49 protein-coding genes, 1 tRNA gene and 1 pseudogene (1 of these 51 cut by a window edge) are annotated in these 57367 nt (G+C 63.5%); 25 read left to right on the top strand and 26 right to left on the bottom strand.

Annotated elements, in window-relative coordinates; all coding sequences use genetic code 11:
* The 5 genes from AC0L24_RS27525 to melA form a co-directional block, all read left to right on the top strand.
* Window positions 1-1723 carry the 3' portion of an ABC transporter substrate-binding protein gene (locus tag AC0L24_RS27525; protein ID WP_127807905.1) on the top strand. The gene continues 362 nt to the left of window position 1, outside the view, so 1723 of the gene's 2085 nt are visible here — the last part of the coding sequence; the start codon falls outside the window, past its left edge; the stop codon is at window positions 1721-1723.
* 111 nt (window positions 1724-1834) lie between these two features.
* Complete coding sequence (locus AC0L24_RS27520) at window positions 1835-2842, top strand: ABC transporter permease (protein WP_127807904.1); 1008 nt, start codon at window positions 1835-1837, stop codon at window positions 2840-2842.
* Between the two features lies 1 nt (window position 2843).
* The gene (locus AC0L24_RS27515) at window positions 2844-3983 is read left to right on the top strand and encodes an ABC transporter permease (protein WP_127319546.1); all 1140 of its coding nucleotides are present in this window, start codon (window positions 2844-2846) and stop codon (window positions 3981-3983) included.
* A 9-nt stretch (window positions 3984-3992) separates the two neighbouring features.
* Window positions 3993-5660, top strand: coding sequence for an ABC transporter ATP-binding protein (locus tag AC0L24_RS27510; protein WP_256746002.1), 1668 nt, complete (start codon window positions 3993-3995; stop codon window positions 5658-5660).
* Between the two features lie 19 nt (window positions 5661-5679).
* Window positions 5680-7053 carry an alpha-galactosidase gene (gene melA, locus AC0L24_RS27505; RefSeq protein ID WP_473564407.1) on the top strand — a complete coding sequence of 458 codons (1374 nt, stop codon included), beginning with the start codon at window positions 5680-5682 and terminating at the stop codon, window positions 7051-7053.
* Between the two features lie 15 nt (window positions 7054-7068).
* Here melA and yacG read toward each other — a convergent pair whose 3' ends face one another.
* From yacG to AC0L24_RS27460, 9 genes are all read right to left on the bottom strand, one after another.
* Window positions 7069-7266 (bottom strand): DNA gyrase inhibitor YacG, encoded by a 198-nt coding sequence (yacG, locus tag AC0L24_RS27500; protein WP_127269085.1) that lies wholly within the window; start codon window positions 7264-7266, stop codon window positions 7069-7071.
* Window positions 7263-7892, bottom strand: a complete 630-nt coding sequence (locus tag AC0L24_RS27495; RefSeq protein ID WP_127269084.1) for a Maf-like protein — start codon at window positions 7890-7892, stop codon at window positions 7263-7265. Before AC0L24_RS27495 ends, yacG begins: the two co-directional genes overlap by 4 nt.
* 21 nt (window positions 7893-7913) lie before the next feature.
* The gene (gene infA / locus AC0L24_RS27490; protein WP_006200926.1) at window positions 7914-8132 is read right to left on the bottom strand and encodes a translation initiation factor IF-1; all 219 of its coding nucleotides are present in this window, start codon (window positions 8130-8132) and stop codon (window positions 7914-7916) included.
* An 87-nt stretch (window positions 8133-8219) separates the two neighbouring features.
* On the bottom strand, window positions 8220-8690 hold the full coding sequence (locus AC0L24_RS27485) for an arsenate-mycothiol transferase ArsC (protein ID WP_127272356.1): 471 nt from the start codon (window positions 8688-8690) through the stop codon (window positions 8220-8222).
* A complete protein-coding gene (locus tag AC0L24_RS27480) occupies window positions 8678-9163 on the bottom strand; it encodes a UPF0262 family protein (RefSeq protein WP_013530198.1) in 486 nt (161 codons plus the stop codon). Before AC0L24_RS27480 ends, AC0L24_RS27485 begins: the two co-directional genes overlap by 13 nt.
* A gap of 6 nt (window positions 9164-9169) precedes the next feature.
* Window positions 9170-10462, bottom strand: a complete 1293-nt coding sequence (hisD, locus tag AC0L24_RS27475; protein WP_127396016.1) for a histidinol dehydrogenase — start codon at window positions 10460-10462, stop codon at window positions 9170-9172.
* A gap of 7 nt (window positions 10463-10469) precedes the next feature.
* Entirely contained in the window at window positions 10470-10904 is a 435-nt protein-coding gene (locus tag AC0L24_RS27470) for a DUF2948 family protein (protein WP_127268680.1), read from the bottom strand.
* 205 nt (window positions 10905-11109) lie between these two features.
* Window positions 11110-12402, bottom strand: coding sequence for a UDP-N-acetylglucosamine 1-carboxyvinyltransferase (gene murA, locus AC0L24_RS27465; RefSeq protein WP_127268679.1), 1293 nt, complete (start codon window positions 12400-12402; stop codon window positions 11110-11112).
* 146 nt (window positions 12403-12548) lie between these two features.
* Window positions 12549-12743, bottom strand: coding sequence for a hypothetical protein (locus AC0L24_RS27460; RefSeq protein ID WP_127268678.1), 195 nt, complete (start codon window positions 12741-12743; stop codon window positions 12549-12551).
* Window positions 12744-12904: 161 nt separating this feature from the next.
* Here AC0L24_RS27460 and AC0L24_RS27455 point away from each other — a divergent pair.
* The 4 genes from AC0L24_RS27455 to AC0L24_RS27440 all read left to right on the top strand — a co-directional run bounded on the left by AC0L24_RS27455 (window position 12905) and on the right by AC0L24_RS27440 (window position 17379).
* Window positions 12905-12979: transfer RNA gene (locus AC0L24_RS27455), tRNA-Thr, on the top strand.
* 321 nt (window positions 12980-13300) lie between these two features.
* On the top strand, window positions 13301-14929 hold the full coding sequence (locus tag AC0L24_RS27450) for a peptidoglycan L,D-endopeptidase MepK (protein WP_245481802.1): 1629 nt from the start codon (window positions 13301-13303) through the stop codon (window positions 14927-14929).
* A 170-nt stretch (window positions 14930-15099) separates the two neighbouring features.
* The gene (locus AC0L24_RS27445; protein ID WP_127396608.1) at window positions 15100-16005 is read left to right on the top strand and encodes a MurR/RpiR family transcriptional regulator; all 906 of its coding nucleotides are present in this window, start codon (window positions 15100-15102) and stop codon (window positions 16003-16005) included.
* A gap of 57 nt (window positions 16006-16062) precedes the next feature.
* The gene (locus AC0L24_RS27440; RefSeq protein WP_127396604.1) at window positions 16063-17379 is read left to right on the top strand and encodes a M20 family metallopeptidase; all 1317 of its coding nucleotides are present in this window, start codon (window positions 16063-16065) and stop codon (window positions 17377-17379) included.
* A gap of 24 nt (window positions 17380-17403) precedes the next feature.
* Here AC0L24_RS27440 and AC0L24_RS27435 read toward each other — a convergent pair whose 3' ends face one another.
* From AC0L24_RS27435 to AC0L24_RS27415, 5 genes are read right to left on the bottom strand one after another with little or no spacing between them, the layout of a single operon-like run.
* Window positions 17404-18438 carry a branched-chain amino acid ABC transporter permease gene (locus AC0L24_RS27435; protein WP_127807900.1) on the bottom strand — a complete coding sequence of 345 codons (1035 nt, stop codon included), beginning with the start codon at window positions 18436-18438 and terminating at the stop codon, window positions 17404-17406.
* Window positions 18435-19310 (bottom strand): branched-chain amino acid ABC transporter permease, encoded by an 876-nt coding sequence (locus AC0L24_RS27430; RefSeq protein ID WP_473564406.1) that lies wholly within the window; start codon window positions 19308-19310, stop codon window positions 18435-18437. The genes AC0L24_RS27435 and AC0L24_RS27430 overlap by 4 nt, the downstream gene beginning before the upstream one ends.
* Before the next feature lie 12 nt (window positions 19311-19322).
* Window positions 19323-20036 (bottom strand): ABC transporter ATP-binding protein, encoded by a 714-nt coding sequence (locus AC0L24_RS27425; protein WP_127269236.1) that lies wholly within the window; start codon window positions 20034-20036, stop codon window positions 19323-19325.
* Window positions 20033-20770, bottom strand: a complete 738-nt coding sequence (locus tag AC0L24_RS27420) for an ABC transporter ATP-binding protein (protein ID WP_127396607.1) — start codon at window positions 20768-20770, stop codon at window positions 20033-20035. Before AC0L24_RS27420 ends, AC0L24_RS27425 begins: the two co-directional genes overlap by 4 nt.
* Before the next feature lie 3 nt (window positions 20771-20773).
* A complete protein-coding gene (locus tag AC0L24_RS27415) occupies window positions 20774-22027 on the bottom strand; it encodes an ABC transporter substrate-binding protein (RefSeq protein WP_128308474.1) in 1254 nt (417 codons plus the stop codon).
* Window positions 22028-22219: 192 nt separating this feature from the next.
* On the opposite strand from AC0L24_RS27415, the gene AC0L24_RS27410 reads away from it, so the two are divergent.
* The 6 genes and pseudogenes from AC0L24_RS27410 (at window position 22220) to AC0L24_RS27385 (ending at window position 30695) form a co-directional block, all read left to right on the top strand.
* Window positions 22220-23038 (top strand): alpha/beta fold hydrolase, encoded by an 819-nt coding sequence (locus tag AC0L24_RS27410; protein ID WP_127398683.1) that lies wholly within the window; start codon window positions 22220-22222, stop codon window positions 23036-23038.
* 131 nt (window positions 23039-23169) lie between these two features.
* Window positions 23170-26979: a methionine synthase gene (metH, locus tag AC0L24_RS27405; RefSeq protein ID WP_473564405.1), complete on the top strand. Its 3810-nt coding sequence runs from the start codon at window positions 23170-23172 to the stop codon at window positions 26977-26979.
* A gap of 84 nt (window positions 26980-27063) precedes the next feature.
* On the top strand, window positions 27064-27327 hold the full coding sequence (locus AC0L24_RS27400) for a metal-sensing transcriptional repressor (RefSeq protein WP_127397356.1): 264 nt from the start codon (window positions 27064-27066) through the stop codon (window positions 27325-27327).
* Window positions 27324-28367: pseudogene (locus AC0L24_RS27395) on the top strand (cation diffusion facilitator family transporter); the annotation flags it as partial. The gene AC0L24_RS27400 and the pseudogene AC0L24_RS27395, both read left to right, overlap by 4 nt.
* Before the next feature lie 43 nt (window positions 28368-28410).
* Window positions 28411-29130 (top strand): nickel/cobalt transporter, encoded by a 720-nt coding sequence (locus AC0L24_RS27390; RefSeq protein ID WP_128363596.1) that lies wholly within the window; start codon window positions 28411-28413, stop codon window positions 29128-29130.
* Window positions 29131-29300: 170 nt separating this feature from the next.
* Complete coding sequence (locus AC0L24_RS27385; protein ID WP_128363597.1) at window positions 29301-30695, top strand: multicopper oxidase family protein; 1395 nt, start codon at window positions 29301-29303, stop codon at window positions 30693-30695.
* 33 nt (window positions 30696-30728) lie between these two features.
* Here the strand turns inward: AC0L24_RS27385 and AC0L24_RS27380 are convergent, their stop codons facing one another.
* The 3 genes from AC0L24_RS27380 to AC0L24_RS27370 all read right to left on the bottom strand — a co-directional run bounded on the left by AC0L24_RS27380 (window position 30729) and on the right by AC0L24_RS27370 (window position 32976).
* A complete protein-coding gene (locus AC0L24_RS27380) occupies window positions 30729-31016 on the bottom strand; it encodes a PTS sugar transporter subunit IIB (protein WP_127397775.1) in 288 nt (95 codons plus the stop codon).
* A gap of 17 nt (window positions 31017-31033) precedes the next feature.
* Complete coding sequence (locus AC0L24_RS27375) at window positions 31034-31495, bottom strand: PTS sugar transporter subunit IIA (RefSeq protein ID WP_127397776.1); 462 nt, start codon at window positions 31493-31495, stop codon at window positions 31034-31036.
* Between the two features lie 74 nt (window positions 31496-31569).
* Entirely contained in the window at window positions 31570-32976 is a 1407-nt protein-coding gene (locus tag AC0L24_RS27370; protein WP_027035737.1) for a PTS galactitol transporter subunit IIC, read from the bottom strand.
* 339 nt (window positions 32977-33315) lie between these two features.
* On the opposite strand from AC0L24_RS27370, the gene AC0L24_RS27365 reads away from it, so the two are divergent.
* Window positions 33316-34629: an NAD(P)H-dependent oxidoreductase gene (locus tag AC0L24_RS27365; protein ID WP_128363599.1), complete on the top strand. Its 1314-nt coding sequence runs from the start codon at window positions 33316-33318 to the stop codon at window positions 34627-34629.
* A 68-nt stretch (window positions 34630-34697) separates the two neighbouring features.
* Window positions 34698-34952 carry a type II toxin-antitoxin system VapB family antitoxin gene (locus AC0L24_RS27360; RefSeq protein ID WP_127321718.1) on the top strand — a complete coding sequence of 85 codons (255 nt, stop codon included), beginning with the start codon at window positions 34698-34700 and terminating at the stop codon, window positions 34950-34952.
* Window positions 34953-35323: 371 nt separating this feature from the next.
* Here the strand turns inward: AC0L24_RS27360 and proC are convergent, their stop codons facing one another.
* From proC to AC0L24_RS27345, 3 genes are read right to left on the bottom strand one after another with little or no spacing between them, the layout of a single operon-like run.
* On the bottom strand, window positions 35324-36139 hold the full coding sequence (proC, locus tag AC0L24_RS27355; protein ID WP_127396179.1) for a pyrroline-5-carboxylate reductase: 816 nt from the start codon (window positions 36137-36139) through the stop codon (window positions 35324-35326).
* 60 nt (window positions 36140-36199) lie between these two features.
* Window positions 36200-37534 carry an O-antigen ligase family protein gene (locus AC0L24_RS27350; RefSeq protein ID WP_128288365.1) on the bottom strand — a complete coding sequence of 445 codons (1335 nt, stop codon included), beginning with the start codon at window positions 37532-37534 and terminating at the stop codon, window positions 36200-36202.
* The gene (locus tag AC0L24_RS27345) at window positions 37503-38501 is read right to left on the bottom strand and encodes a glycosyltransferase family 2 protein (RefSeq protein WP_473564403.1); all 999 of its coding nucleotides are present in this window, start codon (window positions 38499-38501) and stop codon (window positions 37503-37505) included. Before AC0L24_RS27345 ends, AC0L24_RS27350 begins: the two co-directional genes overlap by 32 nt.
* Window positions 38502-38673: 172 nt before the next feature.
* Here AC0L24_RS27345 and AC0L24_RS27340 point away from each other — a divergent pair, with 172 nt between their 5' ends.
* Genes AC0L24_RS27340 through AC0L24_RS27330 form a run of 3 tightly spaced genes read left to right on the top strand, consistent with a single transcriptional unit; the run spans window position 38674 to window position 41557 of the window.
* Complete coding sequence (locus tag AC0L24_RS27340) at window positions 38674-39846, top strand: glycosyltransferase (RefSeq protein WP_128288363.1); 1173 nt, start codon at window positions 38674-38676, stop codon at window positions 39844-39846.
* Window positions 39843-40637: a WecB/TagA/CpsF family glycosyltransferase gene (locus AC0L24_RS27335; RefSeq protein ID WP_127328764.1), complete on the top strand. Its 795-nt coding sequence runs from the start codon at window positions 39843-39845 to the stop codon at window positions 40635-40637. The genes AC0L24_RS27340 and AC0L24_RS27335 overlap by 4 nt, the downstream gene beginning before the upstream one ends.
* A complete protein-coding gene (locus tag AC0L24_RS27330; RefSeq protein ID WP_127328765.1) occupies window positions 40634-41557 on the top strand; it encodes a DUF6492 family protein in 924 nt (307 codons plus the stop codon). Before AC0L24_RS27335 ends, AC0L24_RS27330 begins: the two co-directional genes overlap by 4 nt.
* On the opposite strand, the gene AC0L24_RS27325 is transcribed toward AC0L24_RS27330, so the two are convergent.
* On the bottom strand, window positions 41554-42849 hold the full coding sequence (locus tag AC0L24_RS27325) for a lipopolysaccharide biosynthesis protein (RefSeq protein WP_473564402.1): 1296 nt from the start codon (window positions 42847-42849) through the stop codon (window positions 41554-41556). The genes AC0L24_RS27330 and AC0L24_RS27325 overlap by 4 nt on opposite strands.
* 198 nt (window positions 42850-43047) lie before the next feature.
* Between AC0L24_RS27325 and AC0L24_RS27320 the strand changes: the two genes are divergently transcribed.
* The 4 genes from AC0L24_RS27320 (at window position 43048) to AC0L24_RS27305 (ending at window position 49725) form a co-directional block, all read left to right on the top strand.
* Window positions 43048-45597, top strand: coding sequence for a GumC family protein (locus tag AC0L24_RS27320; protein WP_292632137.1), 2550 nt, complete (start codon window positions 43048-43050; stop codon window positions 45595-45597).
* A 180-nt stretch (window positions 45598-45777) separates the two neighbouring features.
* Window positions 45778-46677 (top strand): bifunctional methylenetetrahydrofolate dehydrogenase/methenyltetrahydrofolate cyclohydrolase FolD, encoded by a 900-nt coding sequence (gene folD, locus AC0L24_RS27315; RefSeq protein WP_127269251.1) that lies wholly within the window; start codon window positions 45778-45780, stop codon window positions 46675-46677.
* Window positions 46678-46697: 20 nt separating this feature from the next.
* The gene (locus AC0L24_RS27310) at window positions 46698-47696 is read left to right on the top strand and encodes a GlxA family transcriptional regulator (protein ID WP_164748958.1); all 999 of its coding nucleotides are present in this window, start codon (window positions 46698-46700) and stop codon (window positions 47694-47696) included.
* A 376-nt stretch (window positions 47697-48072) separates the two neighbouring features.
* On the top strand, window positions 48073-49725 hold the full coding sequence (locus tag AC0L24_RS27305; RefSeq protein ID WP_473564401.1) for a vWA domain-containing protein: 1653 nt from the start codon (window positions 48073-48075) through the stop codon (window positions 49723-49725).
* A gap of 68 nt (window positions 49726-49793) precedes the next feature.
* On the opposite strand, the gene edd is transcribed toward AC0L24_RS27305, so the two are convergent.
* From edd to zwf, 3 genes are all read right to left on the bottom strand, one after another.
* A complete protein-coding gene (edd, locus tag AC0L24_RS27300) occupies window positions 49794-51617 on the bottom strand; it encodes a phosphogluconate dehydratase (protein WP_127807883.1) in 1824 nt (607 codons plus the stop codon).
* A gap of 73 nt (window positions 51618-51690) precedes the next feature.
* Window positions 51691-52407: a 6-phosphogluconolactonase gene (gene pgl / locus AC0L24_RS27295; RefSeq protein WP_127807882.1), complete on the bottom strand. Its 717-nt coding sequence runs from the start codon at window positions 52405-52407 to the stop codon at window positions 51691-51693.
* Entirely contained in the window at window positions 52389-53858 is a 1470-nt protein-coding gene (gene zwf, locus AC0L24_RS27290) for a glucose-6-phosphate dehydrogenase (protein WP_127320684.1), read from the bottom strand. Before zwf ends, pgl begins: the two co-directional genes overlap by 19 nt.
* A gap of 314 nt (window positions 53859-54172) precedes the next feature.
* Here zwf and AC0L24_RS27285 point away from each other — a divergent pair, with 314 nt between their 5' ends.
* On the top strand, window positions 54173-54919 hold the full coding sequence (locus AC0L24_RS27285; RefSeq protein WP_127807881.1) for an SDR family oxidoreductase: 747 nt from the start codon (window positions 54173-54175) through the stop codon (window positions 54917-54919).
* A gap of 12 nt (window positions 54920-54931) precedes the next feature.
* Here AC0L24_RS27285 and AC0L24_RS27280 read toward each other — a convergent pair whose 3' ends face one another.
* On the bottom strand, window positions 54932-55768 hold the full coding sequence (locus AC0L24_RS27280; protein ID WP_127807880.1) for an SH3 domain-containing protein: 837 nt from the start codon (window positions 55766-55768) through the stop codon (window positions 54932-54934).
* A gap of 262 nt (window positions 55769-56030) precedes the next feature.
* Window positions 56031-57317, bottom strand: a complete 1287-nt coding sequence (locus AC0L24_RS27275; protein ID WP_127807879.1) for an NAD(P)/FAD-dependent oxidoreductase — start codon at window positions 57315-57317, stop codon at window positions 56031-56033.
* Window positions 57318-57367 lie beyond the last annotated feature (50 nt).

Genomic DNA, 57367 nt, shown 5'->3' with positions numbered 1-57367 from the left:
CGCCGGTCAGACGCAAGGCTGGGGCGGCATCGACATCGGCCTCTCCGAATGCCTGACGCGCACCGCCCCGCTGTTCCAGGTCGAGGCCAAGGACACCGAGCCGCTGCCGAACCTGGCCAGGAGCTGGGATTGGTCGAGCGATGGCCACAAGCTGACCATGCACCTCATCGAAGGAGCGAAGTGGTCGGACGGCGTGCCGTTCAATGCCGACGACGTCATGTTCTACTGGGACGACGAGGTGGTCGATCCCAACGTCTCGCCGCTGAACGGCGCCACGCCGGAAAGCTTCGGCGTCGGCACGACGCTGAAGAAGATCGACGACTACACCGTCGAATGGACCTTCAAGGATGCCTTCCCGAAGCAGTACCTGTACGCCATGGCCTACGGCACTTTCTGTCCTGGCCCCGCGCACATCCTGAAGCCGCAGCATCCGAAATACTCGAAGAACACCTACGATCAGTTCAAGAATGCCTTCCCGCCGGAATTCATGAACATGCCGGTGATGGGTGGCTGGGTCCCGGTCGAATACCGGCCGGACGACATCATCGTCATGCGCCGCAATCCCTATTACTGGAAGGTCGACGAGAAGGGTAACCAGCTGCCCTATCTCAACGAACTGCACTACAAGCTGTCGACCTGGGCCGATCGCGACGTCCAGGCGGTGGCCGGCGCGGCCGATTTTTCCAATCTGGAGCAGCCGGAAAACTTCGTCGCCTCGCTGAAGCGTGCGGCAGAGGCGAACGCACCGGCCCGTCTTGCTTTCGGCCCGCGGCTCATCGGCTACAATCTGCGATTTAATTTTTCCGCGAATGGCTGGGGCAATCCGGACGAACGCGGCCAGGCGATCCGCGAGCTGAACCGCAACGAGGATTTCCGCAAGGCCGTCACCATGGCGCTCGACCGCAAGGCGCTCGGTGACTCGCTGGTCAAGGGGCCGTTCACCGCCATCTATCCCGGCGGCCTGTCGTCAGGAACCAGCTTCTACGACCGCGCTTCGACGGTCTACTACCCCTTCGACCTCGAGGGCGCCAAGGCGGAACTCGCCAAGGCCGGCCTCAAGGATACGGATGGCGACGGCTTCGTGAATTTCCCTTCCGGTACCGCCGGCGGCAAGAATGTCGAGATCGTGATGCTGGTCAACAACGACTACACGACCGACAAGAGCCTTGCCGAAGGCGTCGTCGCCCAGATGGAAAAGCTCGGGCTTCGGGTCGTGCTCAATGGCCTCAACGGCACCCAGCGCGACGCTTCCCAATATTCGGGCCGCTTCGATTGGCTGGTCCGGCGCAACGAACAGGAACTGACGTCGGTGGTGCAGAACACCGTGCAGCTTGCCCCGGTCGGCCCGCGCACCAGCTGGGACCATCGGGCGCCGGAGAACGGCGAGGTCGATGTGATGCCGTTCGAAAAGGATCTCGTCGATATCGTCAACAAGTTCGTCTCGACGCAGGACAACGACCAGCGTGCCAGCCTGATGAAACAATTCCAGAAGATCTCGACGGAGCACGTCTACAATGTCGGCCTGACGGAATATCCCGGCGCGCTGATCGTCAACAAGCGCTTCTCGAACATTCCGCAGGGCACGCCGATCTTCATGTTCAACTGGGCCGAGGATTCGATCATCCGCGAACGGGTCTTTGTCGCGGCCGACAAGCAGGCGAAATACGAATTGTTCCCCGAGGAGTTGCCCGGCAAACCCGGAGAGAAGGGGCCGATGAATTAGGTTTACCTCCCTGACCGAGAGACCTCCGGCCGCGCCGCTGGCGCGTCCGGACAAACCAACCTCCGGACGCAACCAAGGGCGCGATCGGCGAGACAAGGAAACGAACCGTCCATGCTGCGATTCCTGCTCACGCGCATAGCGTCGGCAATCCCGGTCCTCGCCATTTTGAGCCTGGCCACCTTTGCCATCATCCAGGCGCCGCCGGGCGATTATGCCGACTACATCCGCTCGCAGGCGATCAACCAGGGTGGAGCCTCCTTCGCCGAGGCCGACGCGCAGGCAAAGGCCTATCGCATCGAGCATGGTCTCGATAAGCCGCTGCCTCTCCAGTATCTCAACTGGATCGGTGGCATCGTCACCCGCGGCGATTTCGGCTACAGCCTGTACTACAACAAACCGGTCGCCGACGTGGTCGGAGAGCGCCTGCCGCGGACGCTCCTCCTGGCGCTGGTCTGCCATCTGCTGGCCTCGGTGCTGGGCATCACATTCGGCATATGGGCGGCGACAAGGCAATACACCTGGATCGACTCGACACTGTCGGCCATCTCTTTTCTCGGCATGACGGTGCCGCGCTTCCTGATGGCGCTGATCATCGTCTATCTCCTGGTGTTCCAGTTCAACGTGTCGGAGATCGGCTCATTCTTCTCGCCGCAATATGGTGGCGCGCCGTGGTCGTGGGCCAAATTCGTCGACCTGGTCAAGCATGTCTGGCCGGTGGTGGCGATCGCGACTTTCGGCGGCCTCGCCTACAATATGCGCGTCATGCGCGGCAATCTGCTCGATACGCTGAACGCGCAATATGTCGAGACGGCCAGGGCCAAGGGGCTGACGGGTGCCGCCGTCGTCATGCGCCACGCCGTGCCCAACGCGCTGCATCCGCTCATCATGTATCAGGGTGTGGTGCTGCCCTATATGCTGACCGGCGAGATCGAGACCGCGATCATCTTCGCGCTGCCGACGGTCGGCCCGGCGATCGTCGGCTCCATGGCTGTCGGCGACGTCTATGTCACCGCCACCTTCATGATGGTGCTGTCGGCGACGCTGATCGTCGGCAACATCATCGCCGACATGCTGCTCGTCCTGCTCGATCCGCGCGTGCGCCAGTTCGGGGAGCGCTGAGATGCTGGCGCGCGATCCATCCCCTCCACCGCTGCCGGCCGAAGGTCCCATCGTCGCCAAACCGGCGCGCGGCAACGAAAGCTATATCGCGCTTGTCTGGCGCCGGCTGAAGCGCTCCTGGACCGGCATGGCCGGGCTCTGGCTCGTCGTGCTGCTGCTGTTGATGGCCGTGTTCGCCGAGTTCATCGCGCCAATGGACCCGAAGGTCACGGATGTCGGCTTCGCTCCGCCGCAGGTGCCTGTTTTCCATGACAGAGACGGCGGTTTCACCGCACGGCCGAGGGTCTATGCGCTGGCCGATTCGGCGGACCTCGATCCGGTCACTTTCCAGCCCGTCGTCGGTCCCGACTACGACCATCCAAGGCTGCTTGGTTTCTTCGTGCATGGCGCGCCCTACAAGCTGTTCGGGCTGCTGCCGGCGGACCGGCATCTGTTCGGCTCGCTGGACGGCCAGCCGGTGCATTTCCTGGGCACCGACAAGTTCGGCCGTGACGTGCTGTCGCGCGCCATCCACGGCTCGCGCGTCTCGCTGATGATCGCGCTGACGGTCGTCTTCATCATCACCGTCATCGGCACCACCGTCGGCATGGTCTCCGGCTATTTTGGCGGCAGGTTCGATGTCTGGATGCAGCGCTTCGTCGAACTGGTGCTCGCCTTCCCGCAGCTGCCGCTCTATCTGGCGCTGACGACGCTGATCCCGGTCACCGCTCCCACCAACGTCTTCCTGGCTTTCGTCATCATCGTCATGTCGGCCTTGGGCTGGGCGCAGATGTCGCGCGAGGTGCGCGGCAAGACGCTGGCGCTGGCGCGGATCGAGTATGTGCGCGCCGCCATGGCGGTCGGCGCCACCGACCGGCGCATCATCATGCAGCACATCTTCCCCAATGTGATGAGCCACGTGATCGTCGCCGTGACGCTGGCGATCCCGACCGTGGTGCTGCTCGAATCCTTCCTCGGTTTCCTCGGCTTCGCCGTCAAGCCGCCGCTGATCTCGTGGGGCCTGATGCTGCAGGACACCGCGACCTATTCCGTCATCGGCACCTATCCGTGGATCCTGTCGCCGGTCGGTTTCGTGCTCGTCACCGTCTTTGCCTTCAACGCGCTGGGCGACGGCCTGCGTGACGCCGTCGACCCTTATTGAGGTGCTGAGATGACCGTCGCGCTCGCCGAATCCTTCGCACCAACCGTCCGTCACGACCATGACGGACGCCAGGGCCAGCCGATCATCGATGCTCGCAACGTCGCCGTGGCCTTCAAGGTCGAGCATGGCGTCGTCGACGCGGTCAAGGACATCTCGTTTCAGCTCTATCGCGGCGAGACGATCGCCATCGTCGGCGAATCCGGTTCGGGCAAGTCGGTGACGGCGCGCACCGTCATGGGCCTTCTGTCGCGGCGCGCCACCGTGTCCCCCGGATCGAGCGTCTGCTATGACGGGCAAAACATCCTGAAATTTCCCGAGAGCGCCCGGCGCAAGCTGCGCGGCAACCGCATCTCGATGATCTTCCAGGAGCCGATGAGCTCGCTCAACCCGATCTATACGGTCGGCAGCCAGATCGTCGAGGCGATCCGGGTGCATCGCAAAGTCAGCCGCAAGCAGGCCTGGGCGCGCGCACTGGAACTTCTGCAGCATGTGCAGATTCCCGATCCCGCCGCGCGGCTCAAGCAATACCCGCACCAGCTATCGGGCGGGCAACGTCAGCGGGTGATGATCGCCATGGCGCTGGCCAACAATCCCGATGTGCTGATCGCCGATGAGCCGACCACAGCGCTCGATGTCACCGTCCAGGCGCAGATCCTGAACCTGATCCGCAGCCTGCAGAAAGAGCTGCGTATGGCGGTGATCCTGATCACCCACGACCTGACCGTGGTGCGCCAGTTCTCCGACTACGTCTATGTCATGCAGCATGGCGAAATGTGCGAGCACAACGTCACCGAACGGCTGTTCGCCAACCCACAGCACCCCTATACGAGACGGCTGCTGGCTTCAGAGCCGCATGGGCAGCCGAAACCCCTTCCGGAGGGCTGCGGCACCATCCTCGAGGCGAGCGGCGTGCACGTCTCATTCATGCTGCGCCACGGCACCTTCCTGAAGCCGGACTGGCGAGAACTGGTCGCCGTCGACGATCTCGGCCTGAAACTCTGTCGCCATGAGACGCTGGGGCTGGTCGGCGAATCCGGCTCCGGCAAGACCACCTTCGGCCAGGCCTTGCTCCGCTTGATCGACGCCAAGCGCGGCGAGATCCATTTCGACGGCAAGCCGATCCATGGCCTGTCGCGTGCCGAGATGCGGCCGCTGCGCTCGCGCATGCAGATCGTCTTCCAGGATCCGTTTTCCTCGCTCAACCCGCGCATGACGATCGGCCAGATCATCGAGGAAGGGCTGATTGTCAACAGCATAGGGGCGACGCGGCGCGAGCGGGTCGAACGGGTGCGCGACGCGCTGGTCAGCGCCGGCATGCCGGGCGATATACTGTCGCGGTTTCCGCATGAATTCTCCGGCGGCCAGCGGCAGCGCATCGCCATCGCCCGCGCCATCGCGCTCGAACCCGAATTCATCCTGCTCGACGAGCCGACATCGGCGCTCGACCTCTCCGTCCAGGCGCAGATCATCGACCTCCTGCGCAAGCTGCAGGACGAGCGCGGCCTCAGCTACCTCTTCATCTCGCACGACCTCAAGGTGGTGCGCGCCCTGTGCCATCGCGTGATCGTCATGCAGAACGGCAAGATCGTCGAGCAGGGCCCCGTCGACGACGTCCTGTCCAATCCCAAGACCGCCTACACCGAACGGCTCGTCAGGGCCGCTTTCGACGTGGCCTGAACATATGCCGGAGGTTAGCATGGCAAGGAATCCCAAGATCACGTTCATCGGCGCCGGCTCGACGGTGTTCATGAAGAACATTGTCGGCGACGTGCTGCAGCGCCCGTCGCTTTCGGGCGCGACGATCGCGCTGATGGACATCAATCCGCAGCGGCTGGAAGAGAGCGCCATCGTCGTCAACAAGCTGATCGCGACGCTCGGCGTCAAGGCGAAGACCGAGACCCATTCGGACCAGCGCAAGGCGCTGGCCGACGCCGATTTCGTCGTCGTCGCCTTCCAGATCGGCGGCTATGAGCCCTGCACGGTCACCGACTTCGAGGTGCCGAAGAAATACCGCCTGCGCCAGACGATCGCCGACACGCTGGGGGTGGGCGGCATCATGCGGGGCCTCCGGACCGTGCCGCATCTGTGGAAGGTGTGTGAAGATATGCTCGCCGTCTGCCCGCAGGCGATCATGCTGCAATATGTCAACCCGATGGCGATCAACACCTGGGCGATATCGGAGAAATATCCCGACATCAGGCAGGTCGGCCTCTGCCATTCGGTGCAAGGCACGGCCATGGAACTGGCTGAAGACCTCGACATTCCCTACGAAGACATCCGCTATCGCTCGGCCGGCATCAACCACATGGCGTTCTACCTGAAGTTCGAGCATCGCCAGCCGGACGGTTCCTACCGCAACCTCTACCCAGATCTCGTGCGCGCCTATCGCGAAGGCCGCGCGCCCAAGCCCGGCTGGAACCCGCGCTGCCCCAACAAGGTGCGCTACGAGATGCTGACCCGGCTCGGCTATTTCGTCACCGAGAGCTCGGAACATTTCGCCGAATACACGCCCTATTTCATCAAGGAAGGGCGCCCCGACCTGATCGAGAAGTACGGCATCCCGCTGGATGAGTATCCCAAGCGCTGCATCGAACAGATCGAGCGCTGGAAGGGACAGGCTGAGGCCTATCGCTCGGCCGATCGCATCGAAGTCGAGCAGTCCAAGGAATATGCCTCGTCGATCATGAATTCGGTCTGGACCGGCGAGCCGTCAGTGATCTACGGCAATGTCCGCAACAATGGCTGCATCACCTCGCTGCCCCGCGATTGCGCCGCCGAAGTGCCGTGCCTGGTAGATGCCTCAGGCATCAAGCCGACCTATATCGGCGAGCTGCCGCCGCAATTGACCGCGCTGATGCGCACCAACATCAACGTGCAGGAACTGACGGTGCGGGCGCTGATGACGGAAAACCGCGAGCACATCTACCACGCGGCGATGATGGACCCGCATACCGCGGCCGAACTCGATCTCGACCAGATCTGGTCCCTGGTCGATGATCTCCTGGCCGCCCACGGTGACTGGCTGCCGGCCTGGGCGCGGACGAACCGCAAGAGCGAGGCCGCCGCCTGATCGGCGGCGCCCGGCTCATTTCGAATCGTCGGGGTCCGTTTCTTCCTCGTCGTCGCGAGCCTTGATGACGTAAGCGCCCTTCAGCCAGCGGTTGAGGTCGATGTCCTTGCAGCGTGTCGAGCAGAACGGAAAGGTGTCGCGCGCCGAGGGCTTGCCGCATTCGGGGCAGGGGCGCTTCGGGCGCAAGGGCGTGACTTTGGGATCGGAATTCACAGCCGGGGTCCCGCCAGCCAGCCGCCATGCACCTTGAAGCCTTCGCCGCTCAACAGCGCGACGGTCTCATAGAGCGGCAGGCCAACGACGTTGGTGTAGGAGCCGACCAGCTTGACGACGAAGGCGCCGGCGAGGCCCTGGACCGCGTAACCACCCGCTTTGCCGCGCCATTCGCCCGAGGCGACATAGGCGTCAATCTCTTCGCGCGGCAGCCGCTTGAAACGCACCCGCGTCTCGACCAGCCGTTGGCGCAGCTTGCCACCCGGGGTGATCAGGCAGATGCCGGAATAGACCCGGTGCGAACGGCCCGACAACAGCCCGAGGCAGTTGGCAGCGTCGTCGAGGGTTTCCGCCTTGGGCAGGATGCGCCGCCCGACGGCAACCACCGTGTCGGCGGCCAGCACGAAACCCGGCGCGTAGTCGGCTTCGGTCTGCAGCGAGGCGAACGCCTTCTCGGCCTTTTCCCTCGACAGCCGTTTGGCCAGCGAGCGCGGATGCTCGGCACGCAGCGGCGTTTCGTCGACATCGGCCGGCAGCACGCGGTCCGGCTCGATGCCGGCCTGCTGCAAAAGCTCGATCCGGCGCGGCGAACCCGAGGCAAGCACCAGCTTCTGCAAAATGCTCATCGCGGACCAGTCGGGCTTTGCTTACTTGAAACGATAGGTGATGCGGCCCTTGGTCAGGTCGTATGGCGTCATCTCGACCAGAACCTTGTCGCCGGTCAGCACGCGGATGCGGTTCTTGCGCATGCGGCCGGCCGTATGGGCGATGATTTCGTGTTCGTTTTCGAGCTTTACCCGGAACATCGCGTTCGGCAACAATTCCGTCACGACACCCGGAAACTCGAGGACTTCTTCCTTCGGCATTCGATACCTTTGCTTGGATGGTAGTTCCAGCACCCTGGCCGGAATTTCGGCGGAACCTATATGATAATCGTCCGCTTGTGAACACGCTTAATCCGTCGCGTTTTTTGCTCCTGGAAGCAGAAAACGTCGGCCTATGCGCACCTTCAGCCGCTCGCGCACGTCGCGATAACTAGCCATGATCTGTTCGCGGGTGCCGCTGGCGTCGGTCGGGTCCGGCGTCGGCCAGTATTCGACCTCGACAGCGAGCGAGCGGGTGAGTTCAAGTGCGGCGTGGTGCGCTTCCGGCGCCAGCGTGACGATGAGGTCGAAATAGTCGTCCTCGAGATCGTCCATCGTCCTTGGGTGACGCCCGCCCAGCGTGAGACCGTCTTCGGCAAGCACCGCATCGACGAATGGATCGCGCTCGCCGGCGCGAACGCCTGCCGAAGCGACAAAGACGGTGGCCGGCAGCATGCGGCGCGCCAGTTGCTCCGCCATTGGCGAGCGCACGGCATTCATGCCGCACAGGAACAGGATCGAACGGGGCAGGGCGCCGGGTGCCAGGGCTAGCCCCGCCAGTGCAGTACGCAGACCAGCGTGAACAGCCGGCGCGCCGTATCGAAGTCGATGTCGATCTTGCCGGATAGCCGGTCCATCAGCGTCTGCGAACCTTCATTGTGCAGGCCGCGGCGGCCCATGTCGATCGCCTCGATGTGGCTCGGCGTCGAGGAACGGATGGCGTCGTAGTAGCTTTCGCAGATCATATAATAATCCTTGACGATGCGCCTGAGCGGCGTCAGCGACAGGATATGGGTGACGACGGCGGTGCCATCCTCGCGCGCCACGGCAAACACCAGGCGCTGCTCGGCCAGCGACAGTTTCAGCCGGTAAGGGCCGTCGCCGCTGTCATTGACGGGCTGAAAACTGTTCTCCTCGATCAGGTCGAAGATCGCCACCGCGCGTTCATGCTCGACATCGGGTGTCGACCGGCCGATCGATTCATCGAGTTCGACATCGATCAGCCTGGCGCGGGTTTGATCGGGGCCAGACATCGCCGCCTACATGTTCAACCGTATGGCGACGGAGCGCCCATGCGCGTCAAGGCCTTCCGCCTTGGCCAGCGCAATCGCCGCCGGCGCCAAGATCCGCAACTGTTCCGGTCCAAGCTTGAGGATCGACGTGCGCTTGACGAAATCGAGCACCGACAGACCGGACGAGAAGCGCGCCGAGCGCGCCGTAGGCAGCACATGGTTGGAGCCGCCGACATAGTCGCCGATGGCTTCCGGCGTGTGGCGGCCGAGAAAGACCGCACCCGCGTTGCGCATCCGCGACAGGAAGCCCTCGGCGTCGTCGATGGCCAGTTCGACATGTTCGGCGGCGATGCGGTCGACCAGCGGCAGCGCGGCGTCGATGGTCGACACCTGGATCACCGCACCAAAATCACGCCAGCTCGCCGCCGCCGTCTCGGCGCGTGGCAGGCTCTGCAACTGGCGCTCGACGGCTTGTTCGACAGCGATGCCGAAGGCTGAATCGTCGGTGACCAGGACCGATTGCGCCGATGCATCGTGCTCGGCCTGGGCCAGCAGGTCGGCCGCGATCCAGTCCGGATCGTTGCTGCCGTCGGCCACGACGAGCACTTCCGACGGCCCGGCGATCATGTCGATGCCGACGGCGCCGAACACCTGGCGCTTGGCCGCCGCGACATAGGCATTGCCCGGGCCGACAATCTTGGCGACCGGCCTGATCGTTTCGGTGCCGTAGGCAAGGGCGGCGATCGCCTGCGCGCCGCCGACACGGTAGATTTCCGACACGCCTGATATGTCGGCCGCCACCAGCACCAGCGGATTGATGATGCCGCCCGGCGCCGGTACGACCATGACGATGCGCTCGACGCCGGCCACCTTGGCCGGCACGGCGTTCATCAGCACCGAGCTTGGATAGCTCGCCGTGCCGCCCGGCACATAGAGCCCAACCGCCTCGACCGCCGTCCAGCGCCAGCCGAGCTCGACGCCGGCGGCATCCGTATAGCGGTCATCCTTTGGTCGCTGCCGCTCATGATGCGAGCGGATGCGGTCGCGCGCGAATTCCAGCGCCTCGATCGTCTTTGGGTCGGCGGCCTTGTAGGCCTGGGCGATGTCGTCCTTCGAAACGGCGATGCCCAGTCCAGCCAGATCGGCGCGATCGAATTTCCGTGAATAGTCGATCAGCGCCGCGTCGCCCTCGGCGCGCACGCGCGCGATGATGGCGCCCACCGCTGCATCGACGTCGGCGGACACTTCCCGCTTGGTCAACAGGAAGGCGGCGAAACGCTGCTCGAAATCGGCGTCGGACTGACGAAGCGTGATGGCCATCGGACGCTCAGGCCTTGTGGATGGGGCGCGAGGTGGCTTCCCACGCCCCGCCAATGTCGGCAAGGCGGGCCTCGATGCATTCGACGTCGAGCATGATCGCACCGCCGCCCGAGAAGATCAGCTCGACGATGCCGGCCGGCTTGCTGATCTCGATGAAGCTGATCGCCAGCAGCGACAGGACTTCCGCAGGCTTGTCGCGGTCGATACCGCTGGTCTTGGCGCCGAGCACGCGGTCGAAATGCAGCACGGCCTGCCGTCGCTCATTGTGCTGGCGAAACAGGCCGGATTTTGCCTCCCAGACGAAACGGTTCATGGTCAGCAGGAAACGCTTGGCCGCAGGCAGGAATTCGAGGTCGCTGACTTTCAGCACGGCATCCTGGACGTGGGCCGAAACGATGCTCAGGTCCTGGTCGTCTAGCGCGATAAGCTTAAGGCCGGTCATGCGGATTTCGCACCTGAAGGTTGATTGTTCAGCCTTCTGTTAGGCGGTCTTGGCGATCGGTGCAACCGCACCAACAGCTGCAGGTCTGCGCTGCCCCTCATCGCCCTGCCGGGCACTTCTCCCCGTATAGTGACGGGGAGAAGGACGCTGCCGCGAAGGATCTCGCCAATCTCCTGCGTTGCTGGAGAGGAGCCGAGGTCGCGGGCTACGCCGAAATCCGTTCGATCACCGCGCCGCAGTTGGACAGCTTTTCTTCCAGCCGCTCGAAGCCGCGGTCGAGATGGTAGACGCGGTTGACCGTGGTCTCGCCTTCCGCCGCCAGGCCGGCGATGACCAGCGACACCGAGGCGCGAAGATCGGTCGCCATGACCGGCGCGCCCTTCAGTTTCGGCACGCCGTCGACGATCGCCGTCTGGCCCGAAAGCGTGATATGAGCGCCGAGCCGCGCCAGTTCCTGCACATGCATGAAGCGGTTCTCGAAGATCGTCTCGGTGATCCGCGACTTGCCCTTGGCCATCGTCATCAGGCCCATGAACTGCGCCTGCAAATCGGTCGGGAAGGCCGGAAACGGCGCTGTCGTCACGTCGACCGGCGAAATGCCGGCGCCGTTGCGCCTCACACGAATGCCGGAATTGGTCGGGGTGATCTCCGCACCCGTCTGGGCGATCACGTCCAGTGCCGTCTGCAGCAGGTCCGGCCGCGCGCCTTCGAGCACGACGTCGCCGCCGGTCATGGCGACGGCCATGGCATAGGTGCCGGTCTCGATGCGGTCGGGGATGACGCGCACGCGCGCACCCGACAGCGATTCGACGCCGTCGATGGTGATGGTTGGCGTGCCGGCGCCGGAAATCTTCGCGCCCATGGCGTTGAGGCACTCGGCGAGGTTGACGATCTCGGGCTCGCAAGCCGCATTTTCCAGCACCGTCTCGCCCTTGGCGAGCGCCGCGGCCATCATCAGCACATGGGTGGCGCCGACCGAGACTTTCGGGAAGATGTAGCGGTTGCCGACAAGCCGGCCATTCCTTGTCTTGGCGATGACATAGCCGGTGTCGACGTCGATATCGGCGCCCAGCGCCTGCAGGCCCTCGAGGAACAGATCGACCGGCCGCGTGCCGATGGCGCAACCGCCCGGCAGCGACACTTTGGCTTCGCCCATGCGGGCCAGCAGCGGGCCGATCACCCAGAACGAGGCGCGCATCTTCGACACCAGTTCGTAGGGCGCTGTGGTGTCGACGATGTTGCGCGCGGAGAAGTTGATGGTGCGCGAATAGCCCTCATTCTGCTTCTCGCGGCGGCCATTGACCGAATAATCGACGCCGTGGTTGCCCAGGATGCGGATCAGTTGCTCGACATCGGCCAGATGCGGCACGTTTTCCAGCGTCAGCGTGTCGTCGGTCAAAAGCGAGGCGATCATCAAAGGCAGCGCCGCGTTTTTCGCGCCCGAGATCGGAATGCTTCCGGAGAGCTTGTTGCCCCCGACAATTCTGATGCGATCCATGGAAGAACGTCCCTCTCGGCCAAAAAGGGCCGGTTCAATCGTTTGAGTAGCGGCCCGTCTAGACCATTGGCCAATCTGGTTCAAGAATTACGCTGGTTCAAGAAATGGGATTTCGCCCACCCCGGGCCAAGAGTGGCCGATTTGAGTTAATCTTTTTGTATTTCCTTCGATGCAGCGAGCCCGTCCGGCCGCTCGTCGGCATCGCCGGTGCGCCGCGAGCGTGACTGCGCCTTGCGCTTCTGCAGATTGGCGCGCAATTGCTCGGCCAGCCGATCCTTGCGGATTGTTGCGCTGTTTTTCGGTGGACCATCCTTTTTCACTGGAATTGCCTTGTCGTCCATCGCCCCGTCGCCGCCGGCGACCCACCAGCTTGCTGTTCAGGGATAGCCAACATTGTGGCACTGCCATGTCTTAAAAAGCTATCCGGCAAAGGCTTTCACAGAAGCGTTGCGCTTGGCCTTGCGCTTGCCGGTTCGATATGGCAGAAGCCCCGCCATCAGCGGCTGCGGTAGCTCAGTGGTAGAGCACTCCCTTGGTAAGGGAGAGGTCGAGAGTTCAATCCTCTCTCGCAGCACCAGTTTCCAACATCCTTGTTGCCGCACATTCGTTCTCTGCATTTGCGAGGGCGAGGCGGCTACATGGGAACGGCGCGGCCGTCGTGCTGGCGGACCTCATCAGCCGTGCATTGCTCCAGAAAATGGCTGCCACAGGCAACTCCAGCCGAAACGCGTTCTCGGAAGCGACACGATTCGTTAACCAAGATGCTGTTCATCAACATGACGTGTTGTGGCATGGACGCCTGTCTGCGTCGGTCAAGTCCATGCTTGTCAGGAAGAGGGCTGAAAGGCTCTTCATCTGGGCGGAACCTGAAATCGCCCGAAACAAGAACGTGCAAGGCATGAACGTGAGCGAAAACGTGCAAAACGCCCCCCGTGCTTCCCGTCTTTGGACACTGCCTGCCATCATCGCAGCGTTCCTTTGCCTGTGTGTCACCGGCGCGTTCGCGGAGACGCGTGCTTTGAAGATTCAACATCTCCATACGGGCGAGAAGGCTGAAATCGTCTTCAAGCGCAATGGGCGCTATGATCCGGCGGGATTGAAGAAGATCAATCTCATGCTGCGCGACTGGCGTCGCAACGAACCGACGAAGATGGATCCGCGCCTGCTCGATCTTGTCTGGCAGGCCTATCGCGCCAGCGGCTCGAGAGCCTATATCCACGTGGTCAGCGCCTATCGGTCGCCAGCGACGAACGCCATGCTGCGCAGCCGCTCGAAGGGCGTGGCTCGGGAAAGCCAACACATGGTTGGCCGTGCGATGGACTTCTTCCTGCCGGATGTGCCGCTGAAGAAGCTGCGCGACATCGGCCTGAAGATGCAGGGCGGCGGCGTAGGCTATTACCCTACCTCGGGCTCGCCTTTCATACATATGGATGTCGGCAATGTGCGGCATTGGCCGGGCATCAGCCGCCAGGAACTCGCAAGGGTATTCCCGAACGGCAACACCTTGCATGTGCCGAGCGACGGCAAACCGCTGCCCGGTTATGGGCAGGCGTTTGCCGCCTACAAATCGCGCAAGGGCGCCGGCACGCCCAACATCGACCTGGCAAGTGCCGACGGCGGCCAACGCAGGCCGGCGCGCGGCCTGCTGGCGACGCTTTTGGGTGGCCGCGGTGCGGACGAGACCGATGATGTCGCCGAAGCGGTGCCGGCGCCACGCAAGCCGGCCAAGTCCGTTGAACCCAGGCCCGCCGGCATCGCAATCGTGCCGCCGCAGGATGCCCAGCGCGCCGACATCCAGATGGCTTCCGTCGATAGGGCCGAAGAATCGCCGATTGGACCGGAAGGGAAGACGCCTGAAGCGATCGTCATGGCCATGGCGCCGGGCTCGGTGCCGCTGCCAGCCTTCGCCCCGCGCAGCGGGTCCACGACCAGCATTCCGACCCCGCAACTCGCGCCGCTTGCAGCAGCCAACGCTTCCACCGCGCGGGCCGAACTGGCCAATCCAACAGCAACCGATGCTGAAATTCCCTCGGGCAAGTCGGCCGGTCCCGCGGGCGGCGCGCCGGACATGGTGGCGTTCAACATCCCGTTGCCGACATGGCGACCGGAAAGCCCGACGCGCCAGCTTGAAGCAGACAAATCAGGCGATGCGGTCGCTGCATTGCTGGCCTTGAACCGCGCCGATGACGGCCACAATGGGTTGGCCGGCCAGCGGGTCTCGGTTGCCCAATCGAAGCCCGAAGATCGCGTCAGGACCAGCCCGAAGGCCGACCGTGTCCAGCCAAATCTCGATCCCGAAGCCACCGCGGTCATCGTGCCGGCAGCGTTGTCCCGGCCGATTGAGACAGATCGTGGCATCGCCGGCGAAGCTAGCACTGCGGCGGCGCCCGTCATTGCCGCCAATCTCATCCGCACAGCGCCGGAGCACATCTATCTCGATGGATTCCAGCCGCGAGGACAGACCTCCGATCACCGGCGCTTCACCGGTTCCGCGGTCAAGTTCCTGCCCATCGCCAGCTTCAAATAGACGCCAGCCCTCGTTCGAGCCTACGTGGATGTGTTGCACGATTGGCTTGGCTGCCATGGGATAGCAAGTCATGCCGAACTCTCGATTGCTCTGTAAGAGAAGTTCCAAATTTGACAAACATGTATGAAATTGTAAGATAATCGTCTTTCCGTCGGCGATGGGCGATGACAATGTCGATCCGCGAAGAACTGGCCAATACGACCGTGGCGTTCACCTCCGCGGAAGAGAAGATCGTCCAGGTCCTGCTCGCTGATTATCCGATGTCGGGGCTGGGCACCGCGACCCGGCTGGCACGGCGCGCCGGCGTCAGCGACCCGAGCGTGACGCGGCTGATGAGCAAGCTTGGCTATGTCGGCTTTGCCGATTTCCAGGCACGCCTGCTCACCGAAGTCGAATCCAGGCTGCATTCGCCGCTTTTGATGATGGAGGCCAAGCGTCCGGGCGGCTCCAGCGAAGGCACCGCACTTGCCTATTTCCATTCGGTTTCCGACAGCCTGGAGCGCACGCGCACGGCAGTGCCGGTGCAGGCCTACACGCGCGCCGTCAACATGCTGCTCGAGAGCAAGGGCCAGGTCGTGCTGCTGGGCGGCCGGTTCAGCCGGCATATCGCCTCCATGCTGGCCGGCTACCTCCTGCAGTTCCGCTCCGGCGTGCGCGACATCGGTTCGTTGAGCCCCGCCGATTTCGACCTGTTGATCGACCTTGGCAAGCGCGACCTCCTCGTCGTGTTCGACTACCGGCGCTATCAGTCGGACGTGGTGAGCTTTGCCCAGCAGGCCAAGGAGCGCGGCGTCTCCATCCTGCTGTTCACCGATGTCTGGCTGTCGCCGATATCTGACATAGCGGACCTGACCATGGTTGCCGCGATCGACGCCAACTCGCCGTTCGACACGCTGGCGACGGCCGTTGCCCAGATGGAAACCGTGTTCGCCCACGCGCTGGAAGGCCACGGCGCCGGGGTGCGCAAGCGCATCGAGGACATCGAGAAGATCCGCAGTGCCAATGCGGTCACGCTCGATACCGTCCTGTCGTCATCGGCCGACGACGCCGCCAAAACCAAAACCACAAGGAAATAGTGTCGTTGCGCCCAGTGCAGCGATGCAAAGCGCCGCGACGCAGAGAAGGAAGCGACGATGCCCGACAACCAGACCACCATCGATGCCGTGCAGGCTGAGATCGAGACCGATCGCGACTGGTTGATCGGGCTGACCCGCGACATGGTTCGCATCCCTTCGGTCAATCCCAAATTCGAGCCCAACCCGGCGATCAACCGCGAGGCGGATGTCCAGGCGCTGCTTGAACCGATCCTCAAGCAGGACGGTTTCAAGACCGAGCAATGGGATGCCTTGCCCGGCCGACCCAATCTGGTCGGCGAATGGGCGGGAGACGAGGACCGCAGCCTGATCCTGTGCGGCCATATCGACGTGGTGCCGGTCGGGGCGATGAAGGACTGGTCGGTCGATCCGTTCGGCGGCGAGATCACCAATGGCCGCCTCTATGGCCGTGGCGCGGTCGACATGAAGGGCGGCGTCGCCGCTTGCATCGCCGCCGCGCGCGCGATCCGCAAGGCGGGCATCACGTTGCAGGGCCGGCTCGCCATCCACTCGGTCGTCGACGAGGAAGCCGGCGGCTTCGGCGCCATGGACGCGGTGAAGAAGGGCAAGCTCGCCAAGGCGGTGCTGGTCGCCGAACCAACCTGGGGCGATGTCCTGCCGGTCGAAGGCGGGCTCGAATGGGCGCGGGTGACGATCCGCGGGCGCAACGCCCATTCGGCGCTGCGCTACAACGAGATCTATCCGCAGCGCCACGACAAGGACCGGCTCGAGCCGGGCGTCAACGCCATTGAGATCGCCGCCCGCTTCATCGCCGCCGTGCGCCAGTATGAGCTGGATCGGACGCGGGCGAAATCGCATCCGCTGCTGCCGCTCGGCATGAACACGATCAACATCGGCGTCATGCATGGCGGAACCGGCCTTGGCCAGCACGGCCTGCCGATCGTCATGACCAACCCGGCCATCATTCCCGACGTCGCGGTGCTCGATCTCGACATGAAATTCCTGCCCGATGAGAACTCGGCCGACTACCGCCGCGATTTCGAGACGTTCGTCCACCATTTCGCCCAGACCGATGCGTGGCTGCGCGACAACCCGCCTGCGATCCAATGGGAGCTCGGCGGGCTGTATTTCCCGCCGATGAACACGCCGGTCGATCATCCGCTGGTGACATCGCTGATGAAGCGCAAGGCCATGGTCGGCAAGGCGCCGCAGGCGCGCGGCTTCGTCGCCGTGTGCGATGCCGCGCACTATGCCGGCGCCGGCGTCGACGGTGTCATCTTCGGGCCGTCAGGCGACGGGTTTCACGGTTCCGACGAATATGTCGAGGTCGAATCGGTGGTCGAGACCGCCAAGGTGATCGCCGCTTCGGTCATCGACTGGTGCGGCATCCGCTGAGGCGGAGCCGCTATTCCGAGCCGATCAGCCCGGGCGCTTCAGGCGTCCGGCGACGGCGCCCCATGAAGCCTTGATCATGCCGACCAGGCCGCTCGGGTAGGCCAGCATGACGCCGATGATCAGCACCGCCGTGATCATCGGCCGCCACGCGCCGAAATCGGCCATCCATTCGGCGAAGATCGTCAGCACGAAGGAGGCGACGATGGCGCCGTAGATGGTGCTGGTGCCGCCAAGCAGCACCATCGACAGGATGATGGTCGCGAGGCTCATGCCGAAGACGTCGATCGAGGCATTGCGCTGGTAGGCGGCGTAAAAGGCGCCGGCGATGCCGGTGAAGAAGGCGCTCGCGGCAAGCGTCAGCATGCGCTGGCGCACGATCGAGACGCCGCGGCTGATGGCGTATTCCTCATTGTCGCGCAAGGCGACGATACTGGCCCCGGCGCGTGAGCGCACGAACACGCGCAGGAACAGCGTACTTGCCACCAGCAGTGCCAGCGCGATGTAGAAATAGGCGAACTTGCCGTCGCGGACCATGTTGTGGTCGAAGATATAAAGTCCGGGAATGCGCACCAGCCCTTGCGTGCCGCCGGTGATGGCGGACTGGCTGATGATCACCTGCATCACCAACTGCGCGAAGCCGAAAGTGACCAGGATGATGTAGATGCCCTTCAGCCGCAGGATCGGGATGGTCACCAGGATCGCCGCCAGGGTTGCGATGACACCGCTGGCAAACAGCGCGATCCACGGGTCGAATTCGGCCAGCTTGGTCAGCAGGCTGTAGGCATAGACGCCGATGCCGAACAGCGCCAGATGGCCGAAATTGAAAACGCCGCCATAGCCGAGGCTAAGATCCCAGTTCGAGGCGACGATCGCATAGATGAAGGCCATGATCAGGATGTGGCGGGCATAGGTGTCGCCGAAGATCAGCGGCAGCAGCGCCAGCAGCGCGAAGCCGAGCACGAAGCCGATGGCCTCCTGCTTCCACGGCGTGCGGCCTGGAGCGATCGGGGTTGCCGCCTCGGCGTGGCCAGGCGCGATCAGCGATGTCGTGTCGGTCATGCTAGGCCTCGGGAGCGGCTGGCAAAGATGCCCTCGGGGCGCACCATAAGGGTCAGGATGAGCACGCCGAACAGCAGTGCCGGCGTCCAGTACAAGCCGAAATAATAGCTGCAGGCTGCCTCGAAGAAGCCGATCAGATAGGCGGCGAAGATCGGACCCGATATGCTCGATATGCCGCCGAAAACGACGACGATCAGCGCCTTGAGCAGCGGGTCGCTGCCCATCACCGGCGACATGAAGCGGTAGCCGCCCATGAAGATGCCGGCGAGCCCGGCCAGCGAAGCGGCGATGGCGAAGGCCAGTCCATAGAGCGCGGTGACGTTCAGCCCGACAAGGTGGCTGGCATCTTCATTTTGCGCCACGGCGCGGAGCGCCAGCCCCAGCCGCGTGCGGTTGAGGAACACCCAAAGTGCGGCCAGGATCAGCGGCGTGATCACGATGATGGCGATCTGGTGCAGGGAGACGCCGACGCTCCCGATGGTGGCGTTGCCGGCGATCAGCGCCGGGATCTGTTTCGAGCGCGGTCCCCAGATGGTCAGCGCGCCGTTCTCGATCAGCGACCCGGCCGCCAGCGTGGTGATGACGACGACCAGCACGATGTTGGGTCGGCCGATCAGCGGCCGCACGACGCTCGCCTGCAGGATCCAGCCGACGCCGGCCATGACGACGACGGCGATCGGAAACGCGACCGCCGCAGGCAGGCCGAGTTCGACCAGCTGCCAGGCGATGTAGGCGCCCAGCATCATGAACACGCCATGGCTGAAATTGAACACGCCGATCGTCGTCCAGACGAGCGCTAGCCCGACCGCCATCATGGCGTAGAGCGAGCCCTGGAACAGGCCGCCGAACAGGATTTCCGCCAATGCGCTCATCTTCGGATTTTCCTAATGGCCAAAATACATCGACATGATCTCGCCGTGGTCGAGGCTTTCGCCCGGCTTGATCTCGGTCGCCACCGCGCCATGGTTGACGAGGTAGAGTTGCTGCGTCAGCTCCAGCAGGAATTCGATATCCTGCTCGACGACGATCAGCGGCACGCCGCCGCGCGAAATGTCCATGACGGAGGCGCAGAGTTCGTCCTTGATCTTGGGCGCCAGCCCCAGCGTCGGCTCGTCCAGGATCAGCAGGCGCGGATGGCTCATCAGCGCCGTGCCGATCGACACCATCTGGCGCTCGCCGCCCGACAGCGTGCGCACGCGCTGGCGCCAGCGCTCCGCCAGTTTTGGAAACAGCTTGATCACCTTTTCGCGGTTCTCCGCCTCATGCGGCCGGGCCCTTGGCGAATAGGCGCCGAGCGCCATGCAGTCGGCGATCGAGAGATCGGGAAACAGCCGGTTGCCTTGCGGCACATGGATCAGGCCGGCGCCGACGATGGCGCGTGCGCTGCGGCCGGCAATGTCTTGCCCGTCGAACAGGATGCGGCCGCTCTTCGGTTGCAGCAGCCCGGAGACTGCGCGCAGCAGCGTCGTCTTGCCATGGCCGTTGGGGCCGAACAGGCCGACATTGCCGAAACGGCCGGCCTCCAGCGAGATATCGTGCAGCACGGTGACGCGGCCATAGCCGGCGGTGACGCCTTCGACGCTGAGAATGGGGTTCACGCCGCCGATCTCCTGGTGCCGAGATAGGCTTCGATGACGCGCGGGTCGGCGATCACGCCGGCCGGGTCGCCAGCGGCCAGGACGCGGCCATTGTTGAGCACCAGCAGATGTTGCGAAAGGCTCATCAGGAAGGTCAGCACGTGCTCGATCAGAAGGATGGTGATGCCGCGTTCGGCGGTGCGGCGGATCAGGCCGATCGACGTCTCGATCTCGGGCTTGGTCAGGCTCGATGCCGGCTCGTCGAGCAAGAGCATGCGCGGCTGCATGGCGATCGCGGTGGCAAGCATCAGGCATTTGCGCTCGAACACGGACAATTCGCCGGCAAGCCGGCCGAACGACCGAGATCCCAGGCCGACGAATTCGAGCGCCTCGGCGGCGGCATTGCGGGCCGTGGCCGCTGTCTTTTCCTGCTTGCCGTAACTGGCGCCGATCAGCGCGTTCTCGAACACGGTCAGCCCGTCGAAGCTGGTCTCGCGCTGAAACGTGCGGGCGAGGCCGAGGCGCGCGATGGCGTGTCCCGATTTGCCGTTTATGGCAATGCCGTCAAAGCGGATCCGGCCCCGGTCGGGGCCGAACGGTATGCCGGTGATGATGTTGAACAGCGTGCTCTTGCCGCTGCCGTTCGGGCCGGCGATGCCGAAGATCTCGCCGGCCTCGACCTTGAACGACACGCCGTCGACGGCCTTCAGCGAACCGAAGGCCTTCGACACGTCGTCCAGTTCAAGCAGGGCCATTCCCTACTTCATCCAGGGCTGGAGCTTGAAGGCGCCGGTGGCGTATTTCTCCGGCGAGATCAGCGTGCGCTGGCCATCCCAGATCTGGAAGAAGGTGATCGGAATATAGTCGTCGCCCTGCGTGGCAAGGTGGGTGGCGGGATCGAATTTCAGCCGCCCTTCCGCGACCTGCTTGTCGGTCTCCGACAGCGCCTTCATGATCGCCGCATGGTCGGATGCGCCGCCGACCTTCTTGACCGCATCGAAATAGACATTGGTCATTTCGTAGAGGCCGACGCCGTAGGTGCCGCTCTCGACGCCGTATTTTGCCTTGAACTTGGCCGCCACCTCGTCGGCGCGCGGGTTCTTCGGCGTCGTCAGCGCGCCGCCGAGCAGGTTGTAGATGACACCATCCGATTTCTTGCCGGTCAGCTCGACGAATTCCGGAACGCTCGGTGCGTATTGCAGGAAGACGAGGCTCTTGGTCGGCTGCTCGAGGAACTGGTTCAGGAACGACGCCGAATTGCCCGGCAGATAGTCGGTGTTGATGACGACATCGGGAACGTTCTCGCGCACCTTGGCGAGGATCGAACGCCAGTCGGTCACTTCGCCGAACGGCACGATCTCGTCGACGGTGATGGTCCAGCCCTTCTCCTTGAAGGTCTTCTTCATGCCTTCGGAGATGGTCTTCGAATAGGCATTGTCGGACGAGATGATGGCGACCTTCTTGGTCGGCAAGGTAATCTTGCCATCCGCCGCGAGCTTCTCGACGAACAGGGTGACGTCGGTGTTGTAGGCGTCGAAGGAAGGCGTCAGCGACCAGCAGCACATGTATTTATCGGGGCTCGGCGCGATGATGTCCCGGGTCTGCTGCGAGGTGGCCGCGAGCATATAGGGCATCTCAGCCTCGGCCATGTTGTCGATCTCGAAATTGGTCAGGCTGGCGTAGCCGGTCAGCATGAAGTGCACGCCCGGATCGCCAAGCAGGCGCTCGACCGCGCTGGTGACGTTGCCGGCGGACTGATCCTTGACGTCGCCGACCACCAGTTCGAACGTATCCCCGGCAACGCCGCCGGCTGCGTTGGCCTCGTCGATGGCCATCTGCACGCCGCGCTGGAATTCCTGGCCGTCCGCCGCGGCAGGGCCGGTCAGCGGCGCAAGCAGGCCGATCTTGACGACATCGGCAAAGGCGGGGGCGGCTGATACGGCAAACATGCCGAGCAGCGTCGTGCTCATCAGCATATGGCGGATTCGACTTGCGGCGGATTTGGGCTTCATCGTGCTGTTCCCTGTTTTCCTCCCGTTCATCGGGAGTTGGATAATTGACAATCTACGCATAATTGTTCTTATTTGAAAAGGATTTTTCAACGCAACCTGGCCGGGAAGATGGTTCCCGCAAAGGTATGGAAGCCGTGGCGCTTTGCCGCGCAACTGTATTAAAACAGGGCAATTCCCCCGACGGAGCGGACAATGGCGATCTCGCAGAAGACCCTTGAAACCAGCCACGGCAAGATCGCGGTTCGCCAGACCAGTGGCGAAGGCGCCGCTGTCATGCTGATCCACGGCAATTCATCTTCCAGCGCCGTTTTCCGCAACCAGTTGGACAGCCCGTTGGGCGAGCGCTACCACCTCATCGCTCCCGACTTGCCCGGCCATGGAGCGTCCGCCGATGCGATCGATCCGGAGCGTTCCTACAGCATGGAAGGCTATGCCGATGCCATGACCGAAGTGCTCGGGCTGCTCGGCGTCGACAAGGCCATCGTCTTCGGCTGGTCGCTCGGCGGCCATATCGGGCTTGAGATGATCGACCGCTTTCCCGGCCTGCTTGGCCTGATGATCACCGGCACGCCGCCCGTCTCGCCCGAGCAGGTCGGCAACGGCTTCAAGCCGAGCCAGCATATGCACCTTGCCGGGCAGGAAACCTTCACTGACGCGGATGTCGAGGCCTATGCGCGCAGCACCTGCGGCGAGCCGTTCGAGCCGTTTCTCATCGACACGGTGGCGCGCACCGATGGAAGGGCGCGGCGCCTGATGTTCGAAAAGTTCGCGGCCGGCACCGGGCGGAACCAGCGCGAGATCGTGGCCGGCAAGACGCCGCCGATCGCCGTTCTGAACGGCATCGACGAGCCATTCGTCAACACCGATTTCGTCTCCGCTGTGAAATTCTCCAATTTATGGGAAGGCAAGGCCCATCTGCTCGACAAATCCGGCCACGCGCCGTTCTGGGATTCGCCGGATCGCTTCAATCCGGTCTTCGCCCGCTTCCTGGCAAGCTTCGACAGAGCGTAGGTCCGTCGGAAAACCGGCGCCACAGACCCCGCCCTCGAGACAGGTGGGTGACAATCGCGCGCATCTACCGTATATTGACATAAAGATATCCTTATGTGACATGAAAAGGCCTGTCGCCAAAGGGATAAAAAATGTCGCAGAATTCTGCATCGCTGGACGCATTGTTCGGCCCCGTCGCGGCAAAACCGGACGGCTCGGAAGTGCTTGCCGCGCTGACAGCGGCGGCACGCGAGCGCATTCTCATCCTCGACGGCGCCATGGGCACGCAGATCCAGGGCCTCGGCTTTGATGAGGAACAGTTTCGCGGCGAGGCCTTCGCCGGCTGCGCCTGCCACCAGCAAGGCAACAACGATCTTCTGATCCTGACGCAGCCGAAGGCGATCGAGGAGATTCACTATCAATACGCCATCGCAGGCGCCGACATCCTCGAAACCAACACCTTCTCCTCGACCTCGATCGCCCAGGCCGATTACGGCATGGAGGATGCCGTCTACGCGCTGAACCGCGATGGTGCGCGGCTGGTGCGGCGCGCGGCGGTGAGGGCCGAGCAGGAAGATGGCAAGCGCCGTTTCGTCGCCGGCGCGCTGGGGCCGACCAACCGCACCGCCTCGATGTCGCCCGACGTCAACAATCCTGGCTACCGCGCCGTGACCTTCGACGATCTGCGCCTCGCCTATGGCGAGCAGTTGCGCGGCCTGATCGACGGCGGCGCCGACATCATCCTGATCGAGACGATCTTCGACACGCTGAACGCCAAGGCCGCGATCTTCGCAGCGGAAGAGATCTTCATCGAGAAGGGCGTGCGCCTGCCGGTGATGATCTCGGGCACCATCACGGACCTCTCCGGCCGCACGCTGTCGGGCCAGACGCCGACCGCCTTCTGGCATTCGGTGCGCCATGCCAACCCTTTCACCATCGGCCTCAATTGCGCGCTCGGCGCCAATGCGATGCGGGCGCATCTGGCCGAACTATCAGGCGTCGCCAACACCTTCACCTGCGCCTATCCGAATGCCGGCCTGCCCAACGAATTCGGTAGGTATGACGAGAGCCCGGAATTCATGGCCGCGCAGATCGAGGATTTCGCCAGGGAAGGGCTGGTCAATGTCGTCGGCGGCTGCTGCGGCTCGACCCCGGAGCACATCCGCGCCATCGCAGAGGCGGTGCGGAAGTATCCGCCGCGCGCCATTCCTGACATCACGCCGAAGATGCGCCTGTCCGGGCTGGAGCCGTTCACGCTCACCGAGGAGATCCCCTTCGTCAATGTCGGCGAGCGCACCAATGTCACCGGCTCGGCCAAATTCCGAAAACTGATCACGGCGGGCGACTATGTCGCCGCACTCGACGTCGCCCGCGACCAGGTCGCCAATGGCGCGCAGATCATCGACATCAACATGGACGAGGGTCTGATCGATTCGAAGAAGGCCATGGTCGAATATCTCAATCTGATCGCAGCCGAGCCGGACATCGCCCGCGTTCCTGTCATGGTCGACAGTTCGAAATGGGAGATCATCGAAGCCGGCTTGAAATGCGTGCAGGGCAAGCCGCTGGTCAACTCCATCTCGATGAAGGAGGGCGAAGAGGCCTTCCTGCATCATGCCAGGCTGGTCCGCGCCTATGGCGCGGCGGTGGTCGTCATGGCCTTCGACGAGGACGGCCAGGCCGACACCAAGGCGCGCAAGGTCGAGATCTGCACGCGCGCCTACAAGCTCCTGACCGAGCAGGCCGGCTTCCCGCCCGAGGACATCGTCTTCGATCCCAATGTCTTCGCCATCGCCACCGGCATCGAGGAGCACGACAATTACGGTGTCGACTTCATTGAGGCGGCCGGCGAGATCACCGCGACGCTGCCGCATGTTCACATTTCCGGCGGCGTGTCGAACCTGTCCTTCTCGTTCCGCGGCAACGAGCCGGTGCGCGAGGCCATGCATGCCGTGTTCCTCTACCATGCCATCCAGCGCGGCATGGACATGGGCATCGTCAATGCCGGCCAGCTCGCAGTCTACGATACGATCGAGCCGGCACTGCGCGAGGCCTGCGAGGATGTCGTGCTCAACCGCATGCCCAGGGCCGGCGGCACCGCCACCGAACGCATGCTGGAGATCGCCGAACGCTTCAAAGGCACGGCGGGCCAGGAAGCCAAGGAGCGCGATCTCGCCTGGCGCGACCTGCCGGTCGAACAGCGGATCAGCCATGCACTGGTCAACGGCATCACCGAATTCATCGACGCCGACACCGAGGAAGCGCGGCTTGCCGCCGAGCGGCCGCTGCATGTCATCGAAGGCCCGCTGATGGCCGGCATGAACGTCGTCGGCGACCTGTTCGGCGCGGGCAAGATGTTCCTGCCGCAAGTGGTGAAATCGGCGCGGGTGATGAAGCAGGCCGTCGCCGGACTGCTGCCGCATATGGAGGCCGAGAAGCTGGCCAACGCCGCCAACGGCATCGACAATGGCGAACGCCAGACAGCGGGCAAGATCCTGATGGCGACGGTCAAGGGCGATGTCCATGACATCGGCAAGAACATCGTCGGCGTCGTGCTCGCCTGCAACAATTACGAGATCATCGATCTCGGCGTCATGGTGCCGGCAGCGAAAATCCTGCAGACGGCGCGCGACCAAAATGTCGACATCATCGGCCTGTCCGGCCTGATCACGCCATCCCTCGATGAAATGGTGCACATGGCCGCCGAGATGGAGCGCGAAGGCTTCGACATTCCGCTGCTGATCGGCGGCGCAACGACCAGCCGCGTGCACACGGCGGTGAAGATCCACCCGCGCTACACCAAGGGCCAGACGGTCTACGTCACCGACGCCAGCCGGGCGGTCGGTGTCGTGTCGTCCTTGCTGTCGAACGAGACCAAGGGCGGCTATGTCGACACGGTGCGCACCGAATACAAGAAGGTCGCCGATGCGCATGCCCGCTCCGAATCCGACAAGCAGCGGCTGCCGCTGGCCAAGGCGAGGGCTAATGCGCACCGGATCGACTGGTCTGCCTACGAGCCGCCGAAGCCGTCCTTTACCGGCGTCAAGGTATTCGAGAACTGGGATCTCACCGAACTCGCGCGCTACATCGATTGGACGCCGTTCTTCCAGACCTGGGAACTGAAGGGCCGTTATCCCAAAATTCTCGAAGACGAGGCGCAAGGCGCCGCCGCGCGCCAGCTGTTCGAGGATGCGCAGGCGATGCTGAAGAGGATCATCGCCGAGAAATGGTTCGCGCCGCGCGGCGTCGTCGGCTTCTGGCCGGCCAATGCCGTCGGCGACGACATCAGGCTGTTCACGGACGAAAAGCGGTCGCAGGAACTGGCGACCTTCTTTACCTTGCGCCAGCAGCTGACCAAGCGCGACGGCAAGGCCAATGTCGCACTGGCGGACTTCGTCGCGCCAGCGGAGTGCGGCAAGCCGGATTACATCGGCGGCTTTATCGTCACCGCCGGCATCGAGGAGGTGGCTATCGCCGAACGGTTCGAGCGAGCGAATGATGATTATTCGTCGATCATGGTCAAGGCGCTGGCAGACCGCTTCGCCGAAGCCTTTGCCGAGCGGATGCATGAGAAGGTGCGCAAGGAATTCTGGGGCTATGCTTCAGATGAAGCGCTGGCGCCGGACGAACTGATCGGCGAACCCTATCGCGGCATTCGCCCTGCGCCCGGCTATCCGGCGCAGCCCGATCACACCGAGAAGGCGACTTTGTTCCGGCTGCTCGACGGTGAGCGCAATGCAGGCGTGAGCCTGACCGAAAGCTATGCAATGTGGCCGGGTTCCTCGGTATCAGGCATCTATCTGGCGCATCCAGAAAGCTATTATTTCGGCGTCGCCAAGGTCGAACGCGACCAGGTCGAGGACTATGCACGCCGCAAGGCGATGCCGCTGGCCGAGGTAGAGCGCTGGCTTGGCCCCATCCTCAACTACGTGCCGGCACACTATGCCGAGGCGGCTGAATAGCGACGCGAACGCTATCATCATTTCGCTCTGACGGTCGTCGTTGATCTCTTGACTCTATCCTCCCAGGGGGGATAGTCGGGCGGTATGTCCGAAGGTATTCACACATCCCACCCTGCCATTTTAAAGCGGCTGAAACGCGCGCAAGGGCACCTAGCTTCCGTCATTGCCATGTTCGAAGCGGAACGCCCCTGCGTTGATCTTGCGCAGCAACTATACGCGGTCGAAAGCGCCATCAGCAGCGCGAAACGCGAGCTGATCCACGATCACATCGAGCATTGCCTGACCGACAGCGCTGAACCGAGCGGCAGCTCTCTGGCGGAACTCAAGCAGTTGGCGAAATATCTATGAACCATACGGGCGCACGCATCCTTGACTGGTTTGGGTTCGGACCAAGCGGCCATGCCACGCACGCTGATCACGGTCATGGCACAGGGCCGCATGGTCATTCCCACGGCGTCATCGATGCGACCATCGCCACAACTGACCGTGGCATCTGGGCCATCAAATGGTCATTCGTCATACTGGCGGTTACAGCGGCGCTGCAGGTTGTTGTTGTGATGCTGTCTGGCAGCGTGGCGCTGCTGGCCGACACGATCCACAACATCGGAGACGCCACGACCGCCATTCCACTGTGGATCGCATTCATGCTGGCGCGCCGCAAGCCGTCGCAGACCTTTACCTATGGTTTGGGCCGCGTCGAAGATCTGGCAGGGATCATCATTGTCCTGATCATTTTGTTTAGCGCCATCGTCGCTGGCTATCAGGCCATCGACCGTCTGATAAACCCCCAGTTGGTTACCCATCTGGGTTGGCTGACGGCGGCCGGCATTGTCGGGTTTCTTGGCAATGAAGTGGTTGCCGTGTTCCGGATCCGGGTCGGTCGGGAGATCAACAGCGCGGCGCTCGTCGCAGACGGCTACCACGCCCGCACCGACGGTCTCACCAGCCTTGCCGTTGTCATCGGTGCGCTGGGCGTTTGGCTCGGCTTTCCCTTGGCCGACCCGATTATTGGCCTGCTCATCACCGCTGCGATCTTCGGCATCGTTTGGCAATCGGCACGCTCGGTGCTTACTCGCATGCTTGACGGTGTCGAACCCGGCGTCATGGGCGAAATCCGGCATGCCGCCGAGCATGTGCCAGGCGCGCAGATTGTCGAGGCGAAAGCTCGTTGGATTGGCCACAAGCTGCACGCAGACATTGCCATCTCGGTCGACGAAGCTTTGCCTGTTTCCGAGGCCAGGAAGATAACGGCCGCTTTGGAAGATGAACTGTTCGAGCACATGCCGGCTCTTGCAGCTGCCAACATTCGGTTGGCCACCGCAAATGAACAACACGACGATCCGCATCCTCACGGGCATGATCACGGTGAACACCACGGCCACCACCATTGAGGGTCGCGAAAAAACCACCGGCGTCGGCTAACCTCGACTGATGTTCCAGACGCTTGTTGAGTTTCAACGCACCATATATCTGGCGTTCGCCGACCAGATAAAACTGCTCTCGGCTGGAGGCGATTGGCTGGCGTTCCTGGCCTTCCTGCCAATGGGGGTCTTGTTTGGAGCCGCACATGCTTTGACGCCCGGTCACAGCAAAGCTATTTTGGCGACCTACCTTGCCGGCTCCGATGCGAAGGTTTCGCGCGGCCTCTTGGTGTCGGTTACTCTGTCCTTCACTCACGTGGCAATCGCGGTTCTGATCGCCGTGCTTTCGCTGCCGCTTGTCTCGATCGCGTTGAGTAGTGTTGGGCGCGCGCCACTCCTCGAGAACATCAGTCGCGGCCTGCTCGGGCTGATCGGCGTCTGGATGATATGGCGCGCATTGAACCATGGCCGGCATCACAAGCATGAGGGCGAGGCTGTTGGTGTCATGGCCGGTTTGATACCCTGCCCGCTGACCCTCTTTGTCATGACGTTCGCGATTTCCAGAGGCGTACCGGGCGCCGGTATTCTGTTCGCGATCACCATGATGCTGGGTGTGGCACTGACCTTATCTTGTGTGGCGATCGCTTCAATCCTGTTCAAAGAGCGACTGGTGCACTTTTTCGACAGCCGTCCGCGCCTGTTCGATGTCATCTCACGTACGATTGAAGGGGTGGCTGGCTTTGCGCTCGCTTGCATAGCCGTCTGGCAAATCTCATCTTCGGCTGTCTGATCTCGATGAGTTCTCACCAGCCTGTCGAAAACAGCGCAAGCGAACGTCATCTTGTCGCCATGACATCGTCGGGACACGATGTGCCAATACCGGCATCTGCGCTGGTGGCTGGCCGATAATCCAACACATCGATAAATCCAGGGCAGCCGTCTTTACAGTTGGAGCGCCGAATGACCTTACTCACACGCCGCAGGCTTTTGAAGACGGCTGCGGTTGCCGGCGCGGGCGGGATCGGGCTTTCGGCGATGGGCCGGCTTGGTGGCTGGGCCGCCGCGACGCCTGAGCCGGTGGTTTTGCAGACGGCAAAGATCCGGGCGAAGCTGATGGATGTCAGCCAGACCAGGGATGTGCTGACCTATGGCAACGCCGGGATGCCGCCCGTGCTCAGAATAAAAAAGGGCGAGCCCTTCGCTGCACGCCTTGTCAACGCGATCGACGATCCGACGACGATCCACTGGCACGGTATTCGCGTTCCCAACAAGATGGACGGCGTGCCGTTTCTGGTCCAGCCCTACGTCTACACCGGCGATCATTTCGACTACGCCTTCACGCCGCCCGACGCCGGCACCTTCTGGTACCACCCGCATTGCAACACGCTGGAGCAGATGGGCCATGGCCTGACCGGCGTGATCGTGGTCGAGAATCCCAACGATCCGAAATTCGATGCCGAAATCGTCCTCAATTTGCGCGACTGGCGCCTCGGTGACGACGGCCAGTTCATCGACCAATTCCGGCCGCGCGATGCCGCGAGAACCGGCACTTACGGCACGGTGCGCACCGCCAATTGGCTCGACCAGCCGCAATATGATGCGCCGGCCGGCGGACTGGCGCGGCTGCGCGTCGCCATCACCGACGTGACGCGTATCTACGCTTTTCGCGTCGACGGTGCGCAGGCGAGTGTCATGGCGCTCGACGGCAATCCGGTGCCTGAGCGTTTTTCGCCCGATGCCTTGCTGCTTGGACCCGGCCAGCGCATGGAGCTGGCGATACGCATGCCCGACGAGGAAGGCGCGATCGTCAGCTTGAGGGACGTCAGGGGCACCAAGCCAAAAATCCTGGCAACCCTGCGCGCGACAGGAAAATCCCTCAAACGGGACATTCGCGATGTTGCTCCGCTGGAGCTCAATCCGGTGGCGGAAGTGGATCTCGCCAGTGCCAGGCATATTTCCCTGGCACTGAGCGCCACGGCGGAAAACGTCCCGAGCGATGGCATCTGCGGTTCGCTTGGCTATAGTTTCTGGGCTCTCAACAAAGTGCCGTGGCCTGGTGACACCAAGGATCCGACCGCGCCGCTGGCCGAATTGAAGCTTGGCCAAAGCTACGTCATCGACATGGAGAACCTGACGCCGCAATCCCATCCGATGCATCTGCACGGTATGAGCTTCAAAGTGCTGTCATCCTCGACGCGCCAGGTTCAGCCTGTGATTTCCGACACCTATCTCATTCAGCCCAACGAGAAGGTTCAGCTCGGCTTCGTCGCCGACAATCCCGGCGATTGGCTGCTGCACTGCCACATCATCGAGCACCAGAAATCGGGAATGACGAGCTACGTCAGGGTGGTGTGAAGCCGCGTCAGCCTGCGCGTAGCGTCTGTGCCGTCATTTGCGCAACTGCGCCTCGATCTCGTCGAGCACCTTGTCCTTGCCGATGCCGGTGAGGAAGGCGAGGCCCTTGATCACCGGCTTGGTGACCGAAGCGGAGATCGGGGTGGTTGCGACGATGAAGTCGACATTGTCGGCCAGTCCGGCCACTTCGGTGGCCTTTGCCTGCTGGGCATTGAAGGTGAGGCCGCGTTTCTTCATTTCCTCGGTGACGGCGACATTGACCGCGGTCGAGGTGGCGATGCCCGTGCCGCAGGCAAAGAGAATGGTTTTCTGTCTGGACATCTCTGCTTCTCCTTGTTTCAGCCGAGTACGGCTCGCACGTCTTCGAGGGTTCTGGCCGACCTCAAATCATCCAAGGCTTGCGGGTTCTGGATGGTGGCCATGACGGCCTGCAGCGCCTCAATCTGCTTGTCCTTGTCGTTGATGGCAAGCAGGAAGACGAAGCCGACCGGCAGCATCTCGTCGGGATCCTCCATGTTGGCGAAGGTCACTGGTTGCTTCAATGTGCCCATCGCGATGCCAGGCTTCAGCACATGCTCCGGATCGGTGTGCGGCACCGCGACATTATCGGAGCGTTCCAGCGGCAGTCCGGTCGGGATGGCCAATTCGCGGCGCACGACCGCGTCGGCATAGCTGTTTTTGACATAGCCAAGTCTCTCCAGCCGGCCCGCCAGAATGCGGATGATCTCCTCATTGGTCGAGGCATCGGATCCGAGCACGATCGCGTCAGGGTCCAGAAGCTGCATGAGTCCGTCGGACATTCTTTGCTCCGTCTATGAAATCGTGCGCCCCGGGAAGGGCGCACGATCGGTTTAAAGGGTGGACGCTATCAGGTTCAGGCCGTCTCTTCGGCCGGCTCGTCCTCGGCGCCCGCGGCCCGCTCCCAGCCGAGCGGATTGCGGCGGTAGAGGACAAACAATGCCGCGATGACCACCGCGATCACGATGATGCCGACAAGCCCCATCCCCTGGATAGCCTCGATGACCACGTAAGGCACCCACAGGAAGCCGTCGACCACCGAGGTGATCTGTAGTGCGTCCGCCGGCAGCTTGAAGCCCGACGAGACTGCTGCGCTGGTGAACAGCGGCGCCAGCGCGTTGGCGACGTAGAAGCCGATGGCCAGCGTCACCGTGCCGATCACCACCATGCGGAACACGTTGCCTTTGACCAGCGGCGCGGTCATGGCGACGATGAAGGGGATGACCGCGAGGTCGGCGAACAGGATGACGCGGTTGCCCGGCAGGATGATGGACAGAATGATCGCGATCGGCACCAGGATCAGCGACGACGAGATCGCGGCCGGATGGCCGATCAGGATCGCCGAATCGAGACCAACGAGAAGCTCTCGGTCACCGGTGCGCTTGCGCACGAACGCCTGTGCCGCGTCGGAGACGGGGATCAGCCCCTCCATCAGGATCTTGACCATGCGCGGCAGCAGCAGCATCACCGCGGCCAGCGTCATGCCGGTGCCCAGAACCTTTGCCAGCACCACGCTGAGATCACCCGCATTGTAGAAGGCGATCGCACCAAGCACGAGGCCGATGATGAGGCCCATCACGACAGGTTCGCCGAACACGCCGAACCTGCGCTCGATGGTGTCGGTGTTGATGTTGATGCGGTTGATCCCGGGAATGCGGTCCATGATCCAGTTGAGCACAATGGCGATCGGCAGGATCTGCGCCGAGGCGAGATGCGGCACGGAAATGCCGGGCACGCCGTAGAACTGCTGCACCGCGCGCGCCGACCAGTCGGCGAACAGCAGCGAGAGTGCTGCGACAAGTGCTGCGACCGCGATGCCATAGGCCAGATTGTCGGTTGCGGCGACCACCAGCGAGCCGACAAAGGCGAAGTGCCAGAAATTCCAGACGTCGACATTGAGCGTGCGCGTCATGCGTGTCAGCAACAGCACGATGTTGACGAGGATGCCGACCGGAATGACCCAAAGGCCGACCGACGAGCCGAAGGCGATCGCGGCCGCGGAGGGCCAGCCGACATCGATGATGTCGCGATGAATGCCGGTGTTGGTGACGATGGCCTTGGCAACGTCGCCAATCGACGTGAACATGAGGCCAAGCACCAGATTGATGCCGATGAAGGCGACGCCGATGGTGACGGCGGCGCGAAAAGCCTTGCTGACCTTGGCGCCCAGAACCACGGCGATGATGAAAATGACAATTGGCAGCAGGATCGTCGGGCCAAGCGTATCGATGGCCCCTTTTAGGCCCGCGAGAACAGTATCCATTTTTCCTCCCCTGGAGCCGCGAGCCTTCGCTCGACGCCTCGCAATGATGCTCCATCCAGCCTTTGACGCTCTGGCGCAAAGACACTCCCCAATTTGCCCAGAGGCGAATGCTTTCCGACTGTCGCGTCGGTGAACATTTGCCTTTGTTGACAAACGAATGTTTTATTGGGGTTGTCCGCTGCATTGTCAATTGGTTGCGCTTCGGCCAATCGAGCCCCGAAGGACGTCCCTTCCGAGACGATTTCGTGGGAAATTGCCGGTCGCGACCGGGTTTCGTTGGCAAATAGAACCCGTTCCCTGCTATCCGGTCCCAAATCACGAAGCTGTGGACATTCTTGCATGACCAACGTCGCCCTGACCGGCCTTGCCCGCGATCTCGCCAGGCGTGCCGCCGAAGGCCGCCAGGTGCGCATCGGTGTCATCGGCTCGGGCGAAATGGGCACCGATCTGGTCACCCAAGGCATGCTGATGCCAGGCATTTCGATCTGCGCCGTCTCGACGCGCCGCCCGCACACCGCGCGCGATGCCATCCGTATCGCCTATGGCGACGAAGCCATGGCCGTCGAAGCCGACACCGCGTCGAAAGTCACCGGAGCCATCGAGAGCGGCAAGATCGCCATCACTTCGAACGAGATGCTGGTCACCAATCCGTTGATCGACGTCGTCATCGACGCCACCGGCAAGCCGGGTGTCGCCGCCGATTTCGACCTCATGGCGATGGAGCACGGCAAGCATCTGGTGATGATGAACGTCGAGGCCGACGTCACCATCGGCTGCTATCTGAAACAGCAGGCCGACCGGCTTGGCGTCGTCTATTCGGTCGGTGCGGGCGACGAACCGTCGAGCTGCATGGAACTGATCGAATTCGCGTCGGCGCTCGGGCTGACCATCGTCTCGGCCGGTAAGGGCAAGAACAACCCGCTCAACCACAATGCCGTCCCGGACGACTATCGCGCCGAAGCCATCCGCCGCAACATGAACCCGCGCATGCTCGTCGAGTTCGTCGACGGTTCCAAGACCATGGTCGAGATGTGCGCCATCGCCAACGCCACCGGGCTGGTGCCCGATGTGCCCGGCATGCACGGCCCCAAGGCCGATCGCGACGACCTCGCCAAGGTGCTGATCCCGCGCGAGGACGGCGGTCTGCTGTTGAAGAAAGGCGTCGTCGACTACACGATTGGCAAAGGCGTCGCGCCCGGCGTCTTCGTCATCGTCGAGGCGACGCATCCGCGCATCATCGAGCGCATGGACGATCTGCATATCGGCCACGGCCCTTACTACAGCCTGTTCCGACCCTACCATCTGACCTCGCTGGAAGTGCCGCTGACCGCCGCCCGCATCATGCTTTTCGGCAAGCCCGACATGGTGCCGCTGCCGCGACCTGTTGCCGAAGTCTGTGCGGTCGCCAAGCGGGATCTCGCCGCCGGCGAGACCTTCGATGCGATCGGCGAGACCTGTTACCGCTCCTGGACGATGACCGTCGGCGAAGCCCGCGCCCAGCGCGCCGTGCCGGTCGGCCTGCTCGAGGGCGGCAAGGTGCTGAAGCCGGTCAGGAAAGGCGAGTTGCTGACGTCAGACAATGCGGCACCCGACCAGACGACAAGGCTGTTCGCCTTGCGCCGGCTGCAGGATGAGATGCTGTACGGGGCCTGAAAGGACCACGCTGGCGCTGCTACGACAAATGATAGATTGTGGGGCAAATGTCGCCAAGGTCGGTCCACATGAACCTTCGAATCAGGAATCCGCTTGCCCGCGAACTGGCTCGCCAGCTTGCCGCCAAGCGCAAGGTTTCCATGACCAGAGCGGTTATCGAAGCGCTTGAAAGTGAACTGAAGCGGGAAAACGCCCGTATGCCTCTGGCGGAACGGCTGGCTGCAATCGCCGATGATTTGAGGTCCAAAGCGGGCAAGGCTGGCCGGGTCGTGAGCAAGAATGAGATCGATGCCATGTGGGGTGGCGGCCAGAATGACGCCTGACAGGTGCACAGGGGTTGTCACGTTGGAAGGCCTGCTGGCAGCTCGGATTTCGTCGTTCGTTTCGATGGATGATCGTAGACATTCGGGATTGACCGGAGCCTTCCCAACTTCGTCATCCACGGGCGGAGCAGGAGCGAAGCGACGTCGCGGAGACCCGAGGATCCATGCCGTGATCTTGGTCGAGGAATGCAGCGGAGCAGAATTCTGCACCGCAGCAGCGCTTTGAAGTCGCGGCATGGATCCTGGGGTCTGCGCCGCGTCGCTGCGCTCCTTGCTTCGCCCCAGGATGACGAAGCGATGTGCATTTCCGCCAAGCCATCAACGCAAGCACGTCCGACCCATCAAAACTTCGGCAGCGGAGGAGTTGACGATTACTTCCCCAGTTCGACAGACCTGAGCCGCGCTGCCTCCACCGCCTGCGTCAGCAGATTGGTCAGCCGGTGCTCGCCCATCAGCACGGCCAGCGCCGCGGCCGTCGTGCCGTTGGGGCTGGTGACCTGCTGGCGCAGCACGCCCGGTTCCTCGCCGCTTTCGGCGGCGAGCGAGGCGGCGCCATAGACGGTCTGCATGGCGAGCAGCTTGGCGGTCGCCGTTGGCAGCCCGGCCTTCTCGGCGGCCACGGTCAGCGCTTCGATGAAATGGAAGATGTAGGCCGGCCCAGATCCGGAGACGGCGGTCACCGCATCCATCAGGCCCTCATCGTCGATGGTGGCCACTTCGCCGCTCGCCGACAAAAGATCGGCGACGAAACGCTTGGTGTCATCCGACACGAGCTTGTTGGAGAACACCACCATCATGCCCTTGCCGATTGCCGCGGGTGTGTTGGGCATGCAGCGCACGATCGGCGCGCGGTTGCCGAGGATTTCCTCGAAGGTGCTGGCCGGCGTGCCGGCGGCGATGCTGACGAAGGTGGTGCGGCCATCGCCGAAACGCTTGTAGGCGGAGGTGACATCGCGGATCACCTGCGGCTTCACCGCGATGACGACGAGATCGGGCACGGCATCGGCCGGGATGCTGCCGGCATCGGCTGATGTCGCGCAGCCCAGCGTGGTCGCGCGATTGCGCAGATCGGCATTGGGCTCGACCACGAAAACCGCCGATGGCGCAAGCTTACCGGATTTCAGCCAGCCTGAGAGCATGGCGTAACCCATATTGCCGCAGCCGGCGAGAACAAGCCTGATCGTCATCAAAAGCCCTCCGAAGGAAGGCCTTCACATAGACGCTGGCGCTTCCCTGGGGAAGCCCTGTCAGGATCGCGAGCCGCGATCGGGATCGCGCACTGCCATCGGCCGCAGCGAGACTTGCCGGAGGCCAAGCACGCCGAGCACGAAGAACAGCCAGACCGGGTCGCCGCGATGGAAGAAGAAGCTTTCGAGGAAAGCGTTCAGCGCCGTGAACAGCACCACCATCATGAAGAAGTCACCGAGAAAAATGTTTTCCCTGCGCAACGGAATGCGCATGTAGTCGCGCAGCGGCGCGATGAGGAAAGTGTAGACCGCCACGCAGAGTGCCGGAATGCCCATCAGCACGGCGATGTCGAGGTAGCCGTCATGGCCGTGCACGATGGTCCGGATGTCCCACGGCCGGTCGAAGGGCTGGTCCTGGTTGAGCAGCAAGGGCGTGCCCCAGAAGCTCTCATAGCCGTAACCGGTCCATGGCTTCTTCGCGAGCATGCTGCCGGCGAACTCCCACAGCGTCGTGCGGCCCGTATAGGTCATGTCCGGGAAATAGATCGCCGCGAGATGTTTTATCGGCGGCAGGAATACGATGCCCAGCGTGCCGACCGCTGTCGCGACGATCGCCAGCGCAAACAGGATCGGCGTGCCGAGCCGCATGCCGATCAGGCTCGGGAACATGACGATCAGGATCGAGAACGGCACCAGGCCGGCTGTCGTCTTGGAGCCGGTGTGCAGCATGAAGATCATCGCTGCCAAGAAGATCCCGGCGCCCCAATAGCGCTGTCCGCGCCGGTAGAGATAGAGGCCTGCGAAGCTGAGGCAGGCCATGATCGGCCCGGCGATGTTCTTGTGGGTGAACACGCCGCGCCACAGGCCGGCATGCTCGGGCTCCTGCGAGTCGGCGGTGTGCATCGCCTCGTGCGGAAAAACGATGAGGCCGAGATAGGAAAGGCCCATGACCACGACGGCGGTGAAGATGATCACCTTCGAGAAGGCTTCGGCGTCGCGCGGCAGCACCAGGATCGTCGCCATTGTCAGGATGCCGATCAGGGTGAAGGAGGCGGCGCGCATGGCCGAAGGCGGATCGGTCGACAGGATCACCGAGAGGAAAAAGAAGCCCAGCATCAGCATCCAGGACGGGCTGAGCAGCGAGCGCACCACACGCGGATCGGCAAAGGCCATCAGCGAGAAGATCGACAAGGCGCCGAGCGAACCGAAGCCAAGCTGGTTGACGATGTCGCCGCCTTGACCGGTGAGTTCGGCGCCGCCCGGCTGGAACGGCCGGAAGGACACCATGATGACGGTGAACAGCAGCGCGGCAATGGCGGTGGCCACGCCTTCGCGCGTGAACGCGGCGCTGAGCGGCGCGCGCTCAGTTTTTCTCAGGCTGGCGATATTGCTCATTGGCATATCCGAATTCGGCCAGCACGCGGCCCAGCGCCACATGGACAGGGTAGATGGCGATATCAGGCGATCCGGTCCACGCCAGCCGGATCAGGCCGCGAAACGGCGAGGCGGCAAGCAGTGCCAGGCTCTTCAGCAACACCTTGGCGCCGGCCAGCGGTGTGCCGGCGCGCTTCTTCTTTTCGACCAGTGTCGAGATGACACCGTTGCGCAGGCTGCGGGCCCGGATCCAGTCGGCTTCGATACGCCGGGCCGGGACGGTTTCATGCACCTTGGCCTCGGCGCACCAGCCCAGCACAAAGCCCTTTTGCGCCGACCGGCTGAGAAAGTCGGAATCGCCGCCGCCCATGAAGTTGAATCTGAGATCGAGAAAGGGTGGACCCATGGCGATCAGCACGTTGCGCCCGACCAGAAGATTGCCGGACGAATAGAGCGCCGGCACCCGCCCTGTCTCCCGGTAGGGCGGCGCGAACACCGGATGCTCGGCCCATCGCGCATGGGCGGGGTCGGCAAACACGGGCACCTGCGGGCCGCCGACAATATCGGCGCCCAGCGTTTCGGCAGCCCGGCACATCCGTTCCAGCCACTGCGGATCGGCGATCTCGTCATCGTCGATGACCAGCAGATGCCTGAAGTTCGGGAATTGCAGGATGGCCGTCTGCCAGCCGGCATTGTAGGCGCTGCAATTGCCGCGCTCATGCGCGATGATCACCAGGCCCGACATCTCGCCGCGCTCGAACAGCGGCAGCGCTGCCTTGGCGCCGGCCTGCGCCTCGGCTTCGTTCTCCACCACGATGACGGCAAAGCGCCTGCCGGTTTGCTGCGCGCGCAGCGACGCCAGCGTTTCCAGCACCTGCTCGGGACGCTTGAAGGTCGGCAAGGTGACGACGGCTTTAACGGCCTCGACATCAAGCCGCGGCGTGCGTCCCGCGACCGATACCGAACCGTCCGATGGCAAAGGGATCATCCGTGTCCAGCCACATGGTGAGTTGGGCTCTGGTAGCACCACGGTTGATAAGGTTTCGTTAATCACCTTGCACGGAGAACGCCTGCAAGCAGAGGCTTTCGGCCGTCGAATGTGCTGGCTTAATCAAGGGTTCACCGCGCCTTGCTACCGGCTACACCACTGGATATGTAAGATGCATCTGCTGTTCGCCACATCGATCGTGCCCGACGGCGCTCTCGCCTCTGGCTATGAGATCGCCAACGCTGCGATCATCGCCGCCTTGCGGCGCGCTGGCGCGCGCGTAACCGTCATCGGCTTCACCTGGCCGGGGAAACCCGCGGCCGACCCCGAAAACACCGTGGTGCTGGGTGCCATCGACGTGCGCACGGACAATGCCTCCGCGCGGCAGAAGCTGGCCTGGGTCGGCAAGGCGCTGCTTTCGGGCCTCACCTTCGCCTCGGTCAAGCTGCGCGCCGTGTCCGACAGCGATGTTCTCGCTGCCATCGAGCAAGCTGGACCGGTTGACGGCTACGTGCTGAATTCCGTGCAGTTCGCCGGCGCCTTCGAAAAGCTGTTCACCGAGCGGCCTTCGATCTTCGTTGCCCACAATGTCGAGCATCTTTCGGCGCGGGAGAACGCCGCTGCCGCCGGCAGCCTCTTCCAGCGCCTGCTGTTTCGCCGCGAGGCAAGGCTGCTCAAGGCCGTCGAAGAGCGTCTCTGCCGCCGGGCGCGCTTCGTCTTCACCCTGGCCGAGGAAGACCGCGCCGCACTAGGTGTCGCCTCCGACAACCGCTCGGCGGTGCTGCCGCTGGTGACCGGTGCCCTGGCGCCAACCCTGAAAGGCCCGCGCCGCATCGACTGCGACGCCGCCCTGATCGGCACCTGGACCTGGCAGCCGAACCGCATCGGCCTCGACTGGTTCCTGGGCAAGGTCGTGCCGCATCTGCGGCCCGATTTCCGCATCCGCATCGCCGGCCACATGCCTTCGGGCGTCGCGTCCAAGCATCCCGGTGTTGAATTTGTCGGCCGCGTGCCCGACGCGCAGGCTTTCGTGCGCAGTGCAGCCGTCATCCCGTTGATCAGCACCGCGGGCAGCGGCGTCCAGTTGAAGACCATCGAAACCTTCGAACTCGGCCTGCCTTCGGTCGCCACCAGCCGTTCGCTGCGCGGCATCGACCACCGTCCGGCCAACTGCGTCGTCACCGACGATCCCGTCGTCTTCGCCAAGGCTCTCGAGGCTGCGGCCGCCGACATCCGCGACGTCGACGGCAGCGCGTTCCGGGGCTCGCAGGTCAAGGCGCTTGACGCTGCCATCCGGCTCGGCCTCGAAAAGCTTGAGCCTGCCAGGCAGGAGGCGTTTGCATGAACATGCATTCCGCCCGCGCCGCGTTCGGGCTCGACAAGCTGAAGACGATCCTTGGCATCCCGGTGGTTGCGGTCCGCTGGAACGATGCCATCGCCCTGCTGAACCGGTTGATTGCCGAGCGGCGCTTCACTAAGGTCAGTTTCCTCAACGCCCACAACGCCAACATCGCCTATACCGACCCGGTGTTCGCCGGGGCACTCGATGATTTCCTCATCCTGCCCGACGGCATCGGTATCGATCTGGCGGCGAGGCTCCTCTACGGGGCGCCGTTTCCCGACAATCTCAACGGCACCGATTTCGTCCCGGCCTTCCTGCAGGCCTCGACGACGCCGCTGACCGTTGGGCTGCTCGGCGCGACGCGTGTCAATGCCGAAGCGGCTTCGGTCAAGCTGGCCGCCTTGGCGGTGCAGCACAAATTCGTGGTGATCCATGACGGCTATTTCCCTGCTTCGCAGGAGCAGGAAATCGTCGACCGGATCGCCGCGCTTCGGCCCGACGTGCTGCTCGTCGCCATGGGCGTGCCGCGCCAGGAATTGTGGATCGAACGCCACATCGATGCGCGCCACTGCACGCTGCCGATCGCCGTCGGCGCGTTGCTTGATTTCCTGAGCGGCGCGGTGCCCCGCGCGCCCTTGTGGATGCGCCGGCTGCGGCTCGAATGGCTGTTCCGGTTGGCTGTCGAACCGAGCCGCCTGTGGCGCCGTTATGTGGTCGGCAACCCACTGTTCCTGCTGCGCGTCGTCAGGCAGAAATTCTCGCTTGCGCCCGAAGCCGCGGAGGATGTCAAGTGAACAGCAGGTTCGTGCCAGGCACCGCTGTCGAGCCAGGCCCGCTGCGGCAGACACCGACGGCGGCCATCGTGACGGCAAGCTACGCGCCCGACTTCGAGCGCTGCCGCCTGCTGTGCGAGACACTTGATCGCCACGTTTCGGGCGCGGCGCACCATTACATCTTGGTCGAACATCGCGACGTCAGGCTGTTTCGCCAATTGGAAACCGGCCGCCGCACGGTCGTCGACGAGCGTGAATTGCTGCCGCGCTGGCTGCACGCATTTGACGATCCGCTCAGCCTGTTTCGCCGGCGCGTCTGGCTCAGCCTGAAGACCCAGCCGCTGCGTGGCTGGCACGTGCAGCAATTGCGTCGCATCGCCATCTCGGCGCATGCATCTCAAGATGTGCTGATCTTCTGCGATTCCGATGTTGCCTTCCTCAAACCTTTCGACTGCGCCGCCTTCTGGCGCGACGGCAAGGCGCGGCTGTTCCGCCGCGACGGCGTGCTGGCGGACGAAGGCCATGAGGAGCATCGCATCTGGTCGCGCAACGCGGGGTCGGCACTCGGCATCGATCCGTCCCGGACATCGGTCCACGACTACATCTCGACGCTGATCGCCTGGCGGCGCGACACCGTGCTGGCCATGTGCGGCGAGATCGAGAAGGTCCATGGTCGCAACTGGGTCGAGGTCGTCGGCTCGGCGCGCAAATTCTCCGAATGCATGATCTACGGCCGCTATGTCGACGATTTGCTACAGGGTGCCGGCCACTTCCACGGTTCGGAGGAGTTCTGCCGGGTGCACTGGACCGGCGAGGCGCTGTCGGACGACGAGTTCCGCCGCTTCGTTGCCGCCATGGCGCCGGAGCAGGTGGCGATCGGCATGCAATCCTTCATCGGCACCGATATCGGCCGCATCCGCCGTTTGATCGGGCTGGATTAGATGGGCTTTGCCGGTTTACGCATCGCCGAATAGGTGAGCAGCGTCGAGGCGAGATACAAAAGCAGGAAGACGACATTGAGCGACAGCACCAGGTTCGGCGTGTCGAGGATGGTCGTCAGCACATAGGTCAAAAGCAGCGCCTTCAGTGCGGCGAGCAGACCGAGATTGAGCGCCCGCACCAGCGTCTGGCCGCGCGCGAACAAAAGCTCGGCCTGATATTCGACCAGATTGCGCAAGCCAGGCACGCAGATCGCCAGCACCACCAGCGGCGCGGCCTCGGCGACATTCTTGCCGAGCGCATTTGGGAAAAAGTGTAGCACGATGCCGAGCGTCAGCAGTGCCAGCGTCGACACCGCGAACACGCCGCCTTCGATGCCGCTCTTGACCGCCAGCCGCGACAAAAGTTCGGGCGCGCGCATCATGCGCTGCACCAGCATCATCGAGAAGGTGCGGATCGGAATGGCCGTCAGGTCTACCAGCCGCATGATAATGGCATAGATGCCAGCCAGATGCGGGCCGCCGATCGCCAGCACCAGCAGCTTGTCGAACTCCATCTGCAGGTAGAACAGCACTTCGGCGCCGGCCACATAGATGGAATCGGCCAATCGCCGAAGATACAGTTCGACCCGCAGCCGCAGCCTCTGGCGCGGGTAGAAGAAGCCGAAGGCGATCAGCAGCGAGGCGGCATTGGCGCCGATATAGAACCAAGACCATATCCAGACACTGTGTTGTGCTGAGAACATGAACAGCACCGCGCCGAGCGCCCGCAACGCGGTCGCCAGGATAGCTAGCAGCGCGGCGCGGCCGAACTTGCCCAGCCCGTTGTTGACGATCAGCGCCACCTCGACCGGCCGCCACAGCAGCGCTTCGGCAAAGACGATTGCCGCAAACACCGACAGCGGCACGGTGTCGGCGAAGAAAAGCAGATAGACGCCGAACGAGGCCGCGGCCAGCAGCGGCAGCGACAGCACGCCGAGCAGCAGGAAGCCGGCGGAGAAGGTGCCGATCAGATTGGGGCGGATGGTGGCGGTGCGGTAGAGCGCCGAGATGAACCCGAAGGCGAGGATGCGCGACAGCATGACACCGGCCGCCGAAGCGGTGGCGAACATGCCGAATTCGGAAATGGACAGCGTGTTGGCCAGCGCGATGAAATAGGCCAGCGAAAACACCAGTCGCCCGCCGGCGCCGCTGATCGCCGAGAAATAGTCGCGAAGCAGCCCCCGTCGTTCGGCCAAAAAGCTGCCGATCCGGGCGAGGGGCCGCCTTTGCGGTATGTCACTGGCCTGCGTCATGTCTCAAGGAGAGCCTAGGCGGGAAAACTTAACGTGCCGTTCTGGAGGCTGAGCCTGTGTCGAAAATAGATGCAACCGAAGCGAGAAACCGACGCTTCGGTGCGGGAAAATTAACCTTTTGTTTTCCATGCCTGTTTAGCGTGGCTTAACGAATGGCCAAGCGCCGTTTGCAGGTCGCCAAAGGTAAAGTTCCAGACGATGGTCGACAGGGAAAACCGCGAGGACTGGAAGCGCGAGCGCTCATTGCTGGCGCTTGGCCAGGCTGTGCGCGGCGATGAACCCGACGCGTCCCTGGTCTCGATAGGCGACCGGGCAGACCCGTCATGGCGCGAGGATGCCGCCACCCGTCATCGCCTCGCCCGTTCGCAGCGCGAGGCGCGCAACCCGAAACTGTCGGATCCGGTCGCCACCGACGGGGATCATGAGCAAGCTTCGTCATCATATCGCGCGCAAACGACGCCACGGACACAAATTGGTGCCGCCGAAACCGCCGGCGCCCGGCGCGCCGATCATGCATCGGAGCCTTACGCTGCAGGCGATGCGTCGGTATCCCGAAACGACGGCATGGACAGCCAGCAGTGGAAGCCGCTGATCGACCCGATGCAGGTTGTGCGCGGTGTCGGCAAGTCGAAGCTGCTGATCGTGACGACGACACTACTGGGCGCTGCGCTCGGCGTCACCATCGCGCTGTCGACGCCGAAGAAATATGAAGCCACCACCGAACTGATCGTCGACCCGCGCGATCTGAAGCTAACCGATCGCGACCTCACCCAGTCGGTCGTCGCTTCCGATGCCACGCTGGCCATCGTCGAGAACCAGGTTCGGGTGCTGACCTCAGGCACCGTTCTCAACAAGGTCGTCGACAAGCTCAATCTGGTCAACGACCCCGAATTCAATGGGCAAGGCGGCGGCGGCCTTAGCATCATGTCGCTCATCCGCTCCGTCCTGTCGCGCAATGACGGGCCGGGGGGTGTCGACGACAGCCGCCGCCGCGCGCTTGCTGTCGGCAATCTGGCCGAGAGCCTTTCGGTCGAGCGCGGCGGCAAGACCTTCGTCATCACCGTCAGCGCCACCACGCAGAATGGCGAGAAATCGGCCCTCATCGCCAACACGATGACGGATGTCTTCCTGCAGACCTTCGGCCAGATACAGTCGGACACCGCAGGCCGCGCCACCGACGAACTGACGGCCAGGCTTGACGAGTTGCGCAAGGGGGTCGAGGCGGCCGAGCGCAAGGTCGAGGATTTCAGGGCCACGCACGACCTTGTCGACGCGCAGGGCCACCTCATCAGCGATGACGAAATGCTGAAACTCAACGAGCAGCTGTCGGTTGCCCGCGCCCGCACGCTGGAGCTGAATGCCCGGGCGGCCTCCGCGCGTTCGGTCGACGTCAATTCGGTTCTCACCGGCACCTTGCCGGAGGAGATCAACTCCAACTCGATGAGCGATCTGCGTTCGCAATATGCATCGCTCAAGCAGGAGGCTGACCGCGCCGCCATTCGGTTCGGCCCGCGTCATCCCGAACTCCAGGCGCTCAATGCCCAGCTTGCCGGCGCACGCGACCGCATCGCCTCGGAGCTGCGCCGCATCGGCTCGTCGCTGCAGGTCGACCTCAAGCGCGCGGTCCAGCTCGAACAGGATCTTGCCTCTCGCCTGGCGCAGCTGAAGGTCCGCAGCGGCGACGTCAACAGCGACCTCGTGTCGATGCGCGAACTGGAGCGCGAGGCCACCGCCAAGCGTTCCGTCTACGAACAGTATCTCCTGCGCGCCAAGGAGACCGGCGAGCAGAAGGACATCAACACAGCCAACATCAATGTGATCTCGAAGGCCTTCGCGCCGCTCGAGCCGAACGGGCCGTCGCGGGTCGTGGTCGCGCTTGCCAGCCTGTTGCTGGGTTTCGCCTCCGGCATTGGCCTCGGAGCCATGCGTGGCGCCTATGAGAGCCTGCGCGACACCGCCAATTCGCGCTCGCGTCGCGACCATGGCACGGACGAACGCCGGACGCCTTACGAAGACAAGGCATATCGGGCAGCGCCGCCGCCGGCGCCGCCACAACCACCTGCGCCGCAGCCATCGACACCCCCGCCTGCATCACCACCGCCGGCCGCGCCACCACCTGTCCAGCAAGCCGAGGTCTCGCCGGCCGAAGGTCCCGGCCGGATCGGCGCCTTGCTGTCGAGGCTGCACAAGTCCGTCTCCCGCAGGCCGTCCAGGGAGGAGCCGTTCGATACCGTTGAATGGGCTTCTGCCGAAAACGGGGGGTCAATGCAGGATCCGCAATACCGCGCTTATCCCCAGTCGGCACCGGCCTTCGAGCCTCGGCAGGCGGCCGCGACAGCATACCCGGCGCCGCTTTTCCAGCCCGGCGGCCATCCGCAGCAGACGGCGCAGCCGCCACTGCCGCCTCCCATGGTGCAGCAGCGGCCATATTCCGGGCCGCAGCTCTATCCCTACGCGCAGCCTTTGGGCTACGCACAGCCGCCGGCCTATCCCTATCCGCAATCGATGCCGGCCGCCAATGCGGGGCAGCAGCCCGATCCGGCTCAGCCTGCTTCCGAGTCCTATCCACAGCCGCCCCTCCCGCAACAGCAGGCGCCTCAGCCTCATCAGCGACCGGCGGAGCCGTCGCGGGCCGCGGAGGATGCCGAGCAGCAAGCGCCAATCGAGGAAATCCGCGCCAGCCTGCGCGAATTCCGCGAAGCGGTTCGCGAACTGACCGAGAGCCGCGTGCGGCGTCGCTACTTCTGAGCCACAAAAATCTGCGCTGTGCCGTACAAAAACATGCCGGTTTCGCGTAAACGGCATGGGACGGCGCTTTGGCGGGATTGCATGTTGGAATTTTCGTGAAAATGCCACGCTGTGAAAGATCGAAAAGCGCGTCGCTTCCGCAAGCGACGCGCTTGGGCATTCTGGTGTTGAGGGTAGTCCATGGCCGAAGTGATTGATGGCAAGAGCGTTGCCGGCGACGTTGTGGGGTCGGTCAAGACCCTGACGGCTGAGCTTGTCGCCAAGGGCCAGGCCAAGCCGGGTCTTGCCGTGGTTATCGTCGGCGAGGATCCGGCCAGCCAGGTCTATGTCGCGTCCAAGTCGCGCACCGCCAAGGAATGCGGCTTTCATTCCGTCCAGCACACGCTGCCGGCCGAAACCTCGGAACCGGCGTTGCTGAAAATCATCGGCGATCTCAACGCCGATCCGGCCATCAACGGCATCCTCGTGCAGCTTCCGCTGCCGGCCCATATCGACGCCGGCAAGATCATCCAGACCATCGCGCCGGAAAAGGATGTCGACGGCTTCCATTTCATCAATGTCGGCAAGCTCGGCACCGGTGAACTCGAGACAGCCTTCGTGCCTTGCACGCCGGCCGGCTCTATGCTTCTGATCGAGCGGGTGCGCGGCAAGGACCTGTCCGGCCTCAACGCCGTCGTCGTCGGCCGCTCCAACATCGTCGGCAAGCCGATGGCCAACCTGCTGCTTGCCGCCAACTGCACCGTCACCATCGCCCACAGCCGCACCAGGGATCTGCCCGCCTTGGCCCGCACCGCCGATATCCTTGTCGCGGCCGTCGGCAGGCCGGAGATGATCAGGGGTGATTGGGTGAAGCCCGGCGCCACCGTCATCGATGTCGGCATCAACCGCATTCCGGCGCCGGAAAAGGGCGAGGGCAAGTCCCGCCTCGTCGGCGATGTCGCCTATGCCGAAGCGGCTAAGGCCGCCGGCGCCATCACGCCGGTTCCCGGCGGTGTCGGGCCGATGACCATTGCCATGCTGATGGCCAATACGTTAGCCTCGGCCTACCTAGCGGCCGGATTGAAACGGCCGTCCTTCTGACCCGCCAGAAAGCCGCAGCTTTGCCGAACCCCAGTGTTCCCTCAGAACGGCCGGTCATCACGGACCCCGTTCAAGGCGGGCGGCAGTTCGCATTCCTGCTGGTAGACAAGTTCTCCATGTTCTCGCTGGCTGCCGCGATCGATACGTTCCGGTCGGCGAACCGGTTGCTTGGCCGCGACTTCTACGGTTGGACGACGGTGTCGGCCGATGGCGATCCGGTGATGGCTTCCAATGGCCTGCCGCTCAAGATCGACTACGCCGTTGCCGACCTGCCGCCGGTCGATATCCTTTTCGTCTCGGTCGGGCTGACGACGGAATTTCCCGGCAAGAGCAAGGTGCTGGCGGCACTGCGCAGCTGGGGTCGGCGCGGCAATGCGCTGGGTGCCCTGTCGGTCGGCTCCTACCTGCTGGCCGAGGCCGGCCAGCTTGAAGGCTATCGCTGCACCATCCATTGGGAAAATCGCGCCGGCTTCGTCGAACGCTTCCCCGACATCAACTGCACCGGCAATGTCTTCGAGATCGACCGCAAGCGCTACACCTGCGCCGGCGGCACCACTTCGATCGACCTGATGCTGGAGATCGTGCGCGGCGATTTCGGCTCGAACCTCGCCAATGGCGTCGCCAACCAGTTCCAGCACGAACGCATCCGCTCGGCCGGCGACCGCCAGCGCGTCGGACCGGAACGCGACCTGACCGGCAAGTCGGAGAAGCTCAGGCGCATCGTCGAACTGATGGCCGACCACCTCGACGAGCCGCTGTCGGCGGTACAGCTGGCCAAATCCGCCGGCCTTTCGGTGCGCCAGGTCGAGCGCCTGTTCCTGCGCCACCTCAGCGTCACCCCCGGCCGTTACTATATGCGGTTGCGGCTGGAGCGGGCGCGCGAACTGCTGCGCCAGACCAACATGCCGATCCTCGATGTGGCGATAGCGACCGGCTTCACCTCGCATTCCTACTTCGCCCAGAGCTACCGGCTGCAATTCGGCAGGCCGCCCTCGGAAGAGCGCCGCACGACCTACTGAATTCCGCTTCCGCTGAAAAGTTCGGCATTCGGCCCGGCGCATCGGGCCAGGGTAGCGAATTCGGGTAGCGGGTTCTTTCGGAGCCTTCGCCGCCGCGTTGGCTGACGGGTGCATCAAACGAAAAACCCGCCTGAGCGGCGGGTCACCGGCGCAAATCAGCACCATAGGCAAAAATGTACCATAGCTGAGTGCATCCAGTCAAGAAAAAATTCCTATCATGGAAAGCCATCGGCACTGCCGACACCCCGAACTGGCTGTCGTCACGACTTTTGTTAAGCTGGGTTTGGGCCCGACGCACCTGGCTGCCCGGACTTGTGTCCCGGCGCCGCGTCAAATAGCTTGCCGCCCGGATCAGGGGCGGATTTAGGAGATTTCGATGGCGGGACTTGCACGGGGCGTCGCTGCGGCGATCCTGCTTTTGTCGATGACGACCTTCGGCTTCGCCGCAAACAAGGTCATCATCATTCTCGATGCGTCCGGCTCGATGTGGGCGCAGATCGACGGCAAGCCCAAGCTCGAAATCGCCCGAGAGTCGCTTCGAACCGTGCTTCAATCGGTCCCCGGCGACGATGAGATCGGCTTCATGGCCTATGGCCATCGCGAGAAGGGCAGCTGCGACGATATCCAGCTGATCGTGCCGCCGCAGGCAGGTTCGGGCAGCGCCATTTCGGCCGCTGCCGACAGCCTGAAATTCCTCGGCAAGACGCCGCTGACCGCTGCCGTCAAGCAGGCGGCCGAGGCGTTGAAATACACCGAGGACAAGGCGACCGTCGTGCTCATCACCGACGGGCTCGAAACATGCGGGGGCGACCCTTGCGCGCTTGGCAAGGAGCTCGAGGCATCCGGCGTCGACTTCACCGCCGATGTCGTCGGTTTCGGCCTGACCGCCGATGAGGGCCGGCAGATCGCCTGCCTCGCCGACAACACCGGCGGCAAGTACATCCAGGCCTCCGACGAGAAGGCGTTGCAGGCGGCGCTTGCCGAGACAGTGGCGGCGCCGGCGCCTGCTCCTGAACCGGCTCCTGCGCCAGCGCCCGCGCCGGCCAAACCGGAATTCAATTTCCTGCCGATAGCAGTGCTTGCCGAGGGCGGCGATCCCGTCACCGACGGCAACGCCTGGGAAATCTACAAGGCCAAACCCGACGGTACGCGCGGCGACTACGTCAGCACCGAATACGGCGCCTACAAGGCCAATCTGGAACCGGGCGACTATATCGTCGTGGCCAGTGACGGCCAGGCCAAGACCGAGCAGAAGGTCAAGATCGAGGCCGGCCAGGTCTACAAGCCGCTTTTCAACTTGAATGCCGGCACGCTCATCATCCACCCGCGACCGAGCGCGGGGGCGGATGTCGTCGATGGCGCGGCTGTCGTCATCGACTATCCTGGTGCTGACATGCCCGCCACCTTCTATGGGACGACGAAAGCCGTGTTGCCGGCCGGCGACCAGAAGGTGACTGTCACGATCGGGCAGGGCGTGGCTACCGAGACGATTCCGCTGGCTGCCGGCAAGACCGTGGAAAAGGACATGGTTGCCGGTGTTGGCCATGTCGTTGCCAATGCTTACTATGCTGCGGGCGGCGACAAGGCGGACGGTTCAGGCATCGGCTTCAAGGTGCTCAAGGCAAAAAAGAAGATCGATGGAACCAGGGACGAGGTGACCTATGCCTACGGACCCGACAGCAAATTCGATCTGCCGCCCGATGACTATGTGTTGATTGCGACGGTTGATCTCGCCGTCGTCGAGCAGCCGTTCACCGTCAAGGTGGGCGAATTTCAGGATCTGAAGGTCGCAATGAATGCCGGCGTGCTGGCGATCACCGCGCCCGGAGCCTCGAAGATCGAGATTTTCGAGGCCAAGAAGGACATCAACGGCAACCGCAAGTCGCTTGGCTATGCATTCGACCAGAAGTATCAGGCAGCGATCCCGGCGGGCGACTACGCCGTCGTTTCGGAGAAATCCGACAACAGTTCGAAAGAAGGCAACGTGACGGTCAAGGCCGGCGAGCGAGCCGAGCTAACCGTGCAATAGAATCGTATGCACAACCGCAAGAGGGCGGCCATGTGCCGCCCTTTTTCATGAACGACGCAGAACTGCCGTCAAGCGGTGCCGAAGGCGCTGGCGCCATGGTCGGCGCGGCCGACCAATTGCCGGAAGCCGGCAAACAGCTCGCGGCCGAAGCCGAACTCGTTGCCGATGAGATCGGCATCCGCCGTCCGGCGCAAAGCGAACTCCCCGGCCGGCACCAGCACTTCGAGTGTGCCGGCTTCGGCGTCGAGCCGGATGATGTCGCCTTCATGGATCCTGGCGATAGGACCCTCCTCGACCGCCTCCGGCGTCACATGGATCGCCGCCGGCACCTTGCCGGAGGCGCCAGACATGCGCCCGTCGGTGACCAGCGCGACGCGCTGGCCGCGATCCTGCAGGATGCCGAGCACGGTGGTCAGCTTGTGCAGTTCCGGCATGCCATTGGCCTTCGGCCCCTGGAAGCGGATGACGGCGATGAAATCACCGGTCAGCGTGCCTGCCTTGAACGCATCGTTCAGCCCTTGCTGGCTGTCGAAGACCCTGGCCGGCGCCTCGATGATACGCCGCTCCGGCTTCACCGCGGAAGTCTTGATGACGGCGTGGCCGAGATTGCCTGACAGCACCTTCAGGCCGCCGGTCGCCTGGAATGCCTTGTTGAACGGCGCCAGCACTTTTTCGTCGCCGCTTGCCTTCGGCGAGGCTTCGCGCACCACGCTGCCATCGACGCCGAGCTTTGCCTCGACCGCATAGGGCCGCAGGCCTTCGCCCCACACCGTCTGCACATCCTCATGCAGGATGCCTTCGTCGAGCAGTTCGCGGATCAGGAAGCCGAGCCCGCCGGCGGCGTGGAAATGGTTCACGTCGGCGAGGCCGTTCGGATAGACCCGCGCCAGCAGCGGCACGGCTTCCGAAAGGTCGGAAATATCCTGCCAGGTGATGGCTATGCCGGCCGCCGCCGCCATGGCGATCAGGTGGATGGTGTGATTGGTCGAGCCGCCAGTGGCGTGCAGGCCGACGATGCCGTTGACGATCGAGCGCTCGTCGATCATCCGGCCGACAGGCGTATAGGCGTTGCCGAGCGCGGTGATCGCCAGCGCCCGCTTCGTCGCCTCGCGGGTCAGCGCCTCGCGCAGCGGGGTGCCGGGATTGACGAAGGAAGCGCCCGGCGTGTGCAGGCCCATGATCTCCATCAGCATCTGGTTGGAATTCGCCGTGCCGTAGAAGGTGCAGGTGCCCGGCCCATGATAGGATTTGGACTCGGCCTCCAGCAGTTCGGCACGTCCGGCCTTGCCCTCGGCATAGAGCTGGCGGACCTTGGCCTTTTCATCGTTGGGCAGCCCGGTCGTCATCGGTCCGGCCGGGATGAACACCGCCGGCAGATGGCCGAAGGTGAGGGCGGCTATCACCAGCCCCGGCACGATCTTGTCGCAGACGCCGAGATAGACGGCGGCGTCGAACATGTTGTGCGACAGGCCGATCGCGGCGGCCATGGCGATGACATCGCGCGAAAACAGCGACAGCTCCATGCCGGGCTGGCCCTGGGTGACGCCATCGCACATCGCCGGCACGCCGCCGGCCACCTGGGCAATGCCGCCGGCCTCGCGGGCCGCGTCCTTGATCAGCGCCGGGAAAGTCTCGAACGGCTGATGCGCCGACAGCATGTCGTTGTAGGAGGTGATGATGCCGAGGTTCGGCACCTTGTCGGCGCCAAGCGCGAGCTTTTCCGAGGGGCTGCACACCGCAAAGCCGTGGGCGAGATTGCCGCACGACAGCACAGCCCGGTTGGCGGTGCGGTTCGATGCCTCGGCGATGCGGCCGAGATAACGCTCGCGGCCTGGCTTTGAGCGCTGGCGGATGCGTTCGGTGATGGCTTCGATGTCGCGTCTGGCGGTCATGGCGGTCGGTCCTTTCAGGCGAGGTCCCGGAAACATCCTCCCGCCGTTTGCCGGGACCAGAGTAAATCGAGATTCAGGGGGCCCAGAAAACCTCTACGGGCTTATGCGCTGCGTCGAGCACGGCACGGATTGGCTTTCGCGGCCCGGGCGCCACCGCGCCGTCGAAGGCGATACGCTTGTCCTCACCCTCTATGTGCAGCGCGATGAAGCCGGCTTCGACGATGCGCGCCAGCGACAGGGTCAGCCGCGGCTCGCCCGCACTTGCCGCATGAACCGGCAGCACGATCCTGTCGGAAGACGGGTCGAGCAGCGTCGCCAGATCGTCGGCATCGGGAAAGAACGAGGCGGTGTGGCCGTCCGGCCCCATGCCGAGCACGACGACATCGAGCGGCCAGGGCAAGGAGCGGAGCGCTGCATCATCGGACGAGGCCGCATCCTCGATGCTGGTGGCTTCGTGATAGAGCGGCACGAAACGAGCCGCCTTGGCCGCGTTCTGCAACAGATTGGCGGTCACCAGTCCGGCATTGGAGCGTGGCGAGGAGGCCGGCACGAAACGCTCGTCGACCAGCGTCACGATCACCTTGTCCCAGGCGATGGGTATCGCTGAAAGGGCGGCGAAGAATTTTGCCGGCGTGGTGCCGCCGGAGACGGCGAGCAACCCCGTGCCGCGCTCGGCGATCGCCTTGGTCAGTCTGCCTGCAGCATGACCTGCAAGGGCGGCCGCCAGTTCCTGGCGCCCGGCGAAGCCGTTCCAGCTGTAGGCGGCGCTGTTCAATTGCTCTCGTGCCATGTCCGCCCGTCACGCTCGATCAGTGCTATCGAGGCCGATGGCCCCCAGGTGCCCGCCGTGTAGCCCTGCGCCTCCTGCCTGGCACTTTCCCAGGCATTCTGGATCGGGTCGATCCATTTCCACGCCGCCTCGACTTCGTCACGGCGCATGAACAGGGTCTGGTTGCCACGGATGACGTCCATGATCAGCCGCTCATAGGCGTCCGGTGCGCGGCCGTCGAAGGACTGCGCAAAACTCATGTCGAGAGAGATCTGGCGCAGCCGCATGCCGCCCGGGCCCGGATCCTTGATCATGATGAACTGCTTGACGCCTTCGTCCGGCTGCAGCCGGATGACCAGCTGGTTGGCGAAGATCGGTCCGGCGCTGTCGCCGAAGATCGAATGCGGGATCGGCTTGAATTCGATGACGATTTCCGAAACCCGCGTCGCCAGCCGTTTGCCGGTGCGGAGATAGAACGGAACGCCCGACCAGCGCCAATTGCCGATCTCGGCCTTGATGGCGACGAAGGTTTCGGTGTTGCTGTCCTTGCCGAGTTCCTCGACATAGCCTTTCACCGGTCCGCCGGCCGAAGCCCCGGCGCGATACTGCCCGCGCACGGTGTGCTTTGGCGCCTCGTTGCCGTTGATGCGCTTCAGTGCCCGCAGCACCTTCAGCTTTTCGTCGCGCACGGCGTCGGCATCCATCGACGATGGCGCTTCCATGGCGACGAGGCACAGCAGCTGCAGCATATGGTTCTGCACCATGTCGCGCAGCGCGCCGGCCTTGTCGTAATAGGTGACGCGGTCTTCCAGGCCGACGGTCTCGGCCACGGTGATCTGCACATGGTCGATGTGGGCTGAATTCCACAACGGCTCGTAGAGCGCGTTGGCGAAGCGCAGCGCCATCAGGTTCTGCACCGTCTCCTTGCCGAGATAATGGTCGATGCGGAAGATCTGGCTTTCGTGGAAGTCGTCGCCGACCAGGTCGTTGAGCTTGCGTGCCGAATCGAGGTCGCGGCCGATCGGCTTTTCCAGCACGATGCGCGAGTTCGGCGTGATCAGATTGTGCTCTTTCAGCTTGTGCGAGATGTCGCCGAACAGCGCCGGCGCCACCGCCAGGTAGAAGGCTCGAATGCGGTCGCTGTCGCCGATCGCTTTCTTGAGCTTGTCGAAGCCGGCGCCGCTCGTCGCATCGGCCGAGACGTAGGATAGTCGCGCCAGGAAAGTCTTCAGTTCCTTGGCGTCGATGTCGGCCGGTTTGACGTGCTCGGAGATCGCCTGTTTGGCGAAGGCCTGGAATTCTTCGTCGCTCATTTTCGAGCGCGATGTGCCGATGATGCGTGTCGGCTCCGAAAACTGATGGTCGCGCTGGCGATAATAGAGCGACGGCAGAAGCTTGCGTTCCGACAGATCGCCGGTGCCGCCGAAAATGATGAAGTCGAAAGGCTCGACGGGGATGATCTGGCTGGTCATGGTCTGTCCGCTTTGACGCCGGTCGCTGTGACGCGGCTGATATAATCTAATCGATTTAAATTTTCCAGTGCCATGGTGTCACATCTGGGTGTATGCGCCTGCCCCTTGACAGTCCGATGACCCGGAGGCTTGTCGAAGGCGCGGCTCCGGAAGCCTTCGCAGTTGCAGCATAGAGCGGGATCGACGCGAAAGCCAAAGGAGAAATCAGCGATGGCTCCACATCTTTCGGCCAATCCAGTCAGAAGCCGTGGCTTTGCGCGGATGAGCGCCAATGACGTGCCCGTTGATCGTCACCAATAGTGAGCGGAAAAAACATGCGTCTGGAAAACAAGGTTGCGATCATCACCGGTGCTGCGTCGGGTTTTGGCGAGGGCATCGCCAGGCGCTTTGCGCAGGAGGGCGCCAGGGTCGTTGTCGCCGACCTCAACGCCAGGGGCGCGGAACGCGTCGCCGGTGAGATCGGAGAAGCGGCGATCTGGACCCAGACCGATGTCTCGCTGCGCTCCGAATTCGACGAGATGGTCTATGCCGCCAAAAGCGCCTTCGGCCGCATCGACATCATGGTCAACAATGCCGGCTATACCCATCGCAACGGCGACATGCTCAATGTCGACGAGGACACCTTCGACCTGATAACATCAGTCAACATGAAGGCGATCTATCACGCGGCACTCGCCGTGGTGCCGATCATGGAGCGGCAGGGCGGCGGCGTCATCCTGACCACGGCCTCCACCGCGGGTCTGCGGCCGCGCCCCGGCCTCACCTGGTACAACGCGTCGAAAGGCTGGGCGATCACCGCCACCAAGTCGATGGCGGTCGAACTGGCGCCGAAGAACATCCGCGTCAACTGCCTCTGCCCGGTTGCCGGCGAGACCGGCATGCTGGAGAAATTCATGGGCGCCGACACGCCCGAAATCCGCGAGAAGTTCCGCGCATCGATCCCGCTCGGCCGGCTTTCGACGCCGCTCGACATCGCCAATGCCGCACTCTGGCTGGCCTCGGACGAAGCCGCCTTCATCACCGGCGTGGCGCTGGAGGTCGATGGCGGCCGCTGCATCTGAAAGTGCCAGGCGTCACGCGCCGGTCTTGATGTAACTCTTGTAGACCCAGCCGGTCTTGCCGTTGTAGGTGATCTGGCACCATTGCTTGCAGCTCTTCACCTGCACCGAGGTTTTGGCTGGCACCGTACCGATGGCGGCGGCATTTTTCTTCGGGCCGCTTCGCATGGTCACGGCCCTCAGGATGCGCCCTGTTCCGGCGGCTGCGGCTTTCCTTGGCTTCGCCTTGGCTTGGCTGTCATCCCCCTCTGCCGCTGGCTCTTGAGCCGGCGATTGCGGCTGCACCGCGGGGATGGCGGCGGTTTGTGCGCCGTCGGGGTGGTTGCCCGCGGCTGCGCTGGGCGCGGCTACCTTGGCGAGTTCGGTGGCGGCATCGGTAGCGGCTGCCGGCTGTGCGAATGCCGCCGCTTGCTTGTCCGCTGCCTTGGGAGCGGTCGAATCGGACGTGGTTGCGTCCTTCGGCTGGGAACCGGTCCAGCGCGGGTCATTGGCGGCGAGTGCGGGGATGTTGGCCTGCGCGGCCGCCACGGTTGTTGGAACCGCGTCGGACTTGCGCGCCTGCGGCACGGATGCCGCAGCGACCGCAGCCCCAACCGGGGTTATTTTCGTTGTTTTCACCGGAACCGTTGGAATGGTCTGTTCGGGGCTCGCTGCCGCTTGTCTGTCGCTGGCCGGCAATGCCAGCCACAGCGCCACGGCGGCGACGCTAAGCAACGCGGCGGTGCCGATCGCGGCGATCACCAGATGCGAGTTCGAACGGACTTCCTGCCAGAAGGACGGCCGCATGTCGTATCCGAACTGCATGGCAAAGCGCCGACGTTCCGGCGTACCGAAACTGAAGGGCTCTCTCACTCTTGCCACCTCCATAAGCGGGCCGACGTTCTTTCAGTCGGTGCCGGAAGTCCGGCGTCTGATCCGCATAGGTCCCAAAAACAACGCGGGCAGTCCCGCAACAATCCCCGAACAATCGCCCAGAACCGGCAGCTTTCGCCTGCGATTGTGGCATCAGTACGCCATTATAGGGGATTCTGCGCCTTTGCGGGAAATTGCGCAATGCGTCGCACGGGCAACAAATGTTACAATGAATATTACAATATTACATCAGGTCGGTCGGCTAGATCCTGTCCCTCAACGCAAACCAGTTGAGCGCCAGGAACAGCAGCGGCGTGCGGAAGCGCCGACCGCCGGGGAACGGCGGGATTTTCAGATCCTCGATCAGCTTCAGCCGGTCGCGGTTGCCGGCAACGGTTTCAGCATAGAGTTTACCGAAATAGTTCGACAGCATGACGCCGTGGCCGGAATAGCCGCCGGCCGAGATCACATTGGGCATCACTTCGCGCACGAAAGGCTTTCTCGGCACAGTGATGCCGACATAGCCGCCCCACCCATGCGTGATCTCGACATCCCTGAGTGCGGGGTAGAGTTCCGCGATCTGGCGGCGGATGTGAATGTGGATATCCTTCGGATCGTTGACGCCATAAACCTCGCGTCCGCCAAACAGCAGCCGCCCGTCCTTCGATCTGCGGAAATAGCGCACGACGAAGCGCGAATCGTCGACCGCCTCGCCGCCCGGCAGCACATCTGACTCTGCCCCCAGAGGCACGGTCGCACCGATGAAGGAACCGATCGGCATGATGTGCGCCGCACTTACCGGCTCGAGCGCGCCGCCATAGGCGTTGACCGCTATCAGGCATTTTTGCGCCGTCACCGTCCCCCTCGGTGTCGAAACCTTGACCTTGCCGCCACTGGACATGATGCCGGTCGACGGCGTCCCCTCGAACAGCTGCGCGCCTGCAAGCGCTGCCACCCGCGCCGTGCCGATCACCAGCTTCATCGGATGGATGTGGCCGGTGCCGGTGTCGCGCGTGCCGCCGAAATAGGCGGTCGAGCCCAACCGCTCCGCCGTCTCCCTGGCATCCATGAACGAGATATGCGGGTAGGCAAAACGGCTCGCCATGATCTCGGCATGCGCCTTGTAGTCGTCGACATAGCGGGGCTTGTGCGCCACCGAGAGCTGGCCCGGCATATAGTCGATATCGATCTGGTTGGCGGCAGTGAATTCGAGGAGATGCGCCTTGGCCTCTTCGGCAAGATCAAACAGCGCCTTGGCGCGGGCCAGGCCATACTCGGATTCCAGGTCCTCGGCCCAGGCGCGCTGGCCGGTGCCGAGCTGCCCGCCATTGCGCCCGGAGGCGCCATCGCCGAAGCGGTACGCGTCGATCAGCACGACATTGGTGCCTGCCTTGGCCAGATGCGCCGCCGCCGACAGCCCGGTGAAGCCGCCACCAATGATGACGACATCGCATGTCCGGTCGCCATCCAGTCCGGGATATTCGGGCCTCGGTCCCGCCGTGTCCTCGTACCAGGAACGGCCGGGGGAAATTGGGGATTGGTAAGGCATGATGCTCGCAGGGAGTAGGGGAGTAGGGGAGTAGGGGAGTAGGGGAATAG

It is taken from the genome of Mesorhizobium sp. WSM4809, from assembly GCF_055811655.1.
The sequence above is the reverse complement of the archived record's forward strand: the minus strand, read 5'-3'. Positions and strand labels throughout refer to the sequence as shown.

What these genes read in the sequence shown, in the direction of transcription:
- AC0L24_RS27520 (WP_127807904.1), top strand. Translation starts at nt 1,835, where the DNA reads ATGCTGCGATTCCTGCTCACGCGCATAGCGTCGGCAATCCCGGTCCTC.
- AC0L24_RS27515 (WP_127319546.1), top strand. Translation starts at nt 2,844, where the DNA reads ATGCTGGCGCGCGATCCATCCCCTCCACCGCTGCCGGCCGAAGGTCCC.
- AC0L24_RS27510 (WP_256746002.1), top strand. Translation starts at nt 3,993, where the DNA reads ATGACCGTCGCGCTCGCCGAATCCTTCGCACCAACCGTCCGTCACGAC.
- melA (WP_473564407.1), top strand. Translation starts at nt 5,680, where the DNA reads ATGGCAAGGAATCCCAAGATCACGTTCATCGGCGCCGGCTCGACGGTG.
- AC0L24_RS27495 (WP_127269084.1), bottom strand. Translation starts at nt 7,892, where the DNA reads ATGAGCATTTTGCAGAAGCTGGTGCTTGCCTCGGGTTCGCCGCGCCGG.
- infA (WP_006200926.1), bottom strand. Translation starts at nt 8,132, where the DNA reads ATGCCGAAGGAAGAAGTCCTCGAGTTTCCGGGTGTCGTGACGGAATTG.
- AC0L24_RS27480 (WP_013530198.1), bottom strand. Translation starts at nt 9,163, where the DNA reads ATGTCTGGCCCCGATCAAACCCGCGCCAGGCTGATCGATGTCGAACTC.
- hisD (WP_127396016.1), bottom strand. Translation starts at nt 10,462, where the DNA reads ATGGCCATCACGCTTCGTCAGTCCGACGCCGATTTCGAGCAGCGTTTC.
- AC0L24_RS27470 (WP_127268680.1), bottom strand. Translation starts at nt 10,904, where the DNA reads ATGACCGGCCTTAAGCTTATCGCGCTAGACGACCAGGACCTGAGCATC.
- murA (WP_127268679.1), bottom strand. Translation starts at nt 12,402, where the DNA reads ATGGATCGCATCAGAATTGTCGGGGGCAACAAGCTCTCCGGAAGCATT.
- AC0L24_RS27460 (WP_127268678.1), bottom strand. Translation starts at nt 12,743, where the DNA reads ATGGACGACAAGGCAATTCCAGTGAAAAAGGATGGTCCACCGAAAAAC.
- AC0L24_RS27450 (WP_245481802.1), top strand. Translation starts at nt 13,301, where the DNA reads ATGAACGTGAGCGAAAACGTGCAAAACGCCCCCCGTGCTTCCCGTCTT.
- AC0L24_RS27445 (WP_127396608.1), top strand. Translation starts at nt 15,100, where the DNA reads ATGTCGATCCGCGAAGAACTGGCCAATACGACCGTGGCGTTCACCTCC.
- AC0L24_RS27440 (WP_127396604.1), top strand. Translation starts at nt 16,063, where the DNA reads ATGCCCGACAACCAGACCACCATCGATGCCGTGCAGGCTGAGATCGAG.
- AC0L24_RS27435 (WP_127807900.1), bottom strand. Translation starts at nt 18,438, where the DNA reads ATGACCGACACGACATCGCTGATCGCGCCTGGCCACGCCGAGGCGGCA.
- AC0L24_RS27430 (WP_473564406.1), bottom strand. Translation starts at nt 19,310, where the DNA reads ATGAGCGCATTGGCGGAAATCCTGTTCGGCGGCCTGTTCCAGGGCTCG.
- AC0L24_RS27420 (WP_127396607.1), bottom strand. Translation starts at nt 20,770, where the DNA reads ATGGCCCTGCTTGAACTGGACGACGTGTCGAAGGCCTTCGGTTCGCTG.
- AC0L24_RS27415 (WP_128308474.1), bottom strand. Translation starts at nt 22,027, where the DNA reads ATGAAGCCCAAATCCGCCGCAAGTCGAATCCGCCATATGCTGATGAGC.
- AC0L24_RS27410 (WP_127398683.1), top strand. Translation starts at nt 22,220, where the DNA reads ATGGCGATCTCGCAGAAGACCCTTGAAACCAGCCACGGCAAGATCGCG.
- metH (WP_473564405.1), top strand. Translation starts at nt 23,170, where the DNA reads ATGTCGCAGAATTCTGCATCGCTGGACGCATTGTTCGGCCCCGTCGCG.
- AC0L24_RS27400 (WP_127397356.1), top strand. Translation starts at nt 27,064, where the DNA reads ATGTCCGAAGGTATTCACACATCCCACCCTGCCATTTTAAAGCGGCTG.
- AC0L24_RS27390 (WP_128363596.1), top strand. Translation starts at nt 28,411, where the DNA reads ATGTTCCAGACGCTTGTTGAGTTTCAACGCACCATATATCTGGCGTTC.
- AC0L24_RS27385 (WP_128363597.1), top strand. Translation starts at nt 29,301, where the DNA reads ATGACCTTACTCACACGCCGCAGGCTTTTGAAGACGGCTGCGGTTGCC.
- AC0L24_RS27380 (WP_127397775.1), bottom strand. Translation starts at nt 31,016, where the DNA reads ATGTCCAGACAGAAAACCATTCTCTTTGCCTGCGGCACGGGCATCGCC.
- AC0L24_RS27375 (WP_127397776.1), bottom strand. Translation starts at nt 31,495, where the DNA reads ATGTCCGACGGACTCATGCAGCTTCTGGACCCTGACGCGATCGTGCTC.
- AC0L24_RS27370 (WP_027035737.1), bottom strand. Translation starts at nt 32,976, where the DNA reads ATGGATACTGTTCTCGCGGGCCTAAAAGGGGCCATCGATACGCTTGGC.
- AC0L24_RS27365 (WP_128363599.1), top strand. Translation starts at nt 33,316, where the DNA reads ATGACCAACGTCGCCCTGACCGGCCTTGCCCGCGATCTCGCCAGGCGT.
- AC0L24_RS27360 (WP_127321718.1), top strand. Translation starts at nt 34,698, where the DNA reads ATGAACCTTCGAATCAGGAATCCGCTTGCCCGCGAACTGGCTCGCCAG.
- proC (WP_127396179.1), bottom strand. Translation starts at nt 36,139, where the DNA reads ATGACGATCAGGCTTGTTCTCGCCGGCTGCGGCAATATGGGTTACGCC.
- AC0L24_RS27350 (WP_128288365.1), bottom strand. Translation starts at nt 37,534, where the DNA reads ATGAGCAATATCGCCAGCCTGAGAAAAACTGAGCGCGCGCCGCTCAGC.
- AC0L24_RS27345 (WP_473564403.1), bottom strand. Translation starts at nt 38,501, where the DNA reads ATGATCCCTTTGCCATCGGACGGTTCGGTATCGGTCGCGGGACGCACG.
- AC0L24_RS27340 (WP_128288363.1), top strand. Translation starts at nt 38,674, where the DNA reads ATGCATCTGCTGTTCGCCACATCGATCGTGCCCGACGGCGCTCTCGCC.
- AC0L24_RS27335 (WP_127328764.1), top strand. Translation starts at nt 39,843, where the DNA reads ATGAACATGCATTCCGCCCGCGCCGCGTTCGGGCTCGACAAGCTGAAG.
- AC0L24_RS27325 (WP_473564402.1), bottom strand. Translation starts at nt 42,849, where the DNA reads ATGACGCAGGCCAGTGACATACCGCAAAGGCGGCCCCTCGCCCGGATC.
- AC0L24_RS27320 (WP_292632137.1), top strand. Translation starts at nt 43,048, where the DNA reads ATGGTCGACAGGGAAAACCGCGAGGACTGGAAGCGCGAGCGCTCATTG.
- folD (WP_127269251.1), top strand. Translation starts at nt 45,778, where the DNA reads ATGGCCGAAGTGATTGATGGCAAGAGCGTTGCCGGCGACGTTGTGGGG.
- AC0L24_RS27305 (WP_473564401.1), top strand. Translation starts at nt 48,073, where the DNA reads ATGGCGGGACTTGCACGGGGCGTCGCTGCGGCGATCCTGCTTTTGTCG.
- edd (WP_127807883.1), bottom strand. Translation starts at nt 51,617, where the DNA reads ATGACCGCCAGACGCGACATCGAAGCCATCACCGAACGCATCCGCCAG.
- pgl (WP_127807882.1), bottom strand. Translation starts at nt 52,407, where the DNA reads ATGGCACGAGAGCAATTGAACAGCGCCGCCTACAGCTGGAACGGCTTC.
- zwf (WP_127320684.1), bottom strand. Translation starts at nt 53,858, where the DNA reads ATGACCAGCCAGATCATCCCCGTCGAGCCTTTCGACTTCATCATTTTC.
- AC0L24_RS27285 (WP_127807881.1), top strand. Translation starts at nt 54,173, where the DNA reads ATGCGTCTGGAAAACAAGGTTGCGATCATCACCGGTGCTGCGTCGGGT.
- AC0L24_RS27275 (WP_127807879.1), bottom strand. Translation starts at nt 57,317, where the DNA reads ATGCCTTACCAATCCCCAATTTCCCCCGGCCGTTCCTGGTACGAGGAC.